Genomic DNA, 57671 nt, shown 5'->3' on the forward strand with positions numbered 1-57671 from the left:
AGACAGTCGACTATAAATGTATCTAACGAGAGGGATGATGAGCAATATTTAATTATCTTTTATGACAGGAGCTACAATGTGCTCGGCTATTATCAGGGCCAAGCTGCATATACAGAGCAGCAACTCCTGACTCTGGCGAGTTCAAGGCTGTCTGAACTGCCGGAAGTAGATGCAATTACTCTTGAAGATGAATATCGCGTGGAGAAAGCAAGGTGGGCTTTTGAAGCTTTAACGGAGAGCCAGCGGCACCAGCTGAATGCTGCTTACCTTGCAAAACTGGAGCAGGCTGAATCCAGAATAACTGAACTTCATTCCGGCGGGCCGATATCTGTGCTCCCGCAGGTCGGAGGAGTAGTCAGAGACTTTGAATTCCCTAATATGGTGAACGGAACATATCTGGGTGTCACATTTTCCTTCTTGCCTCTGGCGGTGAAGGAAAAGGCAGTGTCCTTTAAAGCCTATCTAACAGATCAACCCATTACAGAGAATGATCTGAGCAACCGGTGGCCGGACAACAGTTACCCTTTTGGAGCGGGCGGCTATACTCTTACTAGCCCTGAACTTCCGGTGGAGAAGTACGTTACGCTGGTATTTTACGATAAGAATAATACAGCAGTTGCTTACAATACGCAAAAAGTTCAATTTACAAAGAATACGCCGCTTCTTGACGCCCCGGTTATTGAATTAACAGAAGGCGTGGAAATTAGCAGCAGAAATGTTGGGGAAGAGAGAAGTATAGTTATAGATGTTTCAAAGGTACGCAATAGTCCAGAACTGGGTTTTGCTTATTATTCCGTGGTGTCCAAAACCCAGCTTGGAGGTGACGTCGAGTTTACTGTGGAGAATGCGGCCAAGTACCGGAATTTCTTAAACAATAACGATCGATATTCACTTCTTGAAACCCATGACGAGGAATACATCATTCTTTTCTATGACAACAATTATAAGGTATTGTACTACTACAAAGGCAATACTTCAGACTAAGCTTTCCGAAGGATATATCTGATTCATAATGCCCCGCTCTCCCGCATACGTTGTCACTAAGGCGACCTGTGGAGAAAGAGGGGATAAGCGGGATGATTCTGGGATGCTTGATCGTGGTGCTTATCGTCGTAGCCAGCAGTGAGAAGGCGGAGGCGATTGCCAGCCTGAATGATCGGGAGGATAACGGCCTGTAACAAAGGTGCGGGGAGTGCGCGGATTCATAAATTATTGATGCTCTGTGATTCAAGCAATTTCCAGTGGTTTATTGGGTATAATAGCCTGGAGGCTGTACATCAGTCTTCCGGCACCGCTGAAAATATAAAGTGAATACGGAGGTCAAATGGAGAACGAGGCACTGCTGCAGGTAGAGAAGCTTGCACTTAAGAAACAGAAGATCTTCCGGCAAAGCGTATTCCGGTACATTGCCAGGGCCATGCTCGCCAGCATGTTTATCGGATTCGGCGTGATCGTAGCCTTTAAGACCGGCAACTTCTTCTATATGGAACAATCGCCGATGACCTATCCGATGGCTGCGATCACGTTCGGCGCAGCCATCATCCTGATTTCCTACGGCGGGGGTGATTTGTTCACCGGGGACACTTTCTATTACACCTATGCGGCACTGAGGCGCAAGCTGGCATGGACCGAAGTTGTACGGATGTGGGTCGTCAGCTACCTGGGCAACATTCTTGGGGCTACGGCGTTTGCACTGCTTATTTTTCTGACAGGCCTATTCTATGATTCGTCTGTGAACGGGTTCCTGCTGAATGTGGTGGCCCATAAGATGGAAGCACCGGCGATGCAGCTGTTCTTCCGGGCGATTCTCTGTAACTGGCTCGTCTGTCTGGCCTTCTTCGTCCCGATGTCAATGAAGAACGACGGTGCCAAAATGTTCGCCATGGTGCTGTTCGTATTCTGCTTCTTTATCTCGGGGTACGAGCATAGTATTGCCAACATGTGTACCTTCGCGATTGCTCTCGTCCTGGATCACCCCGGTACAATCTCCTGGGGAGGCGTAGTGCATAATCTCGTCCCGGTCACATTAGGTAATCTAATCGGCGGCGGCGTGCTAATGGGCGTGATGTATTACTATGTGAACAAGCCGTTTCTGGACGATGAGTCTCACTGAACAGCAATATAATCGACAACACAACAGCGATTCTCCGGTAACAGGGGGATCGCTGTTGTGCGTCTATAGTACGGAATTCGGGAGTCTGAAAATATTATAGTGAGCTGTTAGATACGTTCCAGTATAGAGGTGCATTCTCCTTAAGTGTTCCTTCCAGACTCCCCCCTTCCTTGCGCCAATACTCTATGCCTCCGAGCATTTCTTTCACCAAGTGCCCCTGTGCGGCGAGTTGTGCAGCGGCTTTGCTGGCTCCATTACAGGCAGGCCCCCAGCAATAGACCACCAGAACCTCCTCCTTGGACCACACCGGGGAAGTGCTGTGTATACGGCCTCCAGGCAGGGAGAGGGCACCCGGCAGATGTGCTTCCGCATAAGAACGGGCATCACGGACATCGATGAGCCGGAAGCCGGTAATTCCTTCGCGCAGATCATAAGCAACATCGGCTACATCCGTCTCGAATGCTGCTTTTGCAGTGAAATGCCTTGCGGCATCTGCCGGGTCTGCAGTCTGTGCAGCCAAGACTTGAGATTTTGTCTGTCTTTTCATACGTGATTCCTCCTTAAAATAAGTTGGTTTAAGTATACTGGGAACTTATAATTGGAGTTATTTATAGTCTGTGATATCAATTATCGAAAAGTTTGATAATTCGGGAGGCCTGCAGATGGAATTGACTTACTTACGGACCTTTTGTGCTGTGGTGGATCACGGGAGTTATACGCGGGCGGCAGATGTGCTGGGGTATGCCCAGCCGAGTGTAACCGCACAGATTGCCAAGCTTGAGGAGATGTATGGGGCCACTTTACTGGAACGTTCCGGTAGAGGGATGATTCCCACCTTCGCCGGCCGTAATTTGCTCCCGTATGCCCGGCAGATGCTGGTCCTAAGCGAAGAGGCAAAGAAGGTAATTACCGGCGGCGACCAGGGTACGCTAAACATTGGTGCTATTGAGACACTGGCTGCCTACTTTCTGCCTCATCGGCTTCATCAGTACCGGATGCGTTATCCTGGCATGCAGCTGCGGGTACAGCCGGGCTCTGAAGAGGATATTATTGCTGCCGTCCTGGAGAAATCCGTTCAATTCGGACTGATCTTCGACGTTCCTTTTCATACGGGCGACCTGATCACTCTGCCGTTGCGTGAAGAAGCGCTATATGTCGTTACCCATCCAGAGCATCTCTTGGCAGCCGGGACGGAGGTTACTGCAGAGCAACTGGAAGGAGAGCCGCTGGTGTTAACCGAGCATACCTGCACATACCGGAAGCAGCTGCTCCAGGTATTCAGAGAATCCGGCGTTGCTGCCCATATAGGCATGGAGTTCGGTAATCTGGAGGGTATCAAGCAGGCGGTGAAGCATAACTGGGGGACGGGTTTTCTGCCGCGCTATGCGGTGGAGGAGGAACTGCGGACGGGTGCATTAACGGGCATTCCATTGGCGGGGCAAAAGGAACACTTCTACATTCAGCTCATCTACCGCAAGGAGCAGCAGCTTTCCCCAGCCTTCACGGATTTCATTGCCCTCATGCAGGAGCAATATAATTAGTTGGCGCGGGGATGCGTGGGCGAATGTATGCGGAAAAGCTAATACAATGTGCAGAAGCGAGGATGCGCGGGACGGTTGAAGTTCGAAGACAGCAAAAATCAGGGACACTTACATCCCTGATTTCGCTTGATGACCAGAATAAGTTGTTACATCACCCACCTGTTAGGGTGAGTATGTGCTGTAGCGGCAATCAGCTGCTTACCACTTGGAGCCGCCGGAGCTTCGGCCGGATTTGCCGCCGCCAAACGAAGAGCCGCCGGAGGAACGTCCGCCGCCACCGCCGCCCCCCCAAGAAGAGCCGCCGGAAGAGCGTCCGCCACCGCCAAGCCCGCCGCCGAATCCTCCGCCTGGCGGGCCGGAATTGCGTCTACGGGCTTGTTCCCGGCGCTGCTGCTCCCGCAGCATGGCCATTCTGGCTGCGCGTTCGGCCTCTTCCTTCTGGCGGACGAGCCGGTTCGCTTCCTCTACGAAGGAAGCGATCTGCGAAGCATAGGAGCGTCCTGTCTCCTCCAGCTGATCCAGATCGTAGGGACCCGAGGCCAGACGCTGCTCCAGCTCGGTATACTCCGGCAGCAGGGACAGCTGGAAGCGGTTCTGCGAGGTAATTCCTCTGCTGTGCAGCAGATTGTAGGCGGCATCCACCCGGCTCTGCCCCTCCGTGAACAGCCTGTTCAGGCTGTCCAGGCGCTCCTCCAGAGCGTCCAGACTGCTGCTGATGCTATTCATGCTGTTTGCCGTCTCATCCTGCAAGGCAAGCAGGCGGTCTAGTCCGCTGCGGGCATTGTCATACTCTCCGCGTGCATCGCTGGTCCAGGTCTCAAGCTGCGGCACTTCCGCCGCGCCCTGCCGTAGTGCGCCGCCGGCCTCTTCCAGCAGCTTCTCCAGAGCGTCCAGGTGCTGCCGGGCGAACCGGTTCTTCGCCCCGGCAAGCCGGCTCTGCAATTCATTCCGCCGCTGGCTTAGTGTTGCCCATGTGCTGCGTACCGTCTCCAGATCCCTGAGGTTATTCTGCCGGATCATAGCCTGGCGTTCCGTCATAGCCACGGCTTCAGTCAGAAGGGCATCCATGTCAGCGCCAATCCGGCGCACTTCGTCCATATCGCCGCTGTGCAGCGGCGCTTCCATGGAACTGGCGGCAGCGGAGGCCTGGTCCAGGCTGTCGTAAGGCTTAACCTTCATATTGTGCAGAGAGTTCTGGTCGATCAGCCCGGTAATCCGGCTACGTGCAGCCGCAAGGACACCGGGGAAGGCTTTCAGCTTGTCGTCAAAGGTCCCCACATCCTGCACATCCTGCTCAATCTGCTGCTGCCGCTTCTTCGCTTGTGCAGTAATCTCCTGGGCAGCAATGGGGTCGAACAGCTCCAGTTGATCTGCCTTGGCCGTCTCTTCGGCCAGCTCCTGAAGATCTTGGGCAATCTCCTCCAGCGTATAGCCCGTCCCCAGGGCCGCTTGCTGCCGCTGCTCCTCAAGCTCCGGGGCAGCCTGCTTCAGCTCGGTGATCTGCTGCTTGACGTTCCGGTCGGCATCGCTGACGACTGCGATATTCTTCTCCTCTTCCTCCAGGGAGGCACGGAATTCCCCCTCTGTCTGCTGAAGCTGCTCTGCCGCCGCCTTAAGCGCAGACAAGCGGTAGAACGGCGGCAATGGGGCTTGCCCGGCGGTCTGCAATGCAGAGATTTCGACCAGCCGGGAGGTCAGACGCTTCGAGATGCCCTCGACCATCTCCCCGGTCTTGCCCTGCACGATCCCCTGGAAAGGCTGAAGGGACTCCAGGGCGCGGTTCGCCCGTACCAGCAGGTCAGCGAGCTGCTCACGCTGTGCGGATAGTCCCTTGCGGCGGCGCAATCCGGTAATTAGTACATACAGCAGCAATACCAGCAGCGCGGCCAAGACAAGACCGCCTGCGACCGGCAGGAGAGGGAATCTGCTGCCGCTGTCGTTAGGATTATAGCCAGCTCCTGCGGTACCGGTATCCGCACTGCCTGCCGCACCGCTGCCGGTATTACTGCTCGGTCCGCTGCTGCCAATGGCTTGCAACTGCTGGATCACAGAACGTATGCCTTCAGGGATATCTCCGATTTTGGCATAAGGATTAAAATATTTCTCCAGCACCTTGTTAATGGCTGCGCTGCCCGCAGCTCCGCTCTGTTGTATGGACCAAGCATCGAGCGCATCCTGCAGCCCGGGGTTAATGAAGCTGATCTCAGTCAGCTGATCTTCGTAAGCGATCAGGAGCAGGATGTCCCGGGACTTCAGCCCCCAGGTATCATATACATCCGCAGCATAACTGGACATGTCGCTCCCGGCTACCGAATCAACGGTTAAGACATGGAAGGTGTACCGGTCTGTAGTAGCAATCCGGGCAAGGCTCTCTGCTTCTTGGGCAGACAGCAGCCGGGCTTCATCCGTAATCACTCCCTGCTGTGCGGGAACATTCGCAGCATAGACCCCCGGAATCCATAGCAGGGATAATATCAGGACCAAGGCGAGGGTGAGGTTTTTTCTCAAGCTGACACACTCCGATCTATAGGCTATTGTTCATTGTAGTATGCTGATCATTATACTATATCATTACACATTCTAAGCCCCGCAGATGCAGGTACCCCGGAATTGACGGAATAAACGTACAAAAACCGCACCCCGGTAAGGGATGCGGCTGTGTAAGAAGTAAGCTATATTCATCTATTTCTGTATGAAATTGGCTATCTGGTCTCTAGGCACAGGATATACTGCAACCGGGACTTGATTTCTTTCTGCCATTTCATATCTCCGACCTTCACAGCAAGATTGAGCAGGTCCAGGTAATCGTCAACCTGCAGGGCGGTCCGGGTAGTGGCTGCGTTCATGGGTGTTCAGTCTCCTTTTGGCTCAAATATAGAAAATAATGAATGTTGCACATCCAATAATGATAATCATTATCAACCGTTACTGTTATTATCCACACTTTAACCGCAAAAAGCAATACAAATCTAAAGTTTTTGATCAAATCTAAGATGATGCACTGAAGAGTTAAGGATATGAACCCGCAGGATGTGCACAATTTATCGGAAATGAGAAAAAAGGAGCAGGAACCCTACCATATTTTGTCGAATAAGCTTGTATACATAGTTAAGCCGATCTTACTTGGGATAAAGGAGAATTGCGATGAAGCGGTGTAAATTGTTGCTTCTAATTAGCATTGTGCTCATGCTTGCACACCCCGCTGCCGCTTATGCCGAAAGACAGGAAATTAAGTACCAGGCAGAACTGGATTATCCACCTTATAAGTACATACAGAATGGTTATCTGACGGGCTTCGATATTGATCTGACAAGTATGATCTTTGAGAAGAACGAATATCTTGTCCACTACAGCACCGGGAATTGGGAGCAGACGTACCGGCGGTTGAGTGAGGGCAGGATTGATACTACCGGGCTAATGGCTGTCAGCGAGCAGAGGAAGAAGGACATTCTTTTCTCAAAGCCCGTGTTAAAAAGCTATATTTCTGTCTATTCGCGCCAGGGACTCCAGGGTGAGGTGACGCTGGGCACACTCCGTAAGTACAAGATCGGTGTTGGCAAAGGACAATATGCAGAGACCATCCTGCAGAACGAGGCGGGTATCCCGCCATCAGAATACATAGAATATGCAACCGTACCGGATGCACTGGACGCTCTGCGTCAAGGGGAGATCGACCTGCTGTTCGAGAATCAGGGGGTTGTCGATTATCTGATTGTAGAACAGGGCTTAACCGGTAATATTATCCGCAAGATGAGCAATTTATATCCGCAGGATGTGGCCTACGGCATCAGCAAGTCCAAGCCGGAGCTGGTGTCTTACGTCAATGCAAGGCTAGAGCGTCTGGTAAGCACCGGTGCCTTCGAAGAGCTGTACCAGCAGTATTTCTTCGTGCATTCCGACCATTATAATGAAAAGATGCGTAACCGGATTTTTACCGTATTCTCCATCGGGACCCTTCTGCTGGTATTCGGTGCGGTCCTGCTCCGGATGTATATCCGGCGGCTGCGCCGTACGATTCATTCCGAACAGGAATTCTTCAAGGATGTGATCGAGAATACCGGGGTGATTGTATGGGCTGTTCACGGGGACAAACGGAGCGTGCGCTTCAATAAATATGCCGAGATAATGACCGGGCTGAAGGAGAAGGAGGTGCTGGGCGTAAGCATAGATGAGCTGCCAAGCCTGGAGGCCGGAGCCGCTGTGCTTAGGGATCTCCTTGCCAGAGCGGCAGCCCGGGATTATGTGACCAATGTCGAGCTGAGACTTCCCGACCATTCTCCGGGTGCGCATTATTTCTCCGTCCGCACAGCCCTCATTAAGGGGATGGATGAGCAGGCGGAGGATATCTTCGTGCTGGTCGGCATCGATATCGATGAACGCAAGCAGAATGAGCTTAAGCTGCAGCTTAGCTACGAGGAGCTGGAGTCTACATATGAGGAGCTGGCGGCCACAGAGGTAGAGCTGCAGGATCAGTTCAATAAGCTGGGGGTCAGCGAACGGCGGTTCCGCCTGGCCTCGGAAGGCTCTGGTGCGTACATGTGGGAGCTGGACTGGGACAGCGGCTTCTACAAGCTCTCGGACCGGTGGTACGAGGTAATGGGATATACTGAGGCGGAGATCAACTCCTTCGAGGGAGGCGTGCTCAGCATTATTCACCCGGATGACCAGGAATCCGCGCGCAAGGCCAGACAGGAGCATCTAACCGGGTTGACCCCGATCTATGAAACCGAATACCGGATGAGAACAGGGCAGGGGGAGTACATCTGGTTCGAGGTGCGGGGCAAGGCAATCGTTGACCCGAAGGATCAGATTGTCCTGTTCCTCGGCTCCCTGATCGACATCAGTAAGCGCAAGCAGGCAGAATTCAAGCTAAATAACAGCTACCAGGAGCTGGAGGCAACCTATGAGCAGCTTACAGCGACCCAGCAGGAGATTGTAGGACAATATGATATGCTGCTGGAGAATCAGAAGAATATGCATCGCCTGGCGTATATGGATTCGCTCAGCAATCTTCCGAACCGGCTCAGTCTGCTGGAGACGATGGAGAGTTATTTCCGCCGGACGGGAGGCAGTGCGGCGCTGCTTTTCGTAGATATGGATAATTTCAAATACATCAATGATACGCTTGGACACAAGTCCGGGGATATTCTGATCCGCAAGGCCAGCGAACGTCTCCAGTCTGTAGTGCGCGAGGAGGATCTGCTGTCGCGGCTGGGCGGAGATGAATTTGTGATTTTCCTCAAGGATATTGAGAGCCGGGTGGATGTGCTTAATCTGGCCGAGGATATTATGCGTGCGTTCCGCAAGTCTTTTCTTATCGGTGAGAGCAATCTGTATGTGTCCTCCAGTATCGGAATCTCCTTCTACCCCGAAGACGGCGAGACGACGGAAGAGATTCTGAAGAACGCCGATGTAGCGATGTACCGGGCCAAGGAAGAGGGGAAAAGCACCTACGTCGTATATGATAAATCGATGCATACCGCCTTCAATGACCGGATGAATATTGAGAAGCATCTGCGCAGTGCGATGAATAATAACGAATTCGAGCTGCATTATCAGCCGCAGGTACAGATGGAGACCGGGCTGATCTCAGGCTTCGAGGCTCTGATCCGCTGGAACAGTCCGGTTCTCGGCTTTGTCTCCCCGCTCTCCTTCATCAAGATTGCCGAGGATTCCCGGCTGATTATCTATATCGGGGAGTGGGTGCTGCGGGAGGCCTGCAAGTTCATGAACAGCATCCATCAGCGGACCGGCATTCCTTACAAAATATCGGTGAACATCTCCATCATTCAGCTCCTGCAGGATGATTTCGTAGAGATTGTGCTGGACAGTCTGGAGGAGAGCGGCCTTGCGGCGTCGAGTCTGGAGCTGGAGATTACAGAGTCGATCTTCATGGAGTCATTCGGGAGAACGGTCAGCAAGCTGGAGTTCCTGCAGTCCCGGGGGATACGGATTGCCCTGGATGATTTCGGAACGGGGTATTCCTCTCTTAGCTATCTGCAGCAGCTGCCGATCTCTACCCTCAAGATGGATAAAATCTTCATTGATTCCCTGGCCGATAAGGCCTTTAGTGAATCTTTTGTGCAGACGATTATTATCCTGGGCCACAAGATGGGCCTGGATGTAGTAGCCGAGGGTGTGGAGGATGCCAGCCAATGGGCTTTCCTCCGGGAGGCTCACTGCGATAAGGTGCAGGGGTATCTGATCAGCCGGCCGGTGCCGCAGCGCCAGGTCATGGAACTGCTCGTTCCGCAGAGACGGTATGGGGCGGAGGAGCTTGAATAGAGCGCAGAGAACAGGTGCACAGGAAAGCGGGTCCCCGGCATAGGTTGCTATGCACGGTGACCCGCTTGTTTGGGATACAGGATGGGTAGCCTTACAGAATGACGATTCTGTTCTTACCGGTTTTCTTGGCCTCGTACAGGGCATCATCCGCCTGCTGAAAGATAGAGCTCTTGGAATCCCCGCCGTTATATTCATGCATTCCGATGCTCACGGTAACCGATTCATTGTCCATTTCGCTGATCGGAAGGCTTGCAATTCCTGCGAGGATATTCTCCATAATGCGGCCCGAATCCTCTAATGTCTTGGATGTCAGAATAATCACGAATTCCTCCCCGCCGTACCGCGCTGCGAAGTCATCCGAGTCGATATGCTGGAGCATGACAGCGGTGACCTGCCGGAGAACGATGTCTCCGACCCAGTGCCCGTAACGGTCATTGACCTTTTTGAAATTGTCGATATCAATAACAGCCAGCTGCATCGGAAAAGGATTGCTCTGCTGATGGTCAATCAGCCAGCCCAGGTACTCATGAAAGGTCTTATGGTTGTACAGGTCAGTCAGCGGGTCGATCTTGGACAGCCGGTCCATAATGATGTTCTGGATGCGCAGCTCCTGCTCTGACTTCACCGAATTCTCCAGTGAGCGCATCAGCTCCTTGCCCCGCGCAATTACGGCGAAGCCGGTCAGGGACACTGCCGCGAAGATCAGGGTAATGATGATGTTCTGGATGCGCAGAGTGAAATCGTAAATAGATGTGTTCAGGAACAGGATGACAATGTAGAACAGACAGATCAGTGAAGAGGCCCTCAGATAATTCTCCTTGAGATAGATCATGGATACCAGCATGGGAAGCAGCATAATCAGCGGCTTCACATGATAGTCCGGACTGAGATTCGTAATGATCAGGATGCCGTACAGATGGCTTGTCAGAATGATCAAGAGTTCAGATAACAACGGTTTACATCTATGGACAGCTTCGAGTATCAGCAGCAGAACGAACAGTATAGAATCCGGAATCCAGATATGCAGTAGGGTATATTGTCTGCCGGACAACTCGGGCCGATGCGCCGACATCGAGAAGTAGACAAATAATTGGCTGGCCAGATAGACGAAAAGCACCAGCCAAAAGGTATTGAGGAGAACCCGGTTCCAGTACATTTGGCGAGGAGTTGGCGGTGGGGTCTGCATAAGATGTTCCTCTTTTCCAGTGACTATGTACTTATATATTCGACAATGTTCTTGTTTCTCCTTCTAGGTCTTATGTCTTGGGATAGGACTGGGATAACGTTCGTGTTTGTAAGGTGTTTGGTAGGTTGTCAAAGCGCTACATTCTTCGTAATGCTGTAAACACGAACTATTAATGCTATTCATCATTGACACATTCGGATTTGTTAGGTAAAATTCCAATTGGCCCGTAATAACGGGCAAAGTTGTTCGTATATCCTCAATGATAAGGTTTGGGGGTTTCTACAGGGGACCGTAAATTCCTGGCTACGAATAGGGTGCATTTTGCATACCTATGAAGAGGCCGGGTTTTTTGTGTGCTGTTGTGCGCTGCTTGGTTAAGTGGACTAATATACTGCAGAGACGCTTTGCGGACCCTGTCAACCGCAGGCCGAAGCCGTTTCACCTTGGGAGGAACAGAGAAGATATGAGTAAATATGATGTAATTGTTGTTGGAGCCGGTCCGGCTGGAATATTCGCCTGTTATGAATTAACGTTGAAGGCCCCTGAGCTGAAGGTGCTGCTGGTGGACAAGGGACATGATATCTACCGCCGCAACTGCCCGATCCTGGAGGAGAAAATCAAGCTCTGTCCGCCCGCCTCCGGCCGCAAGGAATTCGCCGGCTGTCTGCCGGCCTGCTCCATTACTGCAGGCTTCGGCGGTGCTGGTGCGTATAGTGACGGCAAATTCAACATTACCACCGAATTCGGCGGCTGGATGACGGATTATTTGCCTCCTTCCAAGGTGATGGAGCTGATTAAATATGTGGACGGGATCAACCTGGAGCACGGGGCAACTCCGGTCATTACCGATCCAACGATGGAGAGCATCCGCGGCATTGAGCAGCGGGGATATGCCGCCGGGCTGAAGCTGCTGCGGGCACAGGTCCGCCACCTCGGAACCGAGCAGAATCTGGAGATTCTGAAATCGATCTATGAATATCTGCGGACACGCATTGATATGTTATACAAGACAGAAGTAGAAGATATCGTTACCGTCAAAGAGAACGGAACACACCGCATCACAGGCATCACGCTGAAGAACGGGGAGAGTCATGAGGCCGGCCAGGTGATGATCGCTCCGGGACGGGACGGCTCGGCCTGGCTGACCGAGGTGCTGAAGAAGCGCAGGCTCAAAATGTACAATAACCAGGTAGATGTTGGCGTACGTGTAGAAACCTCAGATGTGGTGATGCGGGAGATTAATGAGCATCTGTACGAGGGCAAATTCATCTTCAATACCTCCGTGGGTACACGTGTCCGCACCTTCTGCAGCAATCCCTCGGGGCATGTGGTTGTGGAGAATCACAGCGGAGCGATGGCCGCGAACGGGCATTCCTACAAGGACCCTGCGCTGGGCTCGAAGAATACCAACTTTGCGCTGCTGGTCTCCCATACCTTCACCGAGCCGTTCGACAAGCCGAATGAATATGCCCGGGAGATCTGCAAGCGGGCGAATGATCTGTCCGGCGGCGGGGTCATTGTACAGAAGTATGGAGATATCCTGCGGGGCCGCCGGTCTACGGAGACCCGGATCAAGGAAGGGTTCCTGGAGCCGACGCTGAAGGAAGCGGTGCCTGGCGATCTGGGGCTGGTGCTGCCGTACATCACGATGAAGAGTCTGATTGAAATGGTGGAGGCCCTGGAAAAGGTAACCCCGGGCATTGCCTCAGAGCATACGCTGTTCTATGGCGTGGAAGCGAAATTCTATTCCGCCCGTCCGAAGCTGACGGAAGAGTTCGAGACCGAAATCTCCGGCCTCTACTGCGGCGGCGACGGGGCAGGCATTACCCGCGGGCTGGCCCAGGCCGGAGCGGCTGGCGTCTGGATTGCCCGCGGCATGATGGCGAAGAACGCACAGGAAGCTAGGGTCCAACCGGCGGGAGTGTAATTCTGGGCCGGAAGACGCCGGAAAGACAGCCGTATCCTCAGATGCTGGGGGTGCGGCTGTTTTTTAAGTATGCTTAAAACCCAATGGCAATTGGCTGGTAGAGCGGAGCACGGACCGAATGTATGTGGAAAACAGCATACATTGTGCTCGCAAGCAGGAACGCGGACCAAATATATGTGGAAAACAGCATACATTGGCTCGTAAGCAGGCGCACGGACCGAATATATGTGGAAAACAGCATACATTATGCTCGCAAGCAGGCACACGGACCAAATGTATGTGAAAAACAGCATACATTGGGCTCGCAAGTAGGCACACGGACCGAATGTATGTGAAAAACAGCATACATTATGCTCGCAAGCTGGCGCACGGACCGAATGTATGTGTGGCCGGAAGTCCATAACTTCTCTGGAGTCGCGGCAAACCCCTAACAGAAAAAATATAAGTGCAATCTATAGAGTAGTGGTTTCCTTAATTTAACTCTGCTGATATAATGTTAGAATACATAACATGATAGAGTGGAGTGAACGTGCAGAATGGGAATTCGCCGGAGCAAGGCCGCTATCGCTATTATTTTGCTGTTGGGTGTGGGGTTGTATGGCTTATGGATGGAGATGTACTGGGTACATAAGGTTGTCTATCTGCTGCTGATGGCGGCGCTTGCCGGGCTTGTGCTGGATATCCGCCGGGGCGGGGTGCTCGGAGCCGGGCAACTGGCGGAAGCCCGGAGCAAGGTAGAGCTGCTGGGCAATGAAATTGTTGTCACCTCGGACCGGCTGCACGGTGCTCTGGAGGAGATTACCCGCCATACCGAAGGGCTTCAGCAGACTGCGGACTATTCGCATGCCTATGAGGTGGAGCTGCAGACCCGCAGCAATGAGGCGAAGGCCAATATTGAGGGGGCTTTTGCCAGGATGGGCGGAGTTGCTGCGGTTACCGGGCAGATTGGAGAGCTGAACGGACGGCTGAGTACGGCGATGCAGGCAGCACGTACAGGGATGGCGGAGATGGTGGATTCCCTGAAGAATACAGATGAGGTCATGGAGGAATTGCAGGAGCAGAGCGGAGATATGCTGGACAAATTCACCGTGTTAAGCGGACATATTGCGCTGGTGGAGGAGATGAATGCCCTGATCGTAGGCATCGGCAATGAGACCTCGCTGCTGGCGCTGAATGCCTCGATTGAAGCTGCGCGGGCCGGGGAAGCGGGCCGGGGATTCGCTGTGGTCGCAGGCCGGATCAGGCAGCTGGCCGATCAGAGCCGGGATTCCGTGGAGCGCTCAACGGCGGTGCTACGGGATCTTAACCATGGCGTACGGCAGGTGCTGGAGTCGGTCACGAAGGAGCAGACAGCGGTTGCGCATGGAGTGAATGAAGTAACGAAGGTGAAGCAGCGCCTCGGGGATATCTCGGCCCGGGTGGAGGAAGTTGGAGTCATAGTTACAGAGTCAGCGGCTGCGGCAGAGCGGCAGAGCAGGCTGATCGAAGAGGTGACCGGCGAGTTGAGCGGTGCTGTGGGGATTGTCAATGAGACCATTGCAGGCGTAGATCTGACCCTGGAGCAGGTAACCCGCCAGCGGACACAGATCGGGCAGCTTAATGAGATCAGCGCGAGTCTGCTGCTGGAATCCCAGACCCTGCAGCAGTCGGTGAACGGTATTACCGGACGCGAAGTCATTGAGCTGGGCCAATATACGGCGCGCCTTGAGGAAATGCAGACGGTGCTTCAGGAGATAGCTGCCAAGCAGGAGATGTGTGCAGCGGATGCGGACATCCATGGCAGAGTTCTTACGGCCTGTAAGAATAAGGTGCCGGATGTACAGGCCATCTGGTCCAACCGGACGGATGGCACCTTCATCTACTCCGAGCCGGCAGCCGGGCTGCTGAATGCGAAGCGCCGCGACTGGTGGAACGGGGCGATGGCGGAAGGCCAGTACGTCTCCAAGCCGTATGTCTCGGCCATTACCAAGCGTTCCTGCATCACGCTCTCCAGAGCAATTACGAACGGGGACGGGGAGATTGTGAGTGTGGTGGGGATTGATCTGGCAGTTTAGAGGCATTGAACAGTGGACGCAAACTGCTCACTAGTGAATTTCAAAAGAGTTTGTTTGTAGGCACACATATAAAAAACCAACAGCTGTCTGGAACTGATAAAAAGTCCTTGACTAATGTTGGTTCAATTAGTACGAAGGCTATCTAAAACGGTTGCTTCAAAAATTATTGACTGATCAGGTCTAACATGAAAATAAGTGAATCTCTATCAGGATAATCATATTGTATTGGCAAATCACCTTTAGTAATTTCTTTAAAACCAACTTTTTTGTAAAAGCTGTGTGACCTAGTTGCTTTTGATGGTGTGTCCAAAATCACCTTAGAAAGCCGATGTTTCTGCGCAAAGTCAAGCATAGCTTCGTAAAGACCTGTTCCTATCGCAAGCTCTTTGCCGCGGTAATCTTTATAAACAAAAAATTTCTTTAGTACAGCAATATCGTCAGTTTTCTTTTGCAAACCGATTGAGCCTACTACATCACCGTTTTCGTTTAAAGCTACCCAAAAGTTACCACCCTCTTTAACATAATTCGATTGAATATCTAGTATATCTGGTTGCTCTTCAACACTAATACCTACACCATATTCATCATTTTGTACATGCAATATTAGCTTAATAACTTCTTCTTTATATCTATCAGCATAAAACGTAATCATTTTATTAACTCCTTTATGCTCATTTTGATTCCGCTAGATGATAAACAGCTCGAAGAATCGGCGCAGCAGGTATTTTGAGGGGCTGTTATAGCCCCTATAGATTACTTTCGTTTCTTACGGCCAATTAAGCCGCCTACTATCCAAAAGATCAAAATACCAACAAAGGCAAATACAATCCAAAAAGCTATACGCACAGGCTATCACTCCTTTAAAGCAACAATACGATAATAGTTAATTTTCCGCAATATAAAGGCTTTTATACCCAGGGAGAGAACAGACAAAAAAAGAGTTGCTTTCGCAACTCTCTCCTGATGATACAACAAAACACAGTAGCCATGCCAAGCAGCACTCCAATTATGACGTCAACCATTAGAGGCGGATGCGCGGATTGCTATAACCATTATCCCAATTTATAATGGACCGATAGCTTGTCCTATGGAGGCGTGAGTGTGCAATATAATCTGAGTATTCTGCTGCAATTGTTGGAGCGGGCAGCGCTGCTGCTGATGTGTCTGTTCGTCCTGAGCCGGGTGCCGCGGTTCAAGGAGATTTTTGCCAAAGGGGTTCATGCCCCTCAGGAGCTGGCGATTGTCACGGTTATCTTCAGCCTGTTCGCCATCTTCGGAACCTACAGCGGGATTAATGTGGAAGGGTCTCTGGTTAACGTGCGGATTATCGCCATCATCGCCGGAGGGATTCTGTTCGGTCCTTGGGTCGGGCTGATTACCGGGATCATCTCGGGCGTACACCGCTTCCTGATCGATATCGGCGGGGTCACCTCGCTCCCGTGTCTTATTACCAGCATTACGGCGGGCGTGGTATCCGGGATCATCTACCGGCGCACTTCGCCTGAACGCCGCTGGATCGCTGCTATTGCCGCCGGAATGGCCTGTGAGGCATTGACGATGGCGCTGATTCTGGTGATGGCTGATCCCCAGTCGCTGGGGGTGGATATCGTGTCCAAGATTGCTTTTCCGATGATTATGGGGCAGATCTGTGCCGGGCTGATCGTTACGCTTGTGCAGAGTGTAGAAGGGGAGAAAGAACGGATTGCCGCGAAGCAGTCCAAGCTGGCGCTGGATATTGCCAATAAGACGCTTCCGTATTTCCGCAGTATTACTCCCGAGTCGCTGCGTACCATCTGCGGAATCATCCAGGAGGATATCGGGGCGGATGCGGTGGCAATTACTGATACCCGAGTCATTCTGGCCTACGTGGGTGTCGGGGAAGAATATTATGCCGAAGCTAATGAGATCATCAGTGAGGAGACGAAGCAGACGCTGCGCAGCGGGGAGATTACCATCCGTGACGACGATACCGAATACATGAACCGTGACATCCGCTCGCTGATCATTATCCCGTTGAAGGAGAAGGGGGAGGTGACGGGATCACTCAAGATCTACTATACCCACGCGCATAAAATCACCTATTCCCTCCAGGCAATGGCTGTAGGGCTGTCACAGATCATCTCCACACTGATGGAGGTGTCACGGGTTGAGGGGATCAAGGAGATGGCCAACAAGGCCGAGCTGAAGGCACTGCAGACCAGCATCAACCCCCATTTTCTGTTCAATGCGCTGAATGCGATTATCTCCTCGATCCGGATCGACCCGGACAAGGCGCGCGAGCTGATCGTCAATCTGTCGGGGTATATGCGGTATAATCTGGAGCTGGCCGATGAGTCCATAGATATCCGGCGCGAGCTGCAGCAGGTGCAGCATTATGTGGAGATTGAGAAGGCCCGCTTCGGCAGCCGCCTGAGCGTTCTGTACGATATAGATGAGGTAGCGGTGCGCATTCCGAGTCTGGTCATTCAGCCGCTGGTGGAGAATGCGATTATCCACGGGATTTTGAAGGGGAAGGGGAACGGAACTGTAGACATCTCGGTCAAAGACCACGGAGACAGCGTAAGGGTGCGAATTGCCGATACCGGAGCGGGGATCAGTGAAGAAACGATTGCGAAGGTCTACAGCGGAAGCATGGAGGGCAACAAAATCGGCCTCAACAACGTGCACCAGCGTATCAAGCTGATCTATGGTACAGGTCTGACCATACGGCGGCTGGCTAAGGGGACGGAAATCTATTTTGATGTGATGAAGGAGCAGCGATGAGAGCGATCATTGTCGAGGATGAAGTGCTGGCAAGACAGGAGCTTGCGTATCTGATTCAGACCCATAGCCGGATCAAGATTGCGGCGGAATTCGAGGACGGGCTGGAAGCGCTGAAGTATCTGCAGACCGATACGGTGGATGTGATTTTCCTGGATATCAATATCCCTTCAATTGACGGGGTGCTGCTGGCCCATAATATCAGCCGGTTCGCGGTCAAGCCGTATATTGTGTTCATTACAGCCTATAAGGAGCATGCCGCCGAGGCGTTCGAGATTGAAGCATTCGACTATATTCTGAAGCCTTACAGTGAGACGCGGATCAGAGCGATGCTGCAGAAGCTGGAGGGTGCCATCACGGCCAGAAGCAGCCAGAGGGAAGAGGGGCCGGTGAAGCTGGGCAGCGATAAGGTCAATCTGTGGAAAAATGAAAAGATTATCGTCGTCGATGCAGACGAGATCTATTATGCTTCGGCGCAGGAGAAAACAACGAGTGTGATCACCAAGGGGGAGGAATACAGCATGGCCCTAAGTATCAGCGAATTCCATACCCGCCTGCCGCAGGAACAGTTCTTCCGCTGCCACCGCTCCTATCTCGTCAATCTGTCCAAAATCAAGGAAATCATCCCCTGGTTCAACAACACCTATCTGCTCCGGCTGCATGATCTGAATGTGGAGGTTCCAGTCAGCCGCAGCAAGGTGAAGGAATTCAGGCAGATTATGCGTCTCTAACGGCAGTTCATTCCCCGTCAGTGTCATCTCATTCCGGATTTCTCTCAGATGGAGCTCCTTTCGCTACAATGAAGAGGCCAAGTAAGCCTTGAAGCGACTTCAGCGACTTCAGAGAGAAAGAGGGAATTCTGATGATAACGGATACAGCCAGTAAACGGTGGCTCATCGTATTAGGTACAGTGATTATGCAAATGGGACTAGGTACCATCTATACCTGGAGTCTGTTCAATGCACATCTTGTCAGTACATTCGGGTTCGAGCTCAGCTCAGTTTCGATAACGTTTTCTATTACCAGCTTTGCCTTGGCCTTCGCCACACTGTTCGCAGGCAAGCTGCAAGACCGGTTCGGTCTCCGCAGACTGACCGCAGCTTCCGGTATCCTGCTGGGGCTGGGGTTGATGCTAAGCTCGCAGGCTAGTTCCCTGCCGATGTTCTACCTGCTGGCTGGCGTAGTGGTCGGGTATGCGGACGGAACGGCGTATATTACTTCGCTGTCCAACCTGATGAAGTGGTTCCCGAAGCATAAGGGACTGATCTCCGGGGTGTCCGTGGGTGCTTACGGAACGGGCAGTCTGATCTTCAAATACATCAACGGCGGCCTGATTGAATCGGCGGGGGTGTCGGATGCTTTTCTATACTGGGGCCTGATGGTCATGCTGATGATCCTCCTCGGCGCGCTGCTGATCCGGGAGGCTCCGTTGGCTGCACCTGCTGTAACTGCTGCGGGAAACCGGGCATCGTCCGCCTCCGGGGCTGCTCTGCTGCCCAAGGATTATACCGTGAAGGAAATGCTCCGCACGAAGGAAGCGTACCTGCTGTTCGTGATTTTCTTCACCGCCTGCATGAGCGGCCTCTATCTGATCGGTATCGTGAAGGATATCGGTGTGCAACTGGCGGGTATGGATGTGGCGACGGCGGCGAATGCGGTAGCGATGATCGCTATCTTCAATACGGCTGGACGCCTGATTCTTGGCGCATTATCCGACCGGGTAAGCCGGACCAAGCTGATTAGTATCACGCTCGCGGTAACGGCTGTGGCGATGTTTACCCTCAGCTATGCCACACTGAGCTATGGCTTGTTCTTCGCCTGTGTGGCGGCCATCGCCTTCTGCTTCGGAGGTAACATTACCGTCTTCCCGGCGATTGTCAGTGACTTCTTCGGCCTGAAGAATCACAGCAAGAACTACGGCATCATCTATCAGGGCTTCGGAATCGGCGCGCTGTCCGGCTCGTTCATCGCCGCCTTCCTCGGCGGGTTCAAGCCCACCTTCATCATCATCGGTCTGCTATGTATTCTGGCTTGTATCCTGGCGCTTTCGCTGAAGCCTCCGGTAGCCGGAGCGGCCCGGGCCAAGGGAATGAGCCTGAAGCCTTCACGGCATACGGCTTAACCATATATCGACTTACGTCGGCTTAAGAAAGTACAGACAAATAAGAGTACTATAGACAAACAAGAGTACTACAGACAAAGAGAATAGTTCCGGAGAAGAGATGTCCTACTTCCGCGTTAGCGGGTGGGAGGTCTTTTTTTCATGGTCGAAAACAAACATATTTTTCGAGGCACAACTCCAGCATGAAAATGAGCAGTGTGCCTAATACAGAATGTCGTCCGTTCATCTGTTTAGCTTACCTAATTCAGCAAACCGACCCCAAATGGCCCGGATGCACCGCGTCGGCCAAATGTAATCGAAAAACCGATCAAAATGGGACGGGGTGCGCCACATCGGCCAAATGTAATCGAAAAACCGATCACAATGGGATTGGGTGCGCCGCGTCGGCTAAATGTAATCGAAAAACCGATCACAATTAGACAGGGTGCGCCGCGTCGGCCAAATGTAATTGAAAAACCGATCACAATTAGACTGGGTGCGCTGCGTCGGCCAAATGTAATCGAAAAACCGATCACAATGGGACGGGGTGCGTACGTTGGAGGTGCGTGGGCTGCCGAGAACAGGCCCATGTTGGTATGAGCGTGTATGGCGGAGGCATAGTCAGCGGATATGGAAAAAAGGCATCCGGGAAGCGTAGGGTTACGCTCCGCCGGGTGCCTTTGTGTTTATCAGATAAGTGGATGGAGAAACTGTGTGGCCGGAGAATTAACCTTCCAGCAGCAGCGACTCAGGGTCCTCCAGCAATTCCTTGACTCTGACCAGGAAGCTGACCGCTTCTGATCCGTCCACGATCCGGTGATCGTAGGACAAGGCGATGTACATCATCGGACGGTTGGCCGTGCGCTCCTCATCCAGCGCGATTGGGCGCAGCTGGATCTTGTGCATGCCGAGAATGCCGACCTGCGGGGTGTTGAGGATCGGTGTGGACAGCAGGGAGCCGAACACTCCGCCGTTCGTGATCGTGAAGGTACCGCCCTGAAGCTCCGGCAGGCTGAGCGTATTGGCGCGCGCCTTGGAGGCCAGCTCGCCGATCCGCCGCTCGATCTCCGGGAAGCTAAGCCGGTCGGCATCGCGGACGACTGGTACGACCAGGCCTTCCTTGGCAGCTACGGCAATGCCGATGTCGTAATATTTCTTGAGCAGGAGATCTTCTCCGTCGATCTCGGCATTCAGCATCGGGTAAGCCTTGAGCGCGCCGATGACGGCCTTGGTGAAGAAGGACATGAAGCCGAGTCCGACCTCGTGCTTCTCCTTGAAGGCATCCTTGCGGCGCTTGCGGATGTCGAGAATGGCGGTCATGTCCACCTCGTTGAAGGTGGTCAGCATCGCGGCCGTCTGCTGCGCTTCGACCAGGCGGCTGGCAATCGTCAGCCGCCGCCGCGACATGCGCTTGCGCTCGGTGGCTTTGCCGTCCTCGGCGTGCGGCGCCTTGCCCGCTGCCGGCGGCGCGGGCTTCGCCGGCTCCGGCCGCGCGGCAGCCGCCGGAGCTGCTGGCGCAGCGGCCTGCGGCCCGGCTGCGCCATGACCATCCACATCGGCCTGACCGATCCGGCCGATAGGGTCGCGGGCAGTGACCTCGCCGAGGTCGATGCCCCGCTCCCGCGCCAGCTTGCGCGCCCCCGGCGAAGCCAGGGCCGCAGTGCCAGCAGCGGCAGGCTCAGCCGCTGCGACACCAGCATCAGCGGCAGGCTTAGCCGCTGATGCACTTGCGGCAGCAGCAGGCGCGCTGCCGCTCTGCGGTGCGGCCGCTTCCGGCTGGCTGCCGCCAGCGGCCGGTGCACCGGCGGCGCTGCCGATGATGCCGATGGCTTCGCCAACGGCAACGTTCTCGCCCGCCTGGCGCAGGATGGAGGAGATGACGCCGTCCTCCTCCGCACTGATCTCGAGATTGACCTTGTCGGTCTCAAGCTCGGCTAGCACATCCCCCTGGCCGACAGTGTCGCCCTCTTTCACCAGCCATTTGTAGATCGTTCCTTCGGAAATCGATTCGCCCAAATCGGGTACTTTTATCTCGGACACAGGCCGTACCTCCCCAAATATAGTGGTGTGCGTGATATCGGATGACCGCCTTGCTGTGCTCAGGAAGACGGTACAGGTGCTTGCACTGCAGCATTCAATTTCAGGGCTTCCCGGACAATGCGCCGCTGCTCGAAGCTGTGGACATCTGCGTAGCCGCTGGCCGGACTGGAACGGTCCGGACGGCCGATATACTGGACAGTGACCTTCTGCGGTGCGATGGCGCGCAGCCGGGATTCGGCATACGTCCACCCGCCCATATTCTTCGGTTCTTCCTGCACCCAGACGATCTCCTCCAGAGAGCTGAAGCTGCTAAGGTGAGCGCCAAGCTCGCGTTCCGGGAACGGATAGAGCTGTTCCATGCGCAAAATGTGCAGCCAGGAGAAGTCCTGTCCGCGCGTTGCCTCCAGCTCCGTCTGCAGGTCGATGGCCACCTTGCCGCTGCAGACCACGAGGCGCTTCACGGCTTCCGGCTTACTGCCGAGCAGCGGCTCGGGAAGAACCGGCTGGAAGGTGCCCGAAGCGAGGTCCGCTCCGGCTGAGGTGCTGCGCGTGTTACGGATCAGGCTCTTCGGCGCCATGATCACCAGCGGCCGGGCATCCGGTTGTCCGCAGAGCGCGGCCTGACGGCGGAGCAGATGGAAATACTGCGCAGCGCTGGTCAGGTTGGCTACAGTCCAGTTCTCCTCGGCGGAGAGCTGGAGGAACCGTTCCATTCGGCCGCTGGAGTGCTCTGGTCCTTGGCCTTCATAGCCATGAGGCAGCAGGATCGTCAGATTGCTGCGCTGCGTCCACTTGGCACGGCCGGCGGAAATGAACTGGTCGATAATGACCTGAGCGGCATTGGCGAAGTCGCCATATTGAGCCTCCCAGATGACGAAGGTCTCCGGTGCGAACACGTTATAACCATATTCGAAGCCGAGGACAGAGGCCTCGGACAGCGGACTGTTATAGACGCCGAACGAAGCGCTGGAATCACTCAGCTGATGCAGCGGAGAATAGAGTTCGCCGTTCTCGCTGTCATGCAGCACCAGATGGCGGTGGGCGAAGGTGCCGCGCTGTGAATCCTGTCCGCTGAGGCGGATCGGCGTGCCATCCTTCAGGATGGTAGCGAAGGCAAGTGTCTCTGCCAGCGCCCAGTCTACCCGTTCTCCGTCATTCAGCGCATCCTTGCGGCGCTGCAGAATCCGTTCCAGCTTCGGATAGACCTTGAAGCCGGCCGGTACGCGCAGCAGCTCACGGTTAATCTCCTGCAGACCGGCCAGAGGGAAGGCGGTTGGACGCTGCTTAGGACTGTCGTTATCCAGGGCGACGGCGGCTTTGGACTCTGCATTCTTCTGCTTGCCTTCCTTCATCTGATCGAAGGCCTGCTGGAGGACGCTCTCCGCCTCGGCAATCATGTTCTTCAGATCATCGGCTGTGATTACCTTCTCGCGCTCCAGGCGTTCTGCATAAGCGCGGTACACAGTAGGGTGGTTCCGCACTTTGCCGTACACAATTGGCTGGGTCGTCTCGGGATCATCCATTTCATTATGTCCGTGGCGGCGGTAGCCGATCAGATCAATCAGGAAGTCCTTCTTGAACATATGGCGGTAAGCGCTGGCCAGACGGACTGCGGCAATACAGGCTTCCGGGTCATCGGCATTGACATGCACGACCGGAATCTCATACCCTTTGGCCAGATCGCTGGCATAATGGGTGGAGCGGGAATCCTCGCTCTCTGTGGTGAAGCCGATCCGGTTATTGACGATAATATGCACGGTACCGCCATTCTGATAACCCTGCAATTTGCCGATATTAAGCGTCTCAGCGACAATACCTTCGCCGGGGAAGGCTGCATCGCCGTGCATCAGCACAGCCATAGCCTTGCTTGTGTTCAGCTTAGGCAGTCCCGGAGCGTTGCGTTCTTCCTGTGCGGCGCGTGTGAAGCCCTCGACTACAGGATTGACGAATTCAAGATGGCTCGGGTTATTGGCCAGCGTGATCCGGGTGCGTACGGTCTCGCCTTCGCGGACGGCACGGTCAGCCCCGAGATGGTACTTCACATCACCGCTCCAGCCGTAGGTCACACCCATAGAGCCTTCCGAAGGGAACAGCTCTTTGTTCGGCGAATGATGGAACTCTGAGAAAATAATATCATAAGGCTTGCCCAGAATATGAGCCAGCACATTAAGTCTTCCGCGGTGGGCCATGCCCATCAGGATATGCTCTGCGCCGTCATGCGCGGCAGCCCGCACAATTTCATCCAGCATCGGCACAAGGGCATCATTGCCCTCCAGGCTGAAGCGCTTTTGGCCGACGAAGGTCTTGTGCAGGAAGGTCTCGAAATGCTCCACCTGAACCAGCCGCTTCAACAGCTCTTTGCGTTCTGTATTATTCAGCGGGGCAGGGGAGGTCATCGATTCCGCCTGGCTGTTGAGCCAGCGCAGCTCGCGTTCATCATGCACATGCCCGAATTCATAAGCAATGGTCTGTGTATAGGCCTGGCGCATTCTGTGGACGGCATCCATCGCGGTATGCACATCCGCAGGGGCATTATCCCAGATCAGCGAAGCCGGCAGGGCATTAAGATCCTCGCGGGTAAGCTCGTAGGTCTCCAGCTCCAGCCATTTGGCCATCGGGTTCGTGCTGCGCTCCAGCGGGTCAATGTCTGCGGCCATATGGCCATATATTCGAATATTAGCGATCAGCTTCGAGGCCTTGACAGCCTTCTTGAGCCACTCGGCATCTGCTGATACGGCAGGCCTTGGAGCCCTCTCGGCATCGGGTGCCAGTGGAGGGGGGCCGGATACGGTGAAGAGATCGCGGTAATGCTGTTCAACAGAAGAGGGGTCCTTGACAAATTGCTCATATCTTTCTTGAATGTAGCCCAGGTTGGGGCCGTAGTATTTGCTCCATACTGTGTCGTTATAGGGCTCTTTGACTGCCATGAATAGGTCCTCCTAACGGATAAACTCCACGCGAGGCATCCAGTGTGCCACTTGGCGGAGCTGCAAATGTTTGCGGTTTCATTCTCACCTTATTGTGCTACTTTCCGGCGGGGTAATCAATTCATACTTTCGCGCAATCCGTTCGCAATTTGGCATGATTCATTACAGTATTCATACGGAACTATCATAAATAGAAATAAGGCGGAGCGGATAGCGTTCCCTTTAGTATAATTAAACTATTACATAGGGTTTGAACTTGGAACTGGAAATATTTATACAAGCCGCTGGCAATTTCAGCTAAGTTTCCTCACATTTTATCATAAAAAAATTCCAGAAAACGACACACTAATCTCACATGATCTTGTATAATGTTATTGCGGAGAACGGTTTCATCGATTCTTGCCAGATCCTTTCATGATGGAAAGGGTCCAGTAAAAGGTAAACCTGCCGAAAGACAGGGGCACAAAGTCTCGGATCTAAAGTAGAAATACTACAAAGTAGCAATACTACTATGATGGCCGGACTGCCTGGGGACGCGAAAATTCTAGGAGGAGATTTCTTGGATATGTCCAACCAGGGGAATGACGAGCTGCAGGCAGTAGATCTGGATTTAGAATGGGTGCACTTGCTGATGTCTGCCAAGCAGGCGGGGATCGCGGCGGAGGATATCCGCCGGTTTCTAAGTGAGAAGGCGCTCCAGGCGATGTAAGGGCGGTCATCATTGCTGCGATACATACAGAAAAGGCACAGCGTCCGGTACGCTGTGCCTTTTCTGTATGCCGCTTGAAAGGATGCCTTCGCCGAAGGCGGCCTCCCTGCCGTGCGGGGTCTTCCCTGTGGCATACAATGCTCGTCTAGTTGTCCTTTTGTTCCATGCGCCATTTCTGGTAATCGAGGAATTCCTTGAATTCGCGTTTGCTTATACCGGAGGCCATGGCCTCCTGAACCAGCCGGAACCATTCCCCGTCCAGAGCCTGTTCTTCCGTCTCTGCCAGTCCGCCATACAGCAGTGCATGAATGGATACCTGAAGCGCGTCAGCGATTTTTTCGATGAATTGAATGGAGGGGTTGGATTGAATGTTCCGTTCCACATTACTGAGGTATGATTTCGCCACATCAGCCTTATCGGCAAGCTCGGATAACGAATAGCCCTTCTCCAGCCGGAGTTTGTGGATGCGGCTTCCCATAGTATCTGACACGATTACAACGCCCTCCGTACTTTTTTGGTAAAAGATAAGAAGTGATATGCTTCGCGCTATACATTCTCCTTATCTTTCTCGTTGAAACGGTACCGCCCGTTCAAAGGCCGGCCAAGCCGTTTTCTCTTGTCAGTATAACAAAAATCCGCAAAACGGACAAAATCTTGAACCCGGCAACGGGAAAAAGAAACGGCATACCCGGCCCGGATGGGGGAGGATATGCCGTCTTGATGGTTTGCTGAAACGCTGCCTTCCTAATAAAAGGACGGCAAAGCCATGTTCACTTGTATAGGCTGGCCCCTGAGCTACTTGGCTTCTCCCACTCCTTGAAGCGCATCGAAGGTCCAGTTCAGCGCTAAGCCGTCACCCTGGAAAATGTTCTGATCGAGCGTGTTGTCTACGAATTCGAAGGCGATCTTGAAGGTCTTGGACCCGGCGGCGGCAATCCCGCCTGGCAGTACACCTGCTGCTACGAGATCGTAGCTGGGGGTGTTTTTCAGATCCTTCAGAGAGATCTCGGACAGCACATGACCGCTTAGTGAACCGCCGGTGTACGTATTATCGAGGAGCTTGACCTTGAAGTGGTCTCCGAGATCCTGGCCTGCGTTATCGCCCTTGGCATCGGTTACGGTGTAAGTGGTGGCAAGCTTCAGGAATTTGATATCCAGTGTGCCGTCATTGGACAAGGTGAAGGTGCGGACGGTGTAATCTCCCGGCTTCAGATTCGTCAGCGCTACCGGAGTATTGAAGGAAGAGCCGAGCTTCAGCGTACCCGCTGCGAAGGTTGCCGTGCTGGTAGCTGTGGAGCTGAAGTAAGCGAAGGTGCCCCCGCCGATTAAAGACAAGCCCAGTGCTGCCGATGCTACGCCAAGACCCAATGTTTTTTTGATACCCATGATTGATTTCCTCCTCGAATGGTTTGTTTTGTTGTGGAATTATTGGAGCGTGCCTTTTTCCTGGTTGGCTTCGAAATTCAGAGTCAGTGCAAGCGTGTCGCCCTGATAATAGTTCTGCGGCTGGAGGGTCTCCTTGAAGGCGAACTGGATGGTCAGGTTATCCGAGGTCCCGGCTTTGATGCCGGACTTCTCTCCGCCTAAGATCGCTCCGACAATTCCCCGGGCCACCAGATCGGGACTCTCCTGCTCCAGATCGGCCAGCGAGATGACCAGGAGCGGCGATTCCTTCTTATCCTTGTTCACGAGGAAGGTCACAATAATATCATCCTTGAAATTATGGGAGCCGTTGTCTCCCTGGGCGTCTGTAATGGCCGATGAGGTGCGCAGTACCACTTTGGGAATATTGAGCGTCCCATCATTTTTGAGTTTGAAGTCCCGTAAGACGGTATCGCCCGGCTTGAGATTGCTGAGATTCACAATGACGGAGGGATCAGATTGTAATGATAGGGTTCCGTTGTTAAAAGAAGCTGAGGAAGTAGAAGTGCTGCTGAAGTAAGCGAAGGTGCCTCCGCCGACCAGGGTTAAGCCTAATGCTGCCGATACAACGCCGAGACCTAATGTTTTTTTGACGTTCATTTGTTCATCCCTCTCTTATGAGTCTGCTTTGTGCATAGCCGGTGCTTCCGGCAAGCTGTATTGTGGCTCCGCGTTTCGTAAACGGGAGAGGACAATCGATCATTGTACGAGGTCAGTCAGAGTATCCGGCCCGCCGCCGCTGGTTGCGGAAGACGAGACGTTCTTCTTTTCCAGTGCCGCAACGGCCTTCCAGGAAGAATACAGCGCGTAGAGCAGCAGGAGTAGTCCGGGAATAATCATCAGCACTACGCTTCCGGCTTTGGAGACTGCGAAGCTCATGGCATAGCCCACATAGGGGATAGTTACGCCGGTGTACTCACCTACCACATTTGTGGAACTAACGGCTGCGGTGTCGGCAGAATCATTATTGTCGCCCTTGGTGGTGTAGCTGGCTTCCCCCAGAGCACTGTTCAGCTCGGCATCGACCACGCGGTGGGTAATCAGGATATTATCGGGATTCAGAAAAGTGATCACATCGCCCTTCTGGAACCGGGTCATGTCCCCGCCCGGCTTAATGGCCACAATGGAACCGGTCTGGATGCCGGGCTCCATGGAGCCGGATAATACCGTCTTGATCTGGTAGCCGAAGAAGGAGGGCTCGCCGCCGGAGGCTTTGGAGATGACAACGGCTGTGATCAGCACCAGGAACACTATAAGAATCAGAGTGGAAATTATCGTATTGGCTATTTTTCGGATGCGCATCTTATTCGCCGCCTTTGCTGGTGTCGGATTGTGGAGCCGGTGTAGCTGTAGGAGCAGGCTGCGCGCCGTCCATTACAGTGCCCGGAATTACGCTGCCGGGTAGTAGATCTGGAGTTGCTTCCGGTAAAAGAAGCCCCGGCGCCGGAGTGGCAGTGGGAATAACCTCTGCTGCTGCTGAAGCTGTGGGGACTGGATTGTCCTCTACAGGCGCTGCGGGAGCAGGCTCCTCTGCCGGCTGGCTTTTGTCAGGAAGACTGGTTGCGGCCGGCTGGTTCCCGGCTGGTTCTTGTTCAAGCTCCAGCTTCAGCGCTTCGTCAGCAGCCTTCTGCTTCTCTATGGCGAGCCGTTCGGCTTCCTTCGTTCTGGCTTTCTCGGCCTTTTCAAGCGCCAGGCGTTCCTCTTCCTCTTGCTGTGCCTTCGCCTTGTCCTCAAGGGTTGTTTTGGCTTCAGCGATTTCTGTGAGCCGCTCCTGTAAGGTATGGATGGTGGAGGACAGGGTATCCTTGGATGCCGTTAATTCGGTATTCAACTGCTCATACGTGGCCAGCAGCGCGGGGGATACCTGCGAATCTGCCTGGTAGGCGCTGGTAACGAATGAGAGGATAGGCTCTTCAGCAGGGAAGCTGTAGTCATCCTGCCGGAGCAAGACGCGGTCCGGATTACCGGTGGGCAAGGATCCGCCGATATTATGAATCGAGCCAAGATACTGCACAATTCCGCTTAATGTCTCTGCCAGCGATTCCGACAGAATCCCGCTTTGATGAAGACTCTCTTGAAGCTTGTCGAAGAACTGGGCGTCACGGATTTCCAGACAGTTAGGGTCGAGATTCACCATATATCCTCCAAGCTTGTGCAGAATGGCCGCTGCATTGCCAATTTCCTGCAGAATGTGTTGCCAGACCGTCCCGTTGAAGCTCAGCTGCTTCTCCAGCAGGTTGATCTCGCTGCCAGCTTGAGTGAGCTCAGACGAGAGTTCGTCCGCAGCCTGATCCAGCTCTGCCAGCGACAGCTCTCCGGCAGCGACTGAGGTGTTATACACTCCACTGATGCTATGGCTGCCAAGGGAAGCTTTCAGCTCTATGACGGTGTTTAGATGCCCGCTGAATTCCGACAACAACTGCTCAATCTGACCCGGGAAAACCGGGCACAGCCCGATGGAGCTGATCTGTTCCTGGGAGGTGTTGAACTCTCCGTAGGTGCTGCCGATCTGGCCTGAGGTATACATCAGGAGCACAGATACGGCCATACCCGATTGCAGAATCCGCAGGCCGAACTTCCTGGTTTTCCGTTTGCGCCGCTTGGCAGATCTGGGGTACATAGCTGATCCCCTCTCAAGTTGCTAATGAGTTATTCGTTATATTCGTTCTTAATAAAGAACGATATCGTAAGCAAATCATACACCGCGCTGCTCAGAAAAGAAAAATGTTATTTTCAGCGGAATGTTCGCAATAAAGTACGAAATGTGTGGGATATCTCGCTGTACCTGAGGATATCGCTGTTTTTCACAAATGTTCTTTATAGAGAACGGCGAGAGGGGTGAGCATGGGGAGGTAGGGAGAGTAGTGAAGAGCACTAGTGCACCTGAATCCGGTGAAAGCGGGCGATACGCGGAAATGAGGAGCACTAGTGCACCAGAATGGGGCGAAAGTGGGTAGTAGGCGTAAATGAGGAGCACTAATGCTCCTGAATCTGGAGAAAGCAGAGGATACAAGGTGTTGGCCGCAACACAATCCGACGGTGAGGGATAGGCACCAGTTGGCTGAACGATGGGGTTTAGTGTATTCCACGGCAAAGAAGGTACTGTCCATAAAAGGATAGTACCCTCTCCGATGCACCTGTTCAATTTCAGTGTACCTGTCCAATAATCCGGATCTCCAGCAAACTACATTCTTAAGGCAGCTTCTCCCCGCGCGAGGTGACGTACAGCTCGTACCATTCCTTGCGGGACAGCTCCAACTGGTCTGCGCCTGCACAGGCGGTGATCCGTTGCGGATTCACGGTGCCGATGACGGGCTGGATGGCTGCGGGATGGGTCATCAGCCAAGCCAGCACGATAGCCTCGGGCGTTGTGCCCTTCTCGTCAGCAAGTCTCTGTACCATGGCTGCTGTATTCACAACATTCTCCGGCTGGCCTTCAAGCGGCCGTCCGCTGAAGAGTCCCTGGGCCAGGGGGCCCCAGGCCTGAAGCTGGATGTTCCCGGCACGGCAATACTCCATGGTGCCCTCCGGGAATGTAATGTCCTTCCACGGGTCGCGGTTCACGCTGAGTACGGCGTCAACCCAGCTGATCCGGGACAGGCTCATATGCAGCTGGTTGACAATGAACGGCTCGTCGCAATAAGTCTGTAACAGCTGGATCTGGGCGGCGCTCATGTTGGAGACGCCGAAGTGGCGCACCTTGCCGGAGGCCTTGAGCTGATGGAGCGCTTCCGCCACTTCTTCAGGGTCCATTAACGGGTCGGGGCGGTGCAGCAGCAGAATATCAATATACTCTGTGCCCAGCCGTGCGAGAGTTCCATCGACGCTGGACAGAATATGCTCCCTGGAGAGGTCGAAGCTATTGGAGATATCGCCTGGCTCCATCAGCTTGATGCCGCATTTCGACTGGAGCAGGATGTCCCCGCGCAGACCCGGCCGTTCCTTGAAGATCTGTCCGAACACCTTCTCTGCCTTGCCCCGGGTATAGATATCCGCATGGTCAAAAAAATTAATGCCTATAGACAGCGCCGCATCCAGCGCCTCATGCCCCTGCTTCATATTCGCAGCCGTGACCGGTTCACGGTCCCAGCCGCCGCCCAGCCCCATGCAGCCCAGGGCGATACGGCTGGCAGGTATGCCGCGCCGGTTAAGGGGTAACGCATTCAGCAATGTGATCCCTCCATCATATTCAGCTTGAGCATGCTCCGGTTAGGTTACCGGAAAAGCATACACCTTCAGAACCCGGTGTGGTATCTCTTGTCGCTGGAGGAGCGGTGTTTCGTGGTCTCTTTATCCTTCTCTTCCTCTTTCTCGAGTGTCAGGTCCTCTACGGGTATCGGGTCTACATGCTGCTGGCTCTCATCTACATCGAACAGGCTGGGCTTGTCCGTAGGGTATTGCTCCGGGTGGTCACGCTCGTCTCTGATCGGCTTTTTGTCATCGTTCATAGCGGCTTCACTTCCCTTTCCAGAGTATCCGCCAGGCGGGGCCGGCATACCGTACGAATTGAAACTGTAGTACAGCCGGATGCCCAACCCGCTCGCCAGCGGTTTGCTTCAAATATAAGAATTTATATGTTTCACACTATAACTTATCCTTCTATTTCCCGCTGAAACGGTACCGCCCTTTAAAAGGACAGTAAAGCCGTTTCCACTTGCTAATAAACACATATGGTCTCCGCTAAACAATTCCATCGGCTAACTACTTCTATTCGTCTGCGATAATCGGTATTCCGACATCATTCATGCTGCGGACGGCTACATCCTCATACAGGCGCTTCAGCCATTTCAGTTCGGTCTGGCTGTGTTCATATCTGCCGTACATCATATGCAGCACCGAGCGGGGCACGATGGAGATATGCTCCTCGTATACTTGATAGGCATAATTCACCTGATGCTCCGCCTCCCGGATGCGTTCCTCCAGCAGCTTCGCCACCTTGCCCTGGTCGATATGACGCGCGAGGGCAAGGGCCATATATAGAGGATGATACGGCGGATCACTTTTTTTAATCTGCTGGAGAATGAGCTGCTCCATCAATTCTTTGCCTTTATCCGTAATGCGGTAGATGGTCTTATCCGGCCGGTCCGGGCTGTGAATGATCTCCACCGCCTCGATATGACCGCCTGCGGCCAGCTTGTCGACGGCATAATATAAGGAACCGGTCTGCAGCTTGATGACTTGATCCATGGAGCGTTCCTTCATGACCAGGGTAATCTCGTAGGGATGCATATCCCGCTCCAGCAGAAGTCCCAGAATCAGCAGCTTCATCGGCATGGGCTTACCGCTGGCCTTGCTTTGCACCGTGCTGGCTGCCCTGCGGCAGCAGACGGTCCTTCGGCATCAGCAGGACGAAGACCACCGTAAGCACCGCCGGAACGATAGCCCACAAGAAGGTATGCGAGATCGACGAAGACAGTGAATTCGTAATCTTCTCCAGGACAGGCGGCGGAATCTGTGCTCTGGCCTCAGGCGTCAACGCGGAACGCGGGTCGCCGAAGGAAGCGGCCTGACCGCTGTCGCCGAAGGCTGTACTAAGCTCTGAGGCGAAGCTGTTACGCTGAATTATGCCGAAGATCGTTATCCCCAGCGTCATCCCGAGCGAGCGCATGAAGGTACTGGTGGACGTTGCCGAGCCGCGCTGGCGCATGTCGAAATGCTGGATCGAAGACAGGCTGAGCACGGAGAAGGAGAAGCCGACTCCGAAGCCGGTCAGGGCCATGAAGGCATTAAGCGCCATCCGGGAGGTCTCCGGGGTCAAAGTGCTGAGTGAATAGATCCCGCCCACGAAGCAGACTGCCGACAGCAGCATGATGTTGCGGAAGCTCGTTTTGGTGGTAAGCAGGCCGCCGGACTGGCTGCCAATTACGGTACCGATCATCATCGGCATCAGAATCAGGCCGGAGTTGGTGGCCGAGCCGCCGTATACCCCCTGGACGTAGATCGGGATATATACCGTTGCTACGATGAATGCCGAACCATAGAACAGCCCCAGAATACTGCTGGTTGCGAACAGGCGCTTCCGGAACATGGCGAAGGAGATGACCGGCTCTGCCGCGAATTTTTCAATGATAATGAAGGCGATTAGAAGCACGGCGAACGCAGCGAACAGTCCGAGAATGGCCGCAGAGTCCCAGGCATACTGATTACCGCCAAGCTCCAGGGCGAACATCAGGCAGATAATCCCTGCCACCAGGGTGAAAGCGCCGCCCCAGTCAATCCGCTGCTTGGAATGCGAGATGGATTCCTTGTAGGAGGTCATAATAAGGAAGAACGAGACAATCCCGATGGGCAGGTTAATATAGAAAATCCAGTGCCAGCTCATATATTCGGTGATATAAGCACCAAGCAGAGGCCCAATCACACTGGAGATCCCGAAGACAGCGCCGAACAGTCCGGTAAGCTTGCCTCTTTTCTCAAGCGGGAAGATGTCGAAGACAATCGTGAAGGCAATCGGCATCAGTGCACCGCCGCCAATCCCTTGAATTGCACGGTAAATACTGAGCTGGGTAATGCTCGCCGACGTTCCGCACAGGGCGGAGCCAATCAGGAACACGATAAGCCCGAAGATGAAAAACCGCTTGCGCCCGTACATATCGGACAATTTGCCGAAGATCGGGGTGCCGGCCATAACCATGACCATATAAGCAGAGGTGACCCAGACGATTTTATCCAGTCCTCCAAGATCGGACACAATCGTGCCCATAGCTGCGGCAACAATGGTATTATCCATGGCCGACATCAGAATGCCGAGCAGCAGTCCGACAATGACTAGCTTGAGATTACTTTCTTTGGTGTGCATGTTAAGCTCCTTTATGTTTAAAATTCAATGGAATTTCATTATATTCAAATTTGAATAGGGTGGCAATTGTTTTTTTCAGGAGGACAGACGGGTTGGGAGCTGCTTGGGAACTTGCATGCGTGTACTTGGTATTCCTTATCGGCCGGTCCTTTATTCCAGCTGCAATAGGGCAAAGTATCTGAAGGAGGGGCGGAGGGGGCTTGTCCGCGAAGGTCTTGACATACCCATGGGGGGTATATTATATTGGTACATAAGGAGGCTGATTCCTGTGTCTACAAATGAGAAGGACCCTGGCGGACAGGAGCACGGTGAAACGTGCCATTCTTCTGCTTCCGGCGTCCGCAAGAGTCATCACTCGCCGGAATTCAAGAATGGGCTGACAACCCGGCTGAACCGGATTGAAGGGCAGATCCGCGGTGTGAAAGGCATGATTGAACGCGATACCTACTGCGATGATGTGCTGAATCAGCTGGCGGCGGTGCAGGCGGCCCTGAACAGTGTCGGCAAGCTGCTGCTTGAAGGCCATATGAAGAGCTGTATTATCGAACGGATCGAAGCCGGTGAGCATGAGGTGATTGACGAGCTGCTGGTCACGGTGAACAAGCTGATGAAATAAAGATGGGGCCTGGAGAGTTTGAATGTCTAAATTCAATGATGAGGACCCAAACTTCGGTGAATTTAGAACTTTCGGCCGCTGTTGTCCACAGATTTCATGATTGATACCGCCGTAGCGGTAGAAATCCGTGGACAAAGGCGGTCTCTGGCGCTCCTGCAGTTTCAAAATTCCCCTCCGTTACTATCATCTATTGTTATTTTCTCAAGATCAAACTCTTCAGGCATATGAGGAGCCGAAAGACCAAGCATTCGCTTACAATTAAGCAAATGCTAAATAACATTGGGAGGTTATTCAAATGTCGAATGTAACACTGAATGTTGAAGGAATGTCCTGCGGTCATTGTGTAAGTGCTGTAGAGAAGGCTGTTAGCGGCGTAGGCGCTGCGGCGAAGGTGGATCTGCCGGCGAAGACGGTGGCGGTTGAATTCGATGAGAATACGGTAAGCCTGGATAAGATCAAGGCTGCTATTGAAGATCAGGGCTACGACGTAGTGTAAGCTAATCGTTGTAATATAAGGGCTTGGAGCAGGGAACCCTGGGGTACAGGGCCGGGCGCCAATGCCTTTTCTTTTCAAAAAAAATATACCCCTTGGGGGTATGTGGAGGTGCTTAAGAATGGAAAAGAGTGCAGAGTCCGCCCCGCAGCAGACCACGCTGCAAATTACCGGCATGACCTGCTCTGCTTGTGCGACGCGGATTGAGAAGGGCTTGTCCCGCATGGAGGGGGTATCCCGGGCGAATGTCAATCTGGCGCTGGAGCAGGCTACAGTGGGCTTCGATCCGGCAGTTGCAGATGTGGCGCAAATGGAGGAGAAGATCCGCTCTCTGGGCTATGATACGCTGAAGGAGTCGGCGGATTTCGATATTACCGGCATGACCTGTGCTGCCTGCTCGGCTCGTATTGAGAAGGTGCTGGGACGGATGCCGGGGATTGCGGCCGTGAATGTGAACCTGGCGCTGGAGACTGCGCATGTGGAATATTCGCCGGGCAATGTCAGTACAGCCGAGATTATGGATAAGGTGAGCAGCATCGGCTATAAGGCGGCGCTTAAGCAGGACCGGAAGGATATCGCGGAGCAGCGCAGTGAAGAGATTACACGCAAGCGGAATAAGTGGATGATCTCCGCGTTGTTGTCCCTACCGCTGCTCTGGGCTATGGCGGGCCACTTCTCGTTCACAACCTGGATCTGGACGCCTGAGCTATTCATGAATCCCTGGTTCCAGCTTGTGCTGGCGACCCCGGTTCAGTTCGTGATCGGCTGGCAGTTCTATGTCAGCGCCTATAAGGCGCTGAAGAACGGCAGTGCCAACATGGATGTGCTGGTGGTGCTGGGCACCTCGGCGGCGTATTTTTACAGCTTGTATCTGACGATTGATTCGCTGAAAATGAGCGGGATGCACCACACCGTGGAGCTGTACTTCGAGACCAGCGCGGTTCTGATCACGTTAATTCTCGTAGGCAAGTGGTTCGAGGCGCTGGCGAAGGGGCGTTCATCGGATGCGATCCGCAGCCTGATGGGGCTGCAGGCCAAGACTGCGCTGGTGCTGCGGGACGGTACAGAGCTGAGTATTCCCGTCGAGGATGTAGTGATCGGCGATATTGTGCTGGTGAAGCCCGGCACGAAGGTGCCTGTAGACGGTGAAGTCGTGGAGGGGCTGTCCTCCGTCGATGAATCTATGCTCACGGGCGAGAGTATCCCGGTAGAGAAGAAGCCGGGGGATTCCGTTATCGGAGCTACGCTGAACAAGAACGGCATGCTGCGGGTCAAAGCCCGCAAGGTCGGCCGTGATACGGCACTGGCACAGATCATCAGAGTTGTGGAGGAAGCGCAGGGCTCGAAGGCGCCGATCCAGCGGATTGCCGATGTCATCTCCGGGATCTTCGTGCCGATTGTGGTCGGTATTGCTATCGTAACCTTCGGGGTCTGGTATATCTGGGGAGCGCCGGGGCAGTTCGCGGAGGCCCTGGAAAAAGCCATTGCGGTGCTTGTCATCGCCTGTCCATGCGCTCTGGGACTGGCGACACCAACCTCGATTATGGCCGGGTCCGGCCGGGCCGCCGAGTTCGGCATCCTGTTCAAGGGCGGGGAGCATCTGGAAGCTGCGCAGGGCGTGAAGGTAGTGGTCGTGGATAAGACGGGAACGGTGACCAACGGTAAGCCGGTGCTGACCGATATTATAGCGACTGCCGGAAATGAGACACAAGGCAGGGTGCTTGCCGAGAATCGTCTGCTGTCGATTACAGCGGCTGCGGAGAAGCTCTCGGAGCATCCGCTGGCTGAGGCCATAGTGGCTGGTGCACAGGGCAGAGGAATCGACCTGCCGCCTGCGGACCAGTTCGAGGCGGTACCGGGGCGCGGGGTGTCGGCGGTAGTGGACGGCCAGAAGGTAAGCGTAGGCACACGGCGGATGATGGTGGAGAACGGACTGGATATCGGACCGTGGACAGGAATCATGACCAAGCTGGAGCAGGAAGGCAAAACAGCGATGCTAATAGCTGTCGATGATGCGGTAGCGGGAGTGATTGCCGTGGCTGACACGATCAAGGAGACCTCCCGCGAGGCGGTAGCCCGGCTGCAGGCCATGGGCATCGAGGTTGTCATGATTACCGGAGACAACAAGCTTACGGCCCAGGCGATTGCGGATCAGGCGGGCATCCGCACGGTTCTGGCGGAGGTGCTGCCTGAGGGCAAGGCGGAAGAGATCCGCAGGCTCCAGAGCGGCGGGGTCAAGGTGGCTATGGTCGGCGACGGCATCAACGATGCTCCGGCGCTGGCGACCGCGGATACGGGCATGGCGATCGGCACCGGCACGGATGTGGCGATGGAGGCGGCGGATATTACGCTGATGCGCGGCGATCTGATGAGTATCCCGGATGCGATCCTGATGAGCCGCAAGACCATGCGCAATATCAGGCAGAATCTGTTCTGGGCTCTTGCCTACAATACGCTCGGCATCCCGATTGCGGCGCTCGGCTTCCTGGCCCCTTGGCTGGCCGGAGCTGCGATGGCCTTCAGCTCGGTATCGGTGGTACTGAACGCGCTGCGTTTACAGCGCGTCAAGCTGTAAGAATCATGCGGCCTGCCGCAGCCGGGTCATCCGGACGGACGGAACGAAGGCAGCAACTCAAAGAATCGCCGGTGTGCATCTGCCGGCGATTCTTTTTTTTTATAAGCAGCGGAGGGCGGCGAACGCCGGAATATGCGCCTTATATAGACCTATTCCGTATATCCTTGCTCTATTTGCCCGCTGATGCGGAAGCCGCAGCGGTCTTTTTCCGGCCAAGCAGGTTCGTGCCAATGACCCCGGCGATGATCAGGAAGGATCCGATCCAGTGATAGACCGTGATCTGCTCACCCAGGAAGATTGCTCCGGCTGCAATAGATACGATGGTGGATAGATTGGTGAAGACGCTCATGAGGGAGGCCTCGATTTTGGATAAAATATAGGTTGAAGTCAGGGTTGTGACCAGCGAAGCGATTACCCCCAGATATACGGCGGACAGGACAAACGTTGCACTTCCCAGCGGATTCAGGAAATCTCCAAGCGTCCCGCTGACGGTATGTCCGGTGAGCGAGATGATCAGGAAGGTGGCGAAGCCGACCCCCATCATCAGGTAGCTGAGCTCAGCAGGGCTGAAGTGGCTGGAGAGGGAGCGGGCCAGCACGCTGTATCCGGCAAAAGCGAGACAAGTCATGAACAGCAGCACAATCCCGGTCATATTGGACAGCTGAATGCCGCTTCCCTTCATGACGAAGATGAATACCACGCCGAATACCGAGAGGAAGATGCACAGCTTTTGCAGCAGGGTGGTCTTCTCCTTCAGGAAGATCGCGGCGATGATCATCGTCACCACCGGAGTGAACGAATAGAGGATGCCTCCCTCGGCTGAGGTGGCGCGCTGAAGTCCGAAGACCTGCAGGGTGAAGAAGCCGAGCGGGTACATCGCAGCGAGCACCAGGGCCCGGCCCATCGGCTTGCCCCGGTAGGAAACCTTGACCCAGCCGAGGGCGACCGGAACCGACATGACGGCAAAAGAGGCAGCGAACCGGAAGGTCAGCGTGTCGAGCGGCCCGGCGTGTACCAGAGCTACTTTGGTGAACAGGAAGGAGAAGCCGATAATGACCGCATTGAGTACGGCGAAGCTGTAGGCCAGCTTGAGTCCTTGTTTGTGCATGGGTACATCTCCTTGTAGGTTAGTGAAGATTGGATGCTGTAAACATTCGATCTATTACTTTAAAATTAAAGGAAAAGGCATACACCAACAACACAAGCTTTCCTCAACTGTACCGGTACAGTCTGCTGCGATCCCTATATAATAAGGGAAGAATAATAGGATAGAATACACAGCATAGCGTGGTAATGACGGCGAACGGAGGCGGGCGATGAACAAGTATCATCAGGTGATTACAGAGCTTGAGCGGCAGATGAAGGAAGGGCAGTACCGCCCGGGGGATAAACTGCCGTCTGTGCGCAGTGCTTCAGCAATCTACGGCTGTAGCGTCAGTACCATTCTGAAGGCTTACGGGGAGCTGGAGCGGACACATACGATCTATTCTATTCCTCAGAGCGGCTATTATATGGTGGACAAGAGTGCGAATTCGGCAGCGGCGGAGAGTGAAGGAACGGTTGATTTTGCTTCGGCTTCGCCCGATCTGAACGTCTTTCCGTACCTGGACTTCCAGCATTGTCTCAATAAGGCGATTGACCAGTACAAATACCATCTGTTCACCTATGGCGATGCGCTGGGGCTGGAGTCGCTGCGCCGCACTCTGGTGTCGCATCTCGCGGAGTATCAGGTGTTCGCCAAGGCGGAGTCGATCCTGATTACCTCGGGGATTCAGCAGGCGCTGGAGATACTGGCCAGAATGCCTTTTCCCAGCGGCAGGACGGATATTCTGGTGGAACAGCCGGGGTATGACATCTATCTGCGGTATTTGGAGGCTGAGGGGCTGCCGGTGAGCGGAATCGGACGTTCGGCGGCGGGCATCAACCTGCAGGAGCTGGAGGAGCGGTTCGCCAGCGGGCGATTCAAATTTTTTTATACGATGCCCAGATATCACAATCCGCTCGGGACAACGTACAGCACAGAGGGGCGCAAGGCCATTGCCGGACTGGCAGCCAAGTACGATGTCTATATTGCCGAGGATGATTATATGGCGGATCTGGGGATTGGACGGCGTTATGACCCGATCTTTGCGTATGACCAGACCTCCCATGTCATTTATCTCAAAAGCTTCTCCAAAATCATCTTCCCGGGCCTTCGGCTCGGTGCGGTGGTGGTGCCGCAGCCGCTGCTGGAGACCTTCCGCTCCTATAAAGGCTATACCGATACCTCGCTGCTGTCTCAGGCCGCGCTTGAGGTTTACATCAAGAACGGGATGTACGGGCATCACAGGCACAGGATCAAAGCCATGTACGCCAAAAAAATCCGTGCGGTATACGAAGCACTCGCGCGGCATAATACGGACGGCTTCATCGAAGCCTCTGCGGACAGCTCCGGCATCTATATCCAGTTCAAGCTGCCGCTCACCGTCAACCTGGAGCGTCTGGTCAAGCGCCTGGCCGGGCGGAAGATCCGCGTGGTACCCGGGAATGGCTTCTATTTGCCGGATTACCAGGCCCGCGACAAATTCCTGCGCATCAGTATTTCCCGGGCAGGGCTTACGCAGATTGATGAGGGAATCCGGGCGATTGTCCAGGAGGTGAAGCGCGGGAACGGGTGGTAGAGGGGGAGGAATGGGAGGAAGAGTAGGAAGAGTAGGAAGAGTAGGAAAAGTAGGAAAAGGAAAGCCCCGTTTGTTGTCTGAGCCGCGAAATGGGATCATAATAGGCTTATATAGGAGTTAAGAAAGGCGGGACGATAATGAAACCCACGAATGAAACCCTTGAGCTGTTGAACCGTCATACCTCTGTCCGCCAGTACCAGGACAAGCCGGTCAGTGACGAGCTGCTGGCAGCCGTGATTGGAGCGGGGCAGATGGCTTCGACCTCCAGCAATGTCCAGGCGTACACGGTTATTGCTGTAACTGAGCCTGCGCTTAAGGCACGGTTGTCCGCACTGTCGGGCAATCAGGCGTACATCGAGCAGTGTCCGGTGTTCCTGGTCTGGTGTGCGGACCTGTACCGTCTGCGGGAAGCATCTGCTCCGCATTTGCAGGGGAAGCGGTCCTACGAGGACACGGCTGAGAATCTGATCGTGGCTACGGTCGATGTGGCGCTGGCCGCGCAGAATGCGGCGGTTGCCGCTGAATCGCTGGGCCTCGGCATTGTTTATATCGGCGGCATCCGCAATGAGATCGCCGCGGTATCTGAGCTCCTCGGCCTGCCGGAGCTGGTCTATCCGGTCTTCGGCATGTGCCTCGGGTATCCGGCCGCCGTGAACGGCATCCGCCCGCGCCTGCCGCAGGCAGCGGTGCTACATCATAACGGCTACAATGCCGAAGCCGCAGTGGAACAGGTCCGCGTGTACGACGCGATCTCCAGCGACTATATGCGCGAGCGTACCGGCGGCCAGAGCGCAGCCTCCTGGTCGGAGATGATGGCGGGCCGGCTGGCTCAGCCTGCCCGGCTACACATGAAGGAATTCCTGCTTAGCAAGGGATTCATGCAGCGGTAGAGATTTGGTGAGCCTTCCCTGTGGTCGCGGGGGAGGCTTTTTTTGGATTGGAGGCGCACGGGCTGAATGTACGCGGAAAACCGAATACAGTAGGCTGGCGCGAGGGTACGCAGGCTCAATACTCCACAGCCAGTAACAAATATTGAAATTTCCTGCAAGAAATGCAACAATGCTGCCCAATATAAGCGGCCTATGCAGAAATCCTGCACCAAATGCAACAATGTCAGAGCTAACCTGCTCAAAACACCAAAATTCCTGCAAATCCTGCAACATTGCGCCGCAGCCAGTAACATGTCTGGAGAAATCCTGCAAAAACTGCAACAATGTTGCTCCATACAAGCGGTTGGTAAGAGTGAAAACCATCAAAAGTGGTCAGAGATAGGCAGAACGTCGCATGATGTGCTAATGCGGGGATATCGGGGTAAATGTATGCCGAAAACAACATACAATGTGCAACTGCTGAGGCGCGTGGACCAAATGTACGCGGAAAACCGAATACAATCGCAATGTGCCAGCGCGAAGCCGCGAGAAGGAAATGTTGCTTAACGAGAAATATTGCGTGTTGCGCATAAATGTGAAAAGTGCTAAAATCTGGTTAGAGGTTGGATTTCGCTGGACGCCAACACCCGGGCCCGGAATTGCGCCGTAGCCTAATTCCCTCTTCCGCTTCGCGGCTGTGTCTGCTGTGGATGATCTTGAAAGGATAGATCGGAGAAGGAGGAGAATGGTATGGTACAGGTAGATGGGCAAGAGACAAAGGTGGCTGCACGATTGACGCACAAGGTATTCTTCGAGCGCGATGATATTGAGTTCACGTTCCAGTGGCTGCTGTCATTCGTACACTGCGGCGGTGTGTCACAGGGGGAAGTATTCAAGCTTGCACGGAACATCGATCCGAACTCTTTAACCAGCTGGAAGACTGAATTCGAGAAGGAAGCTGTTAAAATTGAGGCCAATGCAGAGCGAAGCCTGAAGAAGGGCCATCTGATCAGCGCCGGTGAGGCCTTCATCCGTGCCCACTCGTATTACCGGGCAGCCTTCTACGGGGCTTTTCCGGATGAGCCTGATTTTGCGCGGTATCACGGCAAAAGTGTGGAATGCTTCCGCAAGGCGCTTGATGCGAAGTCTGAGCAGATTCCCCACGAGTGGGTCGAGGTGGAATACAAGGGGTATAAGTTCCCGGGATGCTTTCTGAAGGCGGAGCACGGTAATGCGCCTAAGCCAACGATTATCTTTCATAACGGCGGGGAGACGCACAAGGAAGACACCTATTTTCTCGGAGGGCAAGCGGCTATTGACCGGGGATATAACGCGCTGATCGTAGATCTTCCTTATGATGTATGTGTCCGGTTCTACGAGCCTGAGGCAACGGCCAAGAACTTCCCGCGCGAGGAGCTGTATAATGTCTACAGAGCCACTACAGATTTCGTTCTGGCCCGCCCGGATGTAGACCCTAAGCGGCTGGTGGTCAGCGGCATGAGCTATGGCGGAGCCAAGACAATGGTTCATGCAAGCTGTGATGACCGCTTCGCAGCGGCAGTACCGAACTCACCGGTGTACTCCATGGCGACCTTCATTGAACGCGGGATGCCTTCATTCCTGCGGGGCACTGCAGAGGAAGCGGCGGAAGCGAGCAAAAAGATGCCCTACACCGGCCAGGTCCTGTTCGCCGGATTGGCCTGGTCCCATGGCTTGGACAGCATAGCAGGGTGGCATGGTTCAGCCGGAGAAGTGATGGAGGTTGATCCGAAGGACGTCAAATGTCCCCTGCTCTCCATGTATTCGGAAGCGGAGCATCCTGAGATGCAGCGGCAGGCGGTAGACACTTTCGAAAAGGCTCCGAATGAGAAGAACGCGATATTTAAGGGGACGGAAGAGGATGGTGCCGACCTGCACTGCCAGCTGAACAATCTGCCGCTCAGCTACCAGGTGATGTTTGACTGGCTGGATGAGGTGCTCGATTATAACATTCAGCTACAACCGGCGCAGTAAGCGATTTTACAGGATTAAGGCCGGATCTGTGGTGCTGTCCTTTCAGCACCGCAGATCTTTGACTACATATAAGGATTGGAGCCATAGAGTGCCATGACGACTGAGAAACCGGGCTTGAGAGAACGAAAGAAAGAAGAGACCAGGCGGACGCTAAGCGATGTAGCGTGTAGTCTAGCCATGGAGAGAGGGGCCAGTCAGGTCCGTGTGGAGGATATAGCCGCAGCCGCCAATGTTTCCATGCGGACATTCAATAACTATTTTGCCTCCAAAGAGGCCGCAATGGTTGGCAATGCTTATCAGCGTTCCGAGCGGATAGCGGCTACCCTTGCCAGCCGTCCGTCAGATGAACCGCTGCAGGACTCCATCCGCGCCGCTGTGCTTGAGGGATTCGCCGAGACGACAGACCGGCAGTGGTATGCACGCATCGTCCTTCTCCGTGATGATCCGGCATTGTTCGGCGCAACACGGAAGGTGGAGATCGAGATTGAGCGGGAGCTCGCCAGGGTGATCGCGGAACGTACACACAAGGATGTGAAGCTCGACCTTTACCCGGACTTATTAGCCGCGCTGCTCATGGCAGCGATACGCACAGCGGTTTTTCATTGGGTAAGCGCAACTCCCGGAGGACAGACGCTGAACGACATGCTGGAACAGGCGATTGGGCAATTGAGGTTTGAATAATATGCACACGGAGGCGCTCCTGCTACGATAACGGAATCGTGGACAGGAGCGCTTTATTTAAATATAAGAACTTATATGTTTCACATGATAAATTATCCTTCTATTTCTCGCTGAAACGGTACCGTCCTTAAAAGGACGGTAAAGCCGTTTCCACTTGTTGCCGGGTGACAGTTGTCACTTTGAATCGATGACAGTCCATACTGATGCTTCTCTCCGGTCTCCGGTACTATAGCAATATAGCCAAGAAGGCAGAAGGACACGGAGGGATACACGATGGAACATGTCATTGAAATGAACAATGTCAGTCGCAGCTTCCAGGAGAAGCAAGCGGTGAAGCAGGTGAGCTTCACGATTAACCGCGGCTCGATCACAGCGGTGCTTGGCCCTAACGGAGCTGGCAAAACCACCACACTGGCGATGCTGCTGGGCTTGCTTGAGCCCTCGGAGGGCAGCGTGAAGGTGTTCGGTCTTAAGCCGGCAGACGTCAGGGTGAAGCAGCGGACCGGAGCCATGCTCCAGGAGGTCAGTGTCATGGACCGGCTGAAGGTCCGGGAGCTTCTGGCTCTGATCCGCAGCTATTATCCGCAGCCGATGGAGATGGAGGTGCTGCTTCAGGCGACGGGGCTCCAGGCGGCGGATCTGAACCGCTATGCGGAGAAGCTCTCCGGCGGGCAAAAGCGCAGCCTCAGCTTCGCGCTGGCGCTGGCGGGCAACCCGGATCTGCTGTTTTTTGACGAGCCGACGGTGGGGTTGGATACAACAGCGCGGCGGCATTTCTGGGAGAGGGTGCGGGGACTGGCCGATCAGGGCAAGACGATTCTGTTCAGCACCCATTATCTGCAGGAGGCGGAGGATATCGCGGACCGGATTCTGCTGTTCAACCGGGGAGTGCTGGCGGCGGACGGAAGCCCGGACGAGATTAAGGCGAGACTGGTCAAGAAGTCGCTGTCCTTCCTGGCGTCCGGCGACCCGGCGCTGCTGCACAGTCAATTGCTGGAGCTGCCAGCCGTGGAAGGCTGCTACGAGAAGGATGGACGGCTGCATGTGACGACAGGGAATACGGATGAGGCGCTGCGGGCTATTTTCGTGAACGGGCTGGCCGTGCAGGATGTACGGATCGACCAGGGGAAGCTGGATGAAGCGTTCGAGCAATTGACCCTGAATCAAGAGGAGGCGGCAGTATGATGAACCCTATGATAGCCCAGTGCAAGGCAGAGCTGCTGCGGATTATCCGCAACCCCTATTATGTATTCTGGTCGCTGCTCATGCCGATTATGTTCTACTTCATCTTCACCCGGGTGGTCAATACGGGGACGGACGATACGAAGCAGTGGCAGGCGCATTATCTGATGTCGATGGCGGCCTTCAGCGTGATGGGCTCGGCGATTATGACGCTTGGCATCCGGCTGGTGCAGGAGCAGACGCAGGGATGGAATACGTTTATCCGCATTACTCCGCTGCCGTCCTCGGTATATTTTTTCGGCAAAATGTTCGGTCAGAGCATCATGCATCTGTTCTCGATTCTGTGTATTTTCTCAGCCGGATATCTGATTAACGGGGTATCGCTGACTGCTTCGGAGTGGCTGCTTAGCGGACTGTGGCTGCTTGCGGGCTCGCTGCCTTTTCTCGCGCTGGGTACAATTATCGGGTCCATGAAGCGGGTGGATACGGCCAGCGGGGTGAGCAATGTGCTCTATATGGGGCTGGCGGTGGCCGGGGGCATGTGGATGCCTCTGGAGATTATGCCTAAGCTGATGCAGAAGATCGGGCACTGGCTGCCGTCTTACAATTACGGAAATGGAGCCTGGGCGATTGTAGCGGGAGAGTCCCCGCAGTGGAGGGCAGTGCTGCTGCTGCTCGGTTACCTGGCCGTGTTTATGTTATTATCGGTCTATATCCGAAAAAAACAGGAAGCGGTGTAATGTACAATGGCTCTTAAGCAGTTCCGGGTATTTCCCAAAAGATTTGGCTTCTTCCCCTATATCTGGCTGATCTATCTGGTGTTTCCGATTCTTAACCTTCAGGGGTATAGCGGGCTCAGGCTGATGGCGGGTTATGCGCTGGTCCTGCTGTTCCTGGTTACGTACCGTCAGCTCTACTGGACGGAGGGCAAGCCCTACTCGGCCTGGCTGGGACTGCAAATGTTGATTATTGTGGTGTTATTTATAGGGTATAGCCCCTTCAACTTATATATGGCTTTCTTCACCAGCAACTTCATCGGCTGGTATACCGATTCACGCAACTTTGGGCGGGCCTTGACGATATTTACGGCGATGCTGGCCTCGATGTTCCTGCTGTCCCTGGTACAGTATCAGAGCATGGACATTCTGTTCATGCTGCCTTTTCTGATGATGATGCTGGTGACTCCCTTCGGCATCCGCTCGATTAACCGGCGGCGGGTGCTGGAGAAGGAGCTGGACCAGGCCAATGAGCGGATCAAGGAAATGGTCAAGCGCGAGGAGCGGGTACGGATCGCCCGTGATCTGCACGATACGATGGGACACACGCTGTCGCTGATTACGCTGAAGAGCCAGCTTGTCGAGCGGCTGGTCGTCAAGAATCCCGAGCGGGCGCAGGCGGAGGCCCGTGAGATCCAGCGGACCTCGCGAGCCGCGCTGCGCCAGGTACGGGAGCTGGTCTCGGAGATGCGAGCGGTCTCAGTCGCCGAAGAGCTGGCCGAGGCGGCGGAGATGCTGCGCAGTGCGGAGATCGCGCTAGAGGTAGAGGGAGATGCGGCACTGCCGGGCGTGTCCGGTCTGACGCAGAGTATTCTCAGCCTGTGCATCAAAGAGGGAATCACCAATATCGTCAAGCATAGCCGTGCGGACCAGTGCCGGATTAGCATCGTAATGACACCCGGGGAGGTACAGATTACACTGGAGGATAACGGCATAGGGGTAGATGCCAGCGGTTCGGAGGGGACGGAGCGCCGGGACGGCAACGGCATGAAGGGGATGGGCGAGCGGCTGGCCCTGATTGACGGCTCGCTGACGCTTGCTCCAAGGCCCGGCGGGGGAACCATGCTGAGAGTGGTCACACCAAGAGTAGTTAAGGATGGAAAGGATGGGGAAACGGCATGATCAGGATCATAATTGCCGAGGATCAGCGGCTGCTGCGCGGTGCGATGGCATCGCTGCTTGATCTGGAGGAGGATATTGAGGTGGCGGGCGAAGCCGGGGACGGGGCGGAGGCGCTGGCCCTGATCGAACGTGTCCAGCCGGATGTGTGTCTGATGGATATTGAGATGCCGCTGATGAGCGGCCTGGAGGTGGCTGAGATACTGAAATCGCGGGGCTGCGCCACCCGGATTATTATCCTGACCACCTTCGCCCGTCCCGGCTATTTCGAGCGCGGGGTGAAGGCCGGAATCCAGGGATATCTGCTGAAGGATGAGCCGGTGGATAAGCTGGCGGATGCCATCCGCCGTGTGATGGCCGGGGGGCGCGAGGTCTCGCCTGAGCTGGTGTTCGGCAGCCTGCGCGAAGAGAACCCGCTCTCGGACCGGGAGCGGGAGATTCTGAAGCTGGCCGCCGCGGGCCGCAGCGCAGGAGAGATCGCCGCGGCGCTCCACCTCTCCTATGGCACGGTTCGCAACTACATCTCGGAGATCCTCAGCAAGCTTGCGGTCAAGACCCGGATCGAAGCCGTGCGGCTGGCGGAGGACAAGGGCTGGATGTAGGACGGGCGGGTAAGTGAAGGTAAGTGAGGGTAGTGCCATGAGTGCAAGTAGTGTAGTGAGTGCAGTAAGTGAAGTAGTGCAACAAGGAGCCGGTGAGTATACTGGGTGCGAGATGTATGTATGGATGATGGATGGTCAGATGGGTGTGCGGATGAGCGGGTTTGAGTAGTGGCGGGGCCTAAGGGGTACCAGTACATGCGGTATACTTAATTGCACTCCATACAACTAAATCGTCTGATAGATCATTAATGATCCCTATAGCTGCATTTCGTACAACTAACCTGCTTTTTATAGCTTGATATCACTTATTCGGGCAGATTTAGTTGTACAGACTACAGTTATAGGAGACGAGCGATCCTTTTTACTGTTTTTAATTGCACAGACTACAACTACACGGGTGAAGTGGTTCGCAACTTACATTACACCACCTGAGTTTGTTCTAGCCCATTGTATTTTCTACAACAGATGCTCCCTAAATATGCCGCGAATTTGAATCTAATGCACTTCGTACAGCAGAAATCTGCGAAAGTGGTGCTTTGCGGCAAATAAACAAAAATCTGCTGTACGAAATACAGCAGAAGTTAATTTAGACTGGAATATAGCAGATTCTATTGCAGTAAATACAATCAGGAAGAGTTATGCCGCTACTGACAAGGCAGTGCCGAGTCACGAAGACTGTTGTTAGGCACAGCGAGGAGCTCGATCGTTAATGCAATTTCACCTTCGCAGCAGCTTGCCCCTTAGCTCTGGCTCTTCGCCTGCTCCTCGCGCATCCACTCTGAGAGCTGGCGCCGCATCCGGAGGAACTCCGGCGAATCGGCGATCTCTTCGCGGCGCGGGCGCGGGAACGGGACCTCCACGGTGTGGAGGACGGAGCCGGGACGCCCGGAGAAGACGTAGATGCGGGTGGAGAGCAGCAGCGCCTCTTCGATGTTATGGGTGATGAACAGCACGGAGCGGCGGTTCTCCTCCCACAGCTCCAGCAGCCAGCGCTGCATCTGCTCGCGGGTCAGCGCGTCGAGCGCGCTGAACGGCTCATCGAGCAGCATCAGCTCCTGCGGCGCGAGCATGGCCCGCAGGAAGGCGGCCCGCTGCTGCATGCCGCCGGACAGCATGTGCGGGTAGGCCCGCTCGAAGCCGCCGAGGCCGATCTTCGCCAGCCAGTGGCGCGCAGCCTCGCGGGCCTCCCGCTGCGGGGCGCCTTGCAGCTCGCCGCCAAGCAGGACGTTATCCAGTGTGCTGCGCCACGGGAACAGCGCGGGCTGCTGCGGCATATAGCTGATCTTGCCGCGCTGCCCGGTCACCGGGATGCCGTTCATGCTCACCGTTCCGGTATCCGGCAGCGTAAGGCCGCCGATGATATGGAACAGCGTGCTTTTCCCGCAGCCGGACGGGCCGACAATGGAGACGAATTCCTGCGGCTCCACGGTCAGGGACACCTGATCCAGCACCTGCGTCTCCCGGCGGCGGTGCTGGAACGACTTGCTGATGCTGCTGACTTCGAGCGCAGGCGGCACACTCCGTGTACCCAGGCGTCCATCGACGTCCGCTTTCTCCAGTTCAATCCTCGTAAGCTCAGACACTTCGTCCAGCCTCCTTCAGTTCATTATGGTTACTTCCGTTTTGGATGATCCTTTCGTATACGTTAAGCTTCCTTGCGCGGCTTCCAGCGCACCAGCCATCTCTCCAGCAGGGCAATGAGCGCGAATAATACGAGACTCAGCAGCACGATAATGGCGATGGCCACGAACATCCGGTCCGCCCGGTAAGAGGCCTTCTGCAGCAGCATATAGTAGCCGATCCCTTTGTCGGCACCGATCCATTCGGCCACCACTGCGCCCATCACCGCATAGGTGGCGGAGATTTTGAGCCCGGAGAACAGGGAGGGCAAGGAGCCGGGAAGCTCCAGCCGGGTGAAGATCTGCCACTTGCCCGCACCGGCCATCTTCATATAATTCATCATCACCCGGTCGCTTTGGGCCATTCCGCCCATGGCTGCAACAGCTACGGGGAAGAAGCAGACGAGGGTGATCAGGATGATTTTGGGCAGCAGGCCGAAGCCGAACCAGATAATCAGCAGCGGGGCCAGCGCAATGGAGGGCACATTCTGGCTGAGGATCAGCAGCGGATAGATCGCCCGCTTGACCCAGGGCAGCAGATGCAGCAGCAAGGCGGTGAGCAGGCCGATGCCTGTGCCGACCGGGAAGCCGATCAGGGTCAGCCGCAGCGTGGCGGCGGTGTGCTCCCAGATCCCGGAGGCGTTGTTCTTCGATTCACGCGCGATATCCGCGGGGCTGGGCAACTGGTAAGCCGGGATGTCGAACAGCATGACCGATAGCTGCCATATCCCGACAAAAAAGAGGACCGCCACAAAGGGCGGCCACACTAGCTTCCAGGTGCTTCTCACGGCCGGTATTTCTCCGTCAGCTTCTCCATGCTGATGCCGCCCGGATTATGGGCGATCTTGATCTGTGAGATGACACTAGGACTGCCGGAAGCGATCAGCGCCTCATGCATGTCGCGCACAATATCCAGCAGCTCGGACAGCTCGCCTTCCATCGTGGTCTCCAGCGGATTCACCTGATGCTTCACGCCTGACTTTTGAATGACCTCTATAGCCTTGTCCACGTAAGGGATGGAATCCTCGTTGTTCGGTGTCTTGGGAATTACCTGAATGCTGAGCAGTGTGTTAGCCATGATCAATCATTCCTTTCAAGTTAGGTATAAGATTCCCGTCATGCGGGCTCATTATGATTCCGGCAAAAATTCATTCGTAAACGTACTCTCCGCATCCAGCGGCTTATCCAGCAGCTTCAGGCCGTACATCCAGTCGGCGTAATTCTTCCAGATCTCAAGCTTCTGCTCACCCCAGCGCGGGGCGTCGTCCTTGTATTTCGGGCTAAGCCATTTCTGGCTGGCCAGCACCAGCTTGGGGTCCAGATCAGGGACAGCATCGGACAAGACCGTCGCGGCTTCTTCCGGGTGGTCGATGGCGTACTGATAGCCTTTTGACGTAGCCTTAAGGAAGGCCTTCACCACTTCAGGGTGCTCGGCGATCTCCTTCTCGCTGGTGGTCAGCACCGGAGTGTAGTAATCCAGCTGCGGAGCGTAATCCTTCAGATACAGCATATCCAGCGGCTCCCCGCGCAGCTCCGCTTCCACGCCGGTCCAGGCATAGAAGATCCAGGCGAAGTCAATATCCCGCTTCACGGCTGTAAAAAAGTCCGCTTCGCCGATATTCACCAGCTTCACCTTGGAGACATCCCCGCCTTCGGGGTCCATGATGGCTTTCATGGCAGCCTGCTCCGCAGGGGAGCCCCAGCCTCCGTACGTTTTGCCTTCGAAATCCTTCGGCGTCTTAATATTGCGGTCCTTCGGAGCCGCGAACCCGGAGGTATTATGCTGAATGATTGCAGCAATCGATACCAGCGGCACATCCTGCAGACGGGCCAGGGTCAGCGCCTCCTGGGCGCTGATGCCGAACTGGGCTTCACCAGAAGTGACCATTGTGTCGGAACCGGCAGCGCCCGGCTGTACAATCTGCACATCAAGACCTTCCTCCGCGTAATAGCCCAGCTCCTTGGCAGCATACAGGCCGGTATGATTCGTGTTCGGCGTCCAGTCCAGGGCAATCTTGACCGGGGTCAGCGCCTTAGGTGCATCCGTGGGTGCGGCTGCGGTTGCATCAGGTGCAGCTGTGCTGTTACCGGCAGCAGGTGCGCTGGCCCCCGCATTGCCGCTGTTGTTCCCGCCGCCACATCCCGCGACCGCGAGAACCAGCATAGAGCTGATCAGCAGCATTCCTGTTGTTTTTTTGACTCCCATTTCTCTTTTTCTCTCCTTCCAGCAACCCCTGGTCTTCAGAGCTTACAGAAACCCTATTCCTGTACATCCTTAGAATCAAAAAAGCGTCCCGAAGATCGGGACGCCAGTGACTTGCGTGAGGGGATTTCAGCTTCAGTACCGCTCAAGGCACTGTGCTGAATGAAGATTCCTACGCTGGCATTATCCAGATCAGGTGTAAGGGTCAGTATCTTGTGGGATACAATCTCAGCCGGCCAATTCCAGCACCCCTGGTTCTATAAAGTTCACGGGTATTGCTATGTTCTTACGGTGTATTATAGACGGCAGTCCTGCCGTTGTCCACCCTTTGTGTCTTAATCCCTCGTATAATGCCGCTTCTTGCGGCGGCTGCGGATGCCGTTCCAGATCTCTCTCAGCGTTAAGCCGACACTGACGGTGATCCCGGAGAAGGTCAGGAACAGAGCCAGATACTCGAACGCGGAATACTCCAGCATTTTACTCCAGTCGATCTGGCCCTTCAGATCCTCGATGACCTGATTCATCCCGTATATCCCGCTGATGACCGTGAATACCGTGAGCACCATCAGGAGTGTATCCCGCCGTTTGGCCTGGAATTTGTCCTGGTACTGGAACAGGTCATTCAGGGTCATTTTCACCTCATCGAACAAGGCATCATTGCCATACACCTTACGCAGCTGAAAAAAAATCTCCCGCCCCTGCGACTGCGAGATCAGCTCCAGAAAATAGAATTTGGCCGAGAATTTGTTGATCAGGAAGATCAGATTCTCGATCTCGTCGTTGTCGTGGTTGATACGCAGCCGGGAGTGGAGGTTGGCGAGCTTCAGCAGCACGATTTTATGAAAAATACTCAGCAGCATTCCGTAATAATACTCGCCGTACATCTGGCTGATCAGCTGGGCGGCAATCTCCGGCTTCGCCCGGCTCACGCAGCAGAAGGTCTGCTCATTGGTCATATAGTAGGTGTCCGGCCCCCAGCGGCTATAGCAATGCTCCCGGGTATACTGCTTGATATAGTCTGGATCACTTGCGCTCATATAGGGGGTGCCGTCGATGCTCAGACCGTCCACTTGGGAGGCCCGGTAGAGCAGCTCGACACTGATCTCTTCCTCATCCTCCGGGAGATTAACGCCGTAGAAGGCCTGCACCAGCATCCGTTCATCGACGAAGAAGGGCAGGGTCTCGAAATAATTGCCATTCGTCTCTGCAGGATCGAGATACGGCTCCAGCCCGGCTGCCAGATGCCTGAACACGAAGTCCTCTACCCGGGCAAAAGACTTCTTATGACAATGGATGAAGGTATGCTCATCCTGAACGCTTACATCCTCCAGGTTGCGGAACCGGTCGGCGAATTCGAGCACCATGCTGAAGGGGAGATTCTCCTCCTCAATAGCCACTCTTACCGTCAGGAAGCCCAGCTCGAACGGGCAGAGGAACACATCGGTCGACAGCACGCGGAAGGGAATCGTCTGGAAGGGCATTTGCAGCCCGCACAGCAGATCATTAGCCCGGGAAAAGCGGCGGAAGGAATCCCTGTCCTTCTCACGCGGAAACAAGACATGAGCGGCAAACGGAAGATAGCTGCGCTCCATTTTCTCATGGGATACACAGTGATTCTCTCCGTAATAGGCATGCTCCAGTTCTTTGTTCTCCAGAAAAAAACGCGTAAATCCATCCTCCTGAAGACTCTCAATCAGCTCTTGATCGACTTCCGCCTTAATCGAAAAGGGGAAAATGAATTGCAGCAAGGCGGTATGCAGAGTGGGCTCGGAATGCGGTATAGCCATGGGTGGGTTCCATCCTTATTCGCAGAATACGGACCTTGTAGCTTCAATTACCCTATTCTCCAGGCGGTTACGCTCAGCACGAATAACAGCGCGGCAAAAGCGGCCAAAAGTCCCGAGGTCTGGGCGATCTGCAGATGATCCATGGACCAGCCGGTCAGCAGCGGCAGTACTGCGCCGCCAATTCCGCCGGAGGCGATCATAATGCTGGGCGTCGATTCTTCCGCGCCGGGCAGCAGCTTACTGGAGAAGACCAGCGCGATTGAGAAGATGCCGGACATGAACAGGCCAAGCAGCAGGATGATCGCAAAAGCGGCAAGCCGGTGACCGGCGAACGGGAAAATAACGAGCAGCAGCAAAGCGGCAAAGCAGCTGACGAGCACATAGATGCGGTAGGAAATCTTCTCGGCGATGACACCGGCGAACAGTCTGCCCGCCGACATGGCGAGCCAGAAGAAGGTCACCGTGAGTGCAGCCGCGGCCTCGCTCATGCCCAGCTTCGCGATGAAGATCGCCGGCATGAAATTCACCAGGCTCATCTCAGTGCCTACATAAAGAAAGAAGAACAGAATGAACAAGCCAAGCACCACCCATTGATTGCCCTTGTAGGGCAAGGACAATCTTCTGGTGGTTCCCGCTGCCGCAGCGCGGTCAGGGCGGGCAGGCCGCTCATTCAGCGCGCTGTCCAGCGGGCCGAAGCTGCTCTTCGCCCAGAAGAGCAGCGAGAGGAGGGAGCAGGCGGCAACGATCAGGAAGGCCAGCCTCCACTGCCCTGCGGCAATCAGCGGACTGGCCGCCAGCGGCATGAGCAGCGCCCCGACACCGAACAGCACCTCCAGCCGGCTCATGGCAACGGCCGTTCCTTCGGTGACTGCGGCTATAATAATCGTGCCGATGACGGCTTCGATCATCCCGAAGCCGAACCCTGCGGCTACGGCAATTACGTACATCCAGCCCCAGGGCGGGAGGAAGGCATAGGCAATCTCGGCGCATAGCAGCAGGCCGGTGGCAATCAGAATGCCGCCGCGCTTGCCGAACCGCCGGTTCAGCAGCGGCGAGACCAGTACGCCGGCCAGGAAGCCCGCGAACTGGCTGAAGATCAGCTCGCCCCCTGCACTGTAGCTGCGGTCATAATGCTGGAGCAGCACTGGCAGAATGGAGCCCAGCACAACATGGGCGAGGCCGATTACGAAATAGGAGAGACAGCCGATCCAGATTAGTTTTTTCAAGAATAAGACTCCTTATGAATCAATTTATGAACAGATGGCGGGATTCAGAATGAACGGGAAGGGTACACTATATTAGGCACAGGTTAATCATAAATCCAAACCAAGGACGTGAATATATAAACTTATATTCACATGAATTTTGAAGGGAGCTGTGACGTCAATGGATAACAAAGAGCTGGAGAAAACAATCATACAGGTGCTGGACGACAACAGGTTCGGTTCCTTCGGCACGATTGAGGCCGGTAACAAGCCTAAGGTGCGTTACATGGCGGTATTTCATGACGGGCTGTCCATCTATCTGGCAACTAACCGCAAGACGCATAAGGTAGAAGAGCTTCAGGATAATCCTAATGCTTGTCTCTTGCTTGGCTATGAACAGGGCGGCGGCAAGGATGTACTGGAGATTGAAGCTACGGTTGCCGTGACGAAGGATGACGGCTTGCGCTCTAAGGTATGGAATGAGTCCCTGGAGAAATGGTTCAAGGGACCGGATGATCCCGATTATGTCATTCTTGAGCTGTCACCTTCACGGATTGAATATATGGGCAAGAACGGTGAGCACGGGGTATGGCAGTCTTAATGGCTGTCTCCAGTAAAAGGATTGTGGTGGCCGGGAACCGGTGAATCTCCCGCCTAAGCCTAAGTACTGCATAGCCCGGCAATCCGGGCCTCTTACGGACCTTCATGGTTCATAAGGGGCTCTTTTTGCGGCTTCTTTCCTGATCGTGCCGGAGGAATCATGCTATAATGGCCTCAGGTTATCGACATCATGAGGCGGAGGGGATTGCCATGAACTGTGTTGATTGTGCTGACATCGACCCGATAGAGGATCAAGGGGAGCTGAAGCTCCGCCCCTGCTCTGATCCGCTGGCTGCTGCCATCCGGAATGCCGGTTATGAAGCATTTGAGACAAGCAAGACCTGTATCATTCCATATCATCGTAAGGAAGAGCTGTTGAAGCTGATAGAAATGCTGGTGGCGGCTAAGGACATAGCGGACTCCTTATCCGTATGCGTTAAGAGCAAAGGTGCCCCTGCGGCTCCGGACCGGTGGCTGACCTTCGATCAGCTGAAGGTCCGCTTCGCTAACGAGAATCTGGTGTCCATCATTATGAGCCATGATTTTTGCAGCCACATGCAGCCGATTGTGAATTTCAGCGAGGAGATTGTCGGCTTTGAATTTCTGCTGCGCCCGCTGCCCCAGGGCAGTTATTTTCAGCCCTATGAGCTGTTTGAGATTGCCCGGCGGACAGGGTTTCATTCCTTTCTTGACCGGGCCGCCCGGATCTCGGCGATAGAGACCGGCAGTAAGCTGCTGCCCAAGGGCATTAAGCGGTTCATTAACTTCCTGCCCTCTTCTATTTATAATCCCAAGTATTGTCTTACTCATACCTTCGAGGCGATCCGGAGGCTGGACCAGAACCCGGAGGATTATGTATTTGAAGTAGTGGAGACGGAGCAGATCAGCGATATTGCACATCTGCGCGCCATCTTCGCCGAATACCGCCAGCAGGGGATGCGGGTTGCACTGGATGATGTAGGCGCGGGCTACTCGACGGTTGAGTTGATGTCCAGCCTCCAGCCGGATTATGTCAAGGTTGACCGTAGCCTGATCAGCTTCTGTGACCGGGATGAGGGGAAGCAGCGGATGCTTAGAGAGATTATCTCCAGGGCTGGCGAATTCGGTGCAAGCCTGCTGGCTGAAGGCATTGAACGCCGTGAGGAATTCCTGGTCTGCCGTGATCTCGGTATGGACCTGGGACAAGGCTATCTGTTCGGGCTGCCGGAGGATAAGCCGCCGGGAAGGTTCGGAATTACGGCCTGAACAGCAAGTATGATTCTCCCCGGATACCGGCAGACCTCAAGACTGCCGGTATCCGGGGATTTGTTTTGCCAGTTGAAGGAAGAAAGGACGGAGAACAACGTGAGTGTAACCCTATTGTACGTAGAAGATGACCGGGAGATCGGCAGTGTAGTAGCGGCAGACCTGCGGGAACGGGAATATGCTGTGCGCTGGCTGGAGAGCGGAGACGGGGCGCTTGAAGCTGCAGAGGGCTGCCAGCTTGCGATTCTGGATGTGATGCTGCCGGGGCTGGACGGCTTCACCGTCGGCCAGCGGCTGAAGCGGGCCTATCCGGAGCTGCCGGTTCTGATGCTCTCGGCGCGCACCTCCATTGACGATAAGCTTCAGGGGCTGGACTTCGCGGATGATTATCTGACCAAGCCGTTTCATCCCGATGAGCTGGCGGCGAGAATCGAGGTTCTGCTGAGAAGAAGCGGAGCTGCCGCGCCCGCTCAGCTGACCCTTAAGCATCTGGTTGTCAGACCGGGGAGCAGTGTGGTCACGGAAGCCGCGACCGGACGGGAGATTATGCTTACCGGCAAGCAGTTTCAGATCTTCTCTTATCTGCTGCGGCACCTGGGCCAGATTCTGACCAAGGAGCAGATCTATGAGGCGGTCTGGGGGGAGAGCTACATCGAAGGCGACAAGACGCTGATGGTACATATCCGTTATCTGCGCGAGAAGCTGGAGCTTGATCCGGCCGCGCCGGAGATTATTGAGACGGTGAGGGGAATCGGCTACCGGGTGAGAGGGTGAAGAGGGCAGGGCGTTTCCAGCTGCTGCACCGTTCGCTGCTTTTTCGCTATCTGCTCATTATCGTAGCTGCACTGCTGTTCGTGCCGGTTGTTATTCCGCTGACGATTGCTCTGTACAGTATCTTCGGGGGGCTTACGCATACAAGTCCACCCGGGGAGTATAAGCAGTATTCCAGTGTGGATACGCTGGAGATGATGTGGCATGAGGAAGCCCGCAAGCTCCTTGACCAGTCCCCTGCGGATATCACCCGGCGGCTGTCGGCCTTAAGCGAAGCCTACCCGCTGTCGAGAATATTCTGGGTCGATCATGCGGGCATAACACAGCTGGTGACAGAGCCCTCAGGACCGCCGCTGCTCCAGACGGGAGAGGCTCCGGCTGTTCCCGGCCGGTGGAGCGCCGCTGAAGCGGTATCCTTCATGAAGGACAGTGCGGCACTGAAGCCGCTGGCGATTGTCGCATTTATAGGAGACCGGGCAGAGGCCGCCGAGGGCTTCATGGTTATGCAGATTCCTGAGGATATTACGGAGAGCAAGTACGCGGCAGGATTGGATAAATGGTATACGATGGCGATGCTGGTGTTCTTCCTTCTGTTCATCACCAGCTCCTGGCTCTTCTTCATCATGATCCGCAGAAGGCTGCTGCGGCTGCAGACCGCTATGGCGTTCACCGGGCAGGAGGGCTTGCCGCAGATTGTTCCGCCGGGGAAGCCGGATGAGATCGGGCATCTGGAGGAAGCATTCAATACCATGGTGACGGAGCTTAAGGCAGGCCGTGCCAGAGAGGCGGAA

The 57671-nt window shown here is 54.7% G+C and carries 49 protein-coding genes and 3 riboswitches (2 of these 52 cut by a window edge); of the genes, 26 read left to right on the plus strand and 23 right to left on the minus strand.

Going from position 1 to position 57671, the window contains the following annotated elements:
• Together MKX51_RS00280 and MKX51_RS00285 are read left to right on the plus strand one after the other, a co-directional pair.
• A protein-coding gene (locus tag MKX51_RS00280) for an S-layer homology domain-containing protein (RefSeq protein WP_340990790.1) crosses the window boundary here: on the plus strand, window positions 1-984 show its 3' portion. 2265 nt of this gene lie to the left of the window's left edge; 984 of the gene's 3249 nt are visible here — the last part of the coding sequence; the start codon falls outside the window, past its left edge; it ends in the stop codon at window positions 982-984.
• 340 nt (window positions 985-1324) lie between these two features.
• The gene (locus tag MKX51_RS00285) at window positions 1325-2113 is read left to right on the plus strand and encodes a formate/nitrite transporter family protein (protein ID WP_340990792.1); all 789 of its coding nucleotides are present in this window, start codon (window positions 1325-1327) and stop codon (window positions 2111-2113) included.
• Window positions 2114-2207: 94 nt separating this feature from the next.
• Here MKX51_RS00285 and MKX51_RS00290 read toward each other — a convergent pair whose 3' ends face one another.
• The gene (locus MKX51_RS00290; RefSeq protein WP_340990794.1) at window positions 2208-2660 is read right to left on the minus strand and encodes a rhodanese-like domain-containing protein; all 453 of its coding nucleotides are present in this window, start codon (window positions 2658-2660) and stop codon (window positions 2208-2210) included.
• Between the two features lie 115 nt (window positions 2661-2775).
• On the opposite strand from MKX51_RS00290, the gene MKX51_RS00295 reads away from it, so the two are divergent.
• The gene (locus MKX51_RS00295) at window positions 2776-3654 is read left to right on the plus strand and encodes a LysR family transcriptional regulator (RefSeq protein WP_340990795.1); all 879 of its coding nucleotides are present in this window, start codon (window positions 2776-2778) and stop codon (window positions 3652-3654) included.
• A 198-nt stretch (window positions 3655-3852) separates the two neighbouring features.
• Here the strand turns inward: MKX51_RS00295 and MKX51_RS00300 are convergent, their stop codons facing one another.
• Window positions 3853-6162: a TPM domain-containing protein gene (locus MKX51_RS00300; protein WP_340990796.1), complete on the minus strand. Its 2310-nt coding sequence runs from the start codon at window positions 6160-6162 to the stop codon at window positions 3853-3855.
• Between the two features lie 194 nt (window positions 6163-6356).
• On the minus strand, window positions 6357-6500 hold the full coding sequence (locus MKX51_RS00305) for a hypothetical protein (protein ID WP_200869518.1): 144 nt from the start codon (window positions 6498-6500) through the stop codon (window positions 6357-6359).
• Between the two features lie 298 nt (window positions 6501-6798).
• On the opposite strand from MKX51_RS00305, the gene MKX51_RS00310 reads away from it, so the two are divergent.
• A complete protein-coding gene (locus tag MKX51_RS00310) occupies window positions 6799-9939 on the plus strand; it encodes an EAL domain-containing protein (RefSeq protein WP_340990797.1) in 3141 nt (1046 codons plus the stop codon).
• A 91-nt stretch (window positions 9940-10030) separates the two neighbouring features.
• On the opposite strand, the gene MKX51_RS00315 is transcribed toward MKX51_RS00310, so the two are convergent.
• Window positions 10031-11125 carry a GGDEF domain-containing protein gene (locus MKX51_RS00315; protein ID WP_340990798.1) on the minus strand — a complete coding sequence of 365 codons (1095 nt, stop codon included), beginning with the start codon at window positions 11123-11125 and terminating at the stop codon, window positions 10031-10033.
• A gap of 226 nt (window positions 11126-11351) precedes the next feature.
• Window positions 11352-11451: riboswitch (purine riboswitch) on the plus strand.
• Window positions 11452-11588: 137 nt separating this feature from the next.
• On the opposite strand from MKX51_RS00315, the gene MKX51_RS00320 reads away from it, so the two are divergent.
• Both MKX51_RS00320 and MKX51_RS00325 read left to right on the plus strand, forming a co-directional pair.
• A complete protein-coding gene (locus tag MKX51_RS00320; RefSeq protein ID WP_340990799.1) occupies window positions 11589-13052 on the plus strand; it encodes an NAD(P)/FAD-dependent oxidoreductase in 1464 nt (487 codons plus the stop codon).
• Window positions 13053-13588: 536 nt separating this feature from the next.
• Window positions 13589-15106, plus strand: a complete 1518-nt coding sequence (locus MKX51_RS00325; protein ID WP_340990800.1) for a methyl-accepting chemotaxis protein — start codon at window positions 13589-13591, stop codon at window positions 15104-15106.
• A 163-nt stretch (window positions 15107-15269) separates the two neighbouring features.
• On the opposite strand, the gene MKX51_RS00330 is transcribed toward MKX51_RS00325, so the two are convergent.
• A complete protein-coding gene (locus MKX51_RS00330; RefSeq protein WP_340990801.1) occupies window positions 15270-15758 on the minus strand; it encodes a GNAT family N-acetyltransferase in 489 nt (162 codons plus the stop codon).
• A gap of 506 nt (window positions 15759-16264) precedes the next feature.
• Here MKX51_RS00330 and MKX51_RS00335 point away from each other — a divergent pair.
• The 3 genes from MKX51_RS00335 (at window position 16265) to MKX51_RS00345 (ending at window position 19988) form a co-directional block, all read left to right on the plus strand.
• Window positions 16265-17869: a LytS/YhcK type 5TM receptor domain-containing protein gene (locus MKX51_RS00335; RefSeq protein ID WP_445322046.1), complete on the plus strand. Its 1605-nt coding sequence runs from the start codon at window positions 16265-16267 to the stop codon at window positions 17867-17869.
• Window positions 17866-18597, plus strand: a complete 732-nt coding sequence (locus MKX51_RS00340; RefSeq protein ID WP_340990803.1) for a LytR/AlgR family response regulator transcription factor — start codon at window positions 17866-17868, stop codon at window positions 18595-18597. The genes MKX51_RS00335 and MKX51_RS00340 overlap by 4 nt, the downstream gene beginning before the upstream one ends.
• 134 nt (window positions 18598-18731) lie before the next feature.
• Window positions 18732-19988, plus strand: a complete 1257-nt coding sequence (locus MKX51_RS00345; RefSeq protein WP_445322047.1) for an L-lactate MFS transporter — start codon at window positions 18732-18734, stop codon at window positions 19986-19988.
• A gap of 705 nt (window positions 19989-20693) precedes the next feature.
• Here MKX51_RS00345 and odhB read toward each other — a convergent pair.
• Together odhB and MKX51_RS00355 are read right to left on the minus strand one after the other, a co-directional pair.
• The gene (odhB, locus tag MKX51_RS00350; RefSeq protein WP_340990805.1) at window positions 20694-22007 is read right to left on the minus strand and encodes a 2-oxoglutarate dehydrogenase complex dihydrolipoyllysine-residue succinyltransferase; all 1314 of its coding nucleotides are present in this window, start codon (window positions 22005-22007) and stop codon (window positions 20694-20696) included.
• A gap of 59 nt (window positions 22008-22066) precedes the next feature.
• Window positions 22067-24934: a 2-oxoglutarate dehydrogenase E1 component gene (locus tag MKX51_RS00355; RefSeq protein ID WP_340990806.1), complete on the minus strand. Its 2868-nt coding sequence runs from the start codon at window positions 24932-24934 to the stop codon at window positions 22067-22069.
• Window positions 24935-25361: 427 nt separating this feature from the next.
• Window positions 25362-25465: riboswitch (cyclic di-GMP riboswitch) on the plus strand.
• Window positions 25466-25499: 34 nt separating this feature from the next.
• Here MKX51_RS00355 and MKX51_RS00360 point away from each other — a divergent pair.
• Window positions 25500-25643, plus strand: coding sequence for an anti-repressor SinI family protein (locus MKX51_RS00360; protein ID WP_143803895.1), 144 nt, complete (start codon window positions 25500-25502; stop codon window positions 25641-25643).
• Between the two features lie 145 nt (window positions 25644-25788).
• On the opposite strand, the gene MKX51_RS00365 is transcribed toward MKX51_RS00360, so the two are convergent.
• The 9 genes from MKX51_RS00365 to MKX51_RS00405 form a co-directional block, all read right to left on the minus strand.
• A complete protein-coding gene (locus MKX51_RS00365) occupies window positions 25789-26121 on the minus strand; it encodes a helix-turn-helix domain-containing protein (protein WP_036732876.1) in 333 nt (110 codons plus the stop codon).
• Between the two features lie 317 nt (window positions 26122-26438).
• Entirely contained in the window at window positions 26439-27029 is a 591-nt protein-coding gene (locus MKX51_RS00370) for a TasA family protein (protein WP_036732873.1), read from the minus strand.
• A gap of 39 nt (window positions 27030-27068) precedes the next feature.
• Window positions 27069-27665 (minus strand): TasA family protein, encoded by a 597-nt coding sequence (locus tag MKX51_RS00375; protein WP_340945174.1) that lies wholly within the window; start codon window positions 27663-27665, stop codon window positions 27069-27071.
• Between the two features lie 99 nt (window positions 27666-27764).
• Window positions 27765-28367: a signal peptidase I SipW gene (sipW, locus tag MKX51_RS00380; protein WP_340945173.1), complete on the minus strand. Its 603-nt coding sequence runs from the start codon at window positions 28365-28367 to the stop codon at window positions 27765-27767.
• 1 nt (window position 28368) lies between these two features.
• Window positions 28369-29685, minus strand: coding sequence for a hypothetical protein (locus MKX51_RS00385; RefSeq protein WP_340990807.1), 1317 nt, complete (start codon window positions 29683-29685; stop codon window positions 28369-28371).
• 572 nt (window positions 29686-30257) lie between these two features.
• Window positions 30258-31235, minus strand: coding sequence for an aldo/keto reductase (locus MKX51_RS00390; protein ID WP_340990808.1), 978 nt, complete (start codon window positions 31233-31235; stop codon window positions 30258-30260).
• 65 nt (window positions 31236-31300) lie between these two features.
• Window positions 31301-31513, minus strand: a complete 213-nt coding sequence (locus MKX51_RS00395; protein ID WP_076086808.1) for a hypothetical protein — start codon at window positions 31511-31513, stop codon at window positions 31301-31303.
• Between the two features lie 259 nt (window positions 31514-31772).
• Window positions 31773-32366: a PadR family transcriptional regulator gene (locus MKX51_RS00400; protein WP_445321976.1), complete on the minus strand. Its 594-nt coding sequence runs from the start codon at window positions 32364-32366 to the stop codon at window positions 31773-31775.
• Window positions 32344-33864 carry an MDR family MFS transporter gene (locus MKX51_RS00405; RefSeq protein ID WP_340990809.1) on the minus strand — a complete coding sequence of 507 codons (1521 nt, stop codon included), beginning with the start codon at window positions 33862-33864 and terminating at the stop codon, window positions 32344-32346. Before MKX51_RS00405 ends, MKX51_RS00400 begins: the two co-directional genes overlap by 23 nt.
• A gap of 268 nt (window positions 33865-34132) precedes the next feature.
• On the opposite strand from MKX51_RS00405, the gene MKX51_RS00410 reads away from it, so the two are divergent.
• The 3 genes from MKX51_RS00410 to MKX51_RS00420 all read left to right on the plus strand — a co-directional run bounded on the left by MKX51_RS00410 (window position 34133) and on the right by MKX51_RS00420 (window position 37548).
• Window positions 34133-34480 (plus strand): metal-sensitive transcriptional regulator, encoded by a 348-nt coding sequence (locus tag MKX51_RS00410; protein ID WP_340990810.1) that lies wholly within the window; start codon window positions 34133-34135, stop codon window positions 34478-34480.
• 295 nt (window positions 34481-34775) lie between these two features.
• Window positions 34776-34976: a copper ion binding protein gene (locus tag MKX51_RS00415; protein WP_036732845.1), complete on the plus strand. Its 201-nt coding sequence runs from the start codon at window positions 34776-34778 to the stop codon at window positions 34974-34976.
• Between the two features lie 118 nt (window positions 34977-35094).
• Window positions 35095-37548, plus strand: coding sequence for a heavy metal translocating P-type ATPase (locus MKX51_RS00420; protein WP_340990811.1), 2454 nt, complete (start codon window positions 35095-35097; stop codon window positions 37546-37548).
• 169 nt (window positions 37549-37717) lie between these two features.
• Here MKX51_RS00420 and MKX51_RS00425 read toward each other — a convergent pair whose 3' ends face one another.
• Complete coding sequence (locus tag MKX51_RS00425) at window positions 37718-38656, minus strand: DMT family transporter (RefSeq protein WP_340990812.1); 939 nt, start codon at window positions 38654-38656, stop codon at window positions 37718-37720.
• Between the two features lie 208 nt (window positions 38657-38864).
• Here MKX51_RS00425 and MKX51_RS00430 point away from each other — a divergent pair, with 208 nt between their 5' ends.
• The 9 genes from MKX51_RS00430 (at window position 38865) to MKX51_RS00470 (ending at window position 47619) form a co-directional block, all read left to right on the plus strand.
• The gene (locus tag MKX51_RS00430; RefSeq protein ID WP_340990813.1) at window positions 38865-40208 is read left to right on the plus strand and encodes an aminotransferase-like domain-containing protein; all 1344 of its coding nucleotides are present in this window, start codon (window positions 38865-38867) and stop codon (window positions 40206-40208) included.
• 137 nt (window positions 40209-40345) lie between these two features.
• Window positions 40346-41098: an oxygen-insensitive NADPH nitroreductase gene (nfsA, locus tag MKX51_RS00435; RefSeq protein ID WP_340945152.1), complete on the plus strand. Its 753-nt coding sequence runs from the start codon at window positions 40346-40348 to the stop codon at window positions 41096-41098.
• 729 nt (window positions 41099-41827) lie between these two features.
• Entirely contained in the window at window positions 41828-43090 is a 1263-nt protein-coding gene (locus MKX51_RS00440; protein ID WP_340945150.1) for an alpha/beta hydrolase family protein, read from the plus strand.
• A 93-nt stretch (window positions 43091-43183) separates the two neighbouring features.
• Window positions 43184-43771, plus strand: a complete 588-nt coding sequence (locus tag MKX51_RS00445; RefSeq protein ID WP_340945148.1) for a TetR/AcrR family transcriptional regulator — start codon at window positions 43184-43186, stop codon at window positions 43769-43771.
• Between the two features lie 273 nt (window positions 43772-44044).
• Complete coding sequence (locus tag MKX51_RS00450) at window positions 44045-44956, plus strand: ABC transporter ATP-binding protein (protein WP_340990814.1); 912 nt, start codon at window positions 44045-44047, stop codon at window positions 44954-44956.
• Complete coding sequence (locus MKX51_RS00455) at window positions 44956-45693, plus strand: ABC transporter permease (RefSeq protein WP_340946770.1); 738 nt, start codon at window positions 44956-44958, stop codon at window positions 45691-45693. The genes MKX51_RS00450 and MKX51_RS00455 overlap by 1 nt, the downstream gene beginning before the upstream one ends.
• A 6-nt stretch (window positions 45694-45699) precedes the next feature.
• Window positions 45700-46851 (plus strand): sensor histidine kinase, encoded by a 1152-nt coding sequence (locus MKX51_RS00460; RefSeq protein WP_340990815.1) that lies wholly within the window; start codon window positions 45700-45702, stop codon window positions 46849-46851.
• The gene (locus tag MKX51_RS00465) at window positions 46848-47450 is read left to right on the plus strand and encodes a response regulator transcription factor (RefSeq protein ID WP_340945144.1); all 603 of its coding nucleotides are present in this window, start codon (window positions 46848-46850) and stop codon (window positions 47448-47450) included. The genes MKX51_RS00460 and MKX51_RS00465 overlap by 4 nt, the downstream gene beginning before the upstream one ends.
• Window positions 47451-47487: 37 nt before the next feature.
• Complete coding sequence (locus MKX51_RS00470; protein WP_340990816.1) at window positions 47488-47619, plus strand: hypothetical protein; 132 nt, start codon at window positions 47488-47490, stop codon at window positions 47617-47619.
• 571 nt (window positions 47620-48190) lie between these two features.
• Here MKX51_RS00470 and MKX51_RS00475 read toward each other — a convergent pair.
• The 6 genes from MKX51_RS00475 to MKX51_RS00500 all read right to left on the minus strand — a co-directional run bounded on the left by MKX51_RS00475 (window position 48191) and on the right by MKX51_RS00500 (window position 54285).
• Window positions 48191-49015, minus strand: a complete 825-nt coding sequence (locus MKX51_RS00475) for an ABC transporter ATP-binding protein (RefSeq protein ID WP_340995453.1) — start codon at window positions 49013-49015, stop codon at window positions 48191-48193.
• Between the two features lie 80 nt (window positions 49016-49095).
• Window positions 49096-49857, minus strand: a complete 762-nt coding sequence (locus MKX51_RS00480) for an ABC transporter permease (RefSeq protein ID WP_340990817.1) — start codon at window positions 49855-49857, stop codon at window positions 49096-49098.
• Window positions 49854-50147: a thiamine-binding protein gene (locus tag MKX51_RS00485; RefSeq protein ID WP_036732817.1), complete on the minus strand. Its 294-nt coding sequence runs from the start codon at window positions 50145-50147 to the stop codon at window positions 49854-49856. The genes MKX51_RS00480 and MKX51_RS00485 overlap by 4 nt, the downstream gene beginning before the upstream one ends.
• Window positions 50148-50198: 51 nt before the next feature.
• Complete coding sequence (locus tag MKX51_RS00490) at window positions 50199-51275, minus strand: ABC transporter substrate-binding protein (RefSeq protein WP_340990818.1); 1077 nt, start codon at window positions 51273-51275, stop codon at window positions 50199-50201.
• 149 nt (window positions 51276-51424) lie between these two features.
• Window positions 51425-51535: riboswitch (TPP riboswitch) on the minus strand.
• A 72-nt stretch (window positions 51536-51607) separates the two neighbouring features.
• Window positions 51608-53059, minus strand: a complete 1452-nt coding sequence (locus MKX51_RS00495) for a hypothetical protein (RefSeq protein WP_340990819.1) — start codon at window positions 53057-53059, stop codon at window positions 51608-51610.
• Between the two features lie 47 nt (window positions 53060-53106).
• Window positions 53107-54285: an MFS transporter gene (locus MKX51_RS00500; protein WP_340990820.1), complete on the minus strand. Its 1179-nt coding sequence runs from the start codon at window positions 54283-54285 to the stop codon at window positions 53107-53109.
• Window positions 54286-54445: 160 nt separating this feature from the next.
• On the opposite strand from MKX51_RS00500, the gene MKX51_RS00505 reads away from it, so the two are divergent.
• The 4 genes from MKX51_RS00505 to MKX51_RS00520 all read left to right on the plus strand — a co-directional run.
• The gene (locus tag MKX51_RS00505) at window positions 54446-54865 is read left to right on the plus strand and encodes a pyridoxamine 5'-phosphate oxidase family protein (RefSeq protein ID WP_340945129.1); all 420 of its coding nucleotides are present in this window, start codon (window positions 54446-54448) and stop codon (window positions 54863-54865) included.
• A gap of 209 nt (window positions 54866-55074) precedes the next feature.
• The gene (locus MKX51_RS00510) at window positions 55075-56109 is read left to right on the plus strand and encodes an EAL domain-containing protein (RefSeq protein ID WP_340945126.1); all 1035 of its coding nucleotides are present in this window, start codon (window positions 55075-55077) and stop codon (window positions 56107-56109) included.
• Window positions 56110-56208: 99 nt separating this feature from the next.
• The gene (locus MKX51_RS00515; RefSeq protein ID WP_340946767.1) at window positions 56209-56883 is read left to right on the plus strand and encodes a response regulator transcription factor; all 675 of its coding nucleotides are present in this window, start codon (window positions 56209-56211) and stop codon (window positions 56881-56883) included.
• On the plus strand, window positions 56880-57671 hold the 5' portion of the coding sequence (locus MKX51_RS00520; protein WP_340945124.1) for a sensor histidine kinase. 627 nt of this gene lie beyond the right edge of the window; only the first 792 of its 1419 coding nucleotides appear in the window; it begins with the start codon at window positions 56880-56882; its stop codon lies off the right edge, out of view. The genes MKX51_RS00515 and MKX51_RS00520 overlap by 4 nt, the downstream gene beginning before the upstream one ends.

It is taken from the genome of Paenibacillus sp. FSL M7-0420, assembly GCF_038002345.1.
GTDB lineage: Bacteria > Bacillota > Bacilli > Paenibacillales > Paenibacillaceae > Paenibacillus_AQ.

Excerpts from the sequence above, each read along its gene's own strand:
- MKX51_RS00455 (WP_340946770.1), top strand. The coding sequence starts at position 44,956 with ATGAACCCTATGATAGCCCAGTGCAAGGCAGAGCTGCTGCGGATTATC.
- MKX51_RS00450 (WP_340990814.1), top strand. The coding sequence starts at position 44,045 with ATGGAACATGTCATTGAAATGAACAATGTCAGTCGCAGCTTCCAGGAG.
- MKX51_RS00335 (WP_445322046.1), top strand. The coding sequence starts at position 16,265 with ATGTGTCTGTTCGTCCTGAGCCGGGTGCCGCGGTTCAAGGAGATTTTT.
- MKX51_RS00285 (WP_340990792.1), top strand. The coding sequence starts at position 1,325 with ATGGAGAACGAGGCACTGCTGCAGGTAGAGAAGCTTGCACTTAAGAAA.
- MKX51_RS00465 (WP_340945144.1), top strand. The coding sequence starts at position 46,848 with ATGATCAGGATCATAATTGCCGAGGATCAGCGGCTGCTGCGCGGTGCG.
- MKX51_RS00355 (WP_340990806.1), bottom strand. The coding sequence starts at position 24,934 with ATGGCAGTCAAAGAGCCCTATAACGACACAGTATGGAGCAAATACTAC.
- MKX51_RS00290 (WP_340990794.1), bottom strand. The coding sequence starts at position 2,660 with ATGAAAAGACAGACAAAATCTCAAGTCTTGGCTGCACAGACTGCAGAC.
- MKX51_RS00365 (WP_036732876.1), bottom strand. The coding sequence starts at position 26,121 with ATGGGAAGCCGCATCCACAAACTCCGGCTGGAGAAGGGCTATTCGTTA.
- MKX51_RS00370 (WP_036732873.1), bottom strand. The coding sequence starts at position 27,029 with ATGGGTATCAAAAAAACATTGGGTCTTGGCGTAGCATCGGCAGCACTG.
- MKX51_RS00445 (WP_340945148.1), top strand. The coding sequence starts at position 43,184 with ATGACGACTGAGAAACCGGGCTTGAGAGAACGAAAGAAAGAAGAGACC.
- MKX51_RS00505 (WP_340945129.1), top strand. The coding sequence starts at position 54,446 with ATGGATAACAAAGAGCTGGAGAAAACAATCATACAGGTGCTGGACGAC.
- MKX51_RS00415 (WP_036732845.1), top strand. The coding sequence starts at position 34,776 with ATGTCGAATGTAACACTGAATGTTGAAGGAATGTCCTGCGGTCATTGT.
- MKX51_RS00325 (WP_340990800.1), top strand. The coding sequence starts at position 13,589 with ATGGGAATTCGCCGGAGCAAGGCCGCTATCGCTATTATTTTGCTGTTG.
- nfsA (WP_340945152.1), top strand. The coding sequence starts at position 40,346 with ATGAAACCCACGAATGAAACCCTTGAGCTGTTGAACCGTCATACCTCT.
- MKX51_RS00295 (WP_340990795.1), top strand. The coding sequence starts at position 2,776 with ATGGAATTGACTTACTTACGGACCTTTTGTGCTGTGGTGGATCACGGG.
- MKX51_RS00510 (WP_340945126.1), top strand. The coding sequence starts at position 55,075 with ATGAACTGTGTTGATTGTGCTGACATCGACCCGATAGAGGATCAAGGG.
- MKX51_RS00485 (WP_036732817.1), bottom strand. The coding sequence starts at position 50,147 with ATGGCTAACACACTGCTCAGCATTCAGGTAATTCCCAAGACACCGAAC.
- MKX51_RS00310 (WP_340990797.1), top strand. The coding sequence starts at position 6,799 with ATGAAGCGGTGTAAATTGTTGCTTCTAATTAGCATTGTGCTCATGCTT.
- MKX51_RS00405 (WP_340990809.1), bottom strand. The coding sequence starts at position 33,864 with ATGCACACCAAAGAAAGTAATCTCAAGCTAGTCATTGTCGGACTGCTG.
- MKX51_RS00430 (WP_340990813.1), top strand. The coding sequence starts at position 38,865 with ATGAACAAGTATCATCAGGTGATTACAGAGCTTGAGCGGCAGATGAAG.
- MKX51_RS00330 (WP_340990801.1), bottom strand. The coding sequence starts at position 15,758 with ATGATTACGTTTTATGCTGATAGATATAAAGAAGAAGTTATTAAGCTA.
- MKX51_RS00340 (WP_340990803.1), top strand. The coding sequence starts at position 17,866 with ATGAGAGCGATCATTGTCGAGGATGAAGTGCTGGCAAGACAGGAGCTT.
- MKX51_RS00375 (WP_340945174.1), bottom strand. The coding sequence starts at position 27,665 with ATGAACGTCAAAAAAACATTAGGTCTCGGCGTTGTATCGGCAGCATTA.
- sipW (WP_340945173.1), bottom strand. The coding sequence starts at position 28,367 with ATGCGCATCCGAAAAATAGCCAATACGATAATTTCCACTCTGATTCTT.
- MKX51_RS00320 (WP_340990799.1), top strand. The coding sequence starts at position 11,589 with ATGAGTAAATATGATGTAATTGTTGTTGGAGCCGGTCCGGCTGGAATA.
- MKX51_RS00460 (WP_340990815.1), top strand. The coding sequence starts at position 45,700 with ATGGCTCTTAAGCAGTTCCGGGTATTTCCCAAAAGATTTGGCTTCTTC.
- MKX51_RS00490 (WP_340990818.1), bottom strand. The coding sequence starts at position 51,275 with ATGGGAGTCAAAAAAACAACAGGAATGCTGCTGATCAGCTCTATGCTG.
- MKX51_RS00440 (WP_340945150.1), top strand. The coding sequence starts at position 41,828 with ATGGTACAGGTAGATGGGCAAGAGACAAAGGTGGCTGCACGATTGACG.
- MKX51_RS00315 (WP_340990798.1), bottom strand. The coding sequence starts at position 11,125 with ATGCAGACCCCACCGCCAACTCCTCGCCAAATGTACTGGAACCGGGTT.
- MKX51_RS00420 (WP_340990811.1), top strand. The coding sequence starts at position 35,095 with ATGGAAAAGAGTGCAGAGTCCGCCCCGCAGCAGACCACGCTGCAAATT.
- MKX51_RS00305 (WP_200869518.1), bottom strand. The coding sequence starts at position 6,500 with ATGAACGCAGCCACTACCCGGACCGCCCTGCAGGTTGACGATTACCTG.
- MKX51_RS00495 (WP_340990819.1), bottom strand. The coding sequence starts at position 53,059 with ATGGCTATACCGCATTCCGAGCCCACTCTGCATACCGCCTTGCTGCAA.
- MKX51_RS00385 (WP_340990807.1), bottom strand. The coding sequence starts at position 29,685 with ATGTACCCCAGATCTGCCAAGCGGCGCAAACGGAAAACCAGGAAGTTC.
- MKX51_RS00425 (WP_340990812.1), bottom strand. The coding sequence starts at position 38,656 with ATGCACAAACAAGGACTCAAGCTGGCCTACAGCTTCGCCGTACTCAAT.
- MKX51_RS00395 (WP_076086808.1), bottom strand. The coding sequence starts at position 31,513 with ATGAACGATGACAAAAAGCCGATCAGAGACGAGCGTGACCACCCGGAG.
- MKX51_RS00470 (WP_340990816.1), top strand. The coding sequence starts at position 47,488 with ATGAGTGCAAGTAGTGTAGTGAGTGCAGTAAGTGAAGTAGTGCAACAA.
- MKX51_RS00360 (WP_143803895.1), top strand. The coding sequence starts at position 25,500 with ATGTCCAACCAGGGGAATGACGAGCTGCAGGCAGTAGATCTGGATTTA.